The organism is Intrasporangium zincisolvens (genome assembly GCF_034724055.1).
In the GTDB taxonomy this organism is placed as follows: Bacteria; Actinomycetota; Actinomycetes; order Actinomycetales; family Dermatophilaceae; genus Monashia; species Monashia zincisolvens.
This window is the reverse complement of record NZ_JAWIIL010000009.1, coordinates 145176-185730: the sequence shown is the minus strand read 5'-3', so window position 1 is coordinate 185730 and position 40555 is coordinate 145176. Positions and strand designations below refer to the sequence as shown.

Here is a 40555-nt window from a genome sequence, read left to right as displayed (position 1 = left end):
GGGTCGCGGCCGAGGTGGCCCTGGCCAGGCACGAGTCGCCCGCTCGGGGGTCGCGCCTGGCGAACGCGTCGGTGGCGCTGGTGCGCCACCTGCCGCACACCCTGGACGCACTGTCGGCCGGGGCCCTCAACGAGCGGCGTGCCGACCTCGTCGTCCGGGCTACCGGCCACCTCGAACCGGCGGTTCGGTCCAGGGTCGACGCCGAGGTCATCGGGACCCACCTCGATGTCGACGACCCGACGTCCGGGGTGGGCGGTTGGGGCGACCGCGAGCTGGAACGCCGCGTCCGGGCCTGCGCCGACCGGCTCGACGCCGAGGCCGCCGTGCAACGGTGCCGCCTGGCCGAGTCCGAGCGCCGGGTCACGATCCGCCCCGTCCCGGACACGATGGCCCTGGTCACCGCGCTGCTCCCGGTCGCCCAGGCCGTCGCCGTCCACGCCGCCCTGACCCGGGCCGCCCTCGCCGGGAAAGCCGCCGGCGACGCCCGCGGCAAGGGCCAGCTCATGGCCGACACCCTCGTCGAACGCGTCACCGGGCAGGCCACCGCCACTGATGTGCCCGTCGAGGTCCAGCTCGTCATGACCGACCGCGCCCTGCTCGCCGGCGACCACACCCCGGCCCACGTGCCCGGCTACGGCCCCGTCCCCGCCGGCTGGGCCCGCAACCTCCTGGCCGGCGTCACCACCCCCACCCACGGCGAGCCACGCGCCAGCGTCGCGCCCCGCCGCACCGGCGAAGCCGACCAAACCGGCCGGCCCATAGGCCTCGGCAAGGTCGACGGCGCTGGCACGCGCACCCCCGGCACCAGCCCCGGCAACCCCGCCGCCGACACCGACTGCAACCTGGCACGAGGCACACCCGTGAAGGCCTGGGTCCGGCGCCTGTTCACCCACCCCGACACCGGCACCCTCGTGGCCATGGACAGCACCCGACGGCTGTTCCCGGCCGGGCTGCGCCGGTTCGTCATCGCCCGCGACGGCACCTGCCGCACCCCCTGGTGCGACGCACCCGTCGCCCACATCGACCACGTCACCCCGCACGCCGAGGGCGGGGCCACCAGCGCCACCAACGGCCAAGGCCTGTGCGTGCGCTGCAACCTCACCAAGGAACAACCCAGGTGGCACTCCCGCGTCATAAAGCCGGGTCCGGGCCACGCAGATGACCCACCCCACACGGTCGAGATCACCACCCCGACCGGGCACCGCTACACCTCGACCTCACCACCCGTCCTGCCGATGACCGGCCGCCCGGGAAGACGTCGCTCCGCCACGCCCCTGGTCCCAGGCGCACGTGAGACGACGCCGTCGCCACCCAAGATCATCGTCCTCGAGCTCTACCGCACCTCGAGGCACGAGATCGAGCTCGCCGGCTGACCCGCTGCCGTACCGGCCGCCGCGTCGGAGGGGTTTCGACGCGACGGCCGGGGCTCACGGTCGGAAGGTGAGCACCAGTGCCCCCCACGTGCCCGACGTGGTGCCGTCGGCGCGGAAGGTCCCGGTCGAGGTCGGCAGCTGGTAGGCCCGGCCCAGGTTGGTGCTGCCCGTGGCCTGCGGGGTCAGGGCCGTCCAGGCGGAGGTCCACGCCGGGTTGCTCGACGAGGTGATCGAGGCGACCGCCCCGAACACCACCTCACGGGCCGTCCTCGTCGTCTGCGTCGAGCCGGACGAGAAGGACCGGTTCGTGCCCGTGGCCGAAGCGACGCGGTCGACCCGGGTGACCCCGAGCAGGTCGTCGGCCACCATCCGGTAGGTCGTCGCGCTCGGGAACGTCGCCGTGATCCGCGCCCCTGCGGGAAGCGGTGCGGTCGTCAGGGCCGTGAGCACCACGAGACGACCTCCGCTGACGGCCACCGACCGGGCCACCGTGTAGGTGTTGCCGGCGGTGTCGGTGGCGGTGACCGTGCCGTTCGTCGACGTCGACCTCATCTCGAGGGTGACGACGACGAGGTGGTTCTGCTGGACGGTCGTCGTCCCACCGAGCGTGATGACGCCACTGGTGCTCGTCGACGTGGACGACGCGGTGCCGACGGTCCCGACGTAGCCGGGGAGGGGCGCCGACACCGTCACGGTGCGCTGGGCCGTGCCCTTGAGGCCCGAGGTGTTGGTGACCGTGACGGTGACCGTGTAGCTGCCCGCGGTCGGGTAGGTGTGGGTGGCCGTCGGGGTCGCCGAGGCGGCCGTCGTCGTGCCGTCACCCCAGGCGAACCCGTACGTCAGGGCCTGTCCCTGCGGGTCGGTGGAGGCCGACGCGTTGGCCGTGACCGTCACCGGTGCGGTGCCGCTGGACGGCGTCACCGTCAAGGACGCCGTGGGCGCCTGGGGTGCGGTCACCGTCACCTGACGTGACGCCGTCGTGCTCTTGCCGGAGGTGGTTGTGACGGTCACCGTCACCGTCCGGGTGCCGGCGGTCGTGTACGTGTGGGTGGCCGTCGGGGTTGCCGAGGCGGCCGTGGTCGTGCCGTCGCCCCAGGCGAACCCGAAGGTCAGGGCCTGTCCCTGCGGGTCGGTCGAGGCCGACGCGTCGGCCGTGACGGCCAAGGGCGCGAGCCCGCTGGACGGCGTGAGCGTGAGCGAGGCCGCGGGCGGCAGGATCGGCGGTGAGACGGTGACGCCCCGGCTGGCGGTGGCCATGAGGCCCGAGGTGTTCGTCACGGTGACGGTCACCGCGTAGTTGCCGGCCGTCGTGTAGGTGTGGCTGGCGGCCGCCGTCGCCGACGCCGGCACGGTCGTGCCGTCACCGAAGTCGAAGGCGTACGAGAGCGTCTGTCCCTGCGGGTCGCTCGAGGCCGACGCGTCGGCTGTGACGGCGACGGGCGCGGTGCCGCTCGTCGGGGTCACCGACAGGGATGCCGTCGGCGGTTGCACGGGTGGCGGTGGTGCCGCGACCGTGACGGCCTTCTGGGCGGTCGCGGTGAGCCCCGACGTGTTCGCCACCGTCATGGTGACGGTGTAGCTGCCCGGTGTCGGGTACGTGTGGCTCGCCGTGGCGGTCGGCGACGCGGGCACCGCGGTGCCGTCACCGAAGTCGAACGCGAACGAGAGCGTCTGTCCCTGCGGGTCGCTCGAACCCGACGCGTCGGCGGTGACGGCGACGGGCGCGGTACCGCTCGACGGGGTCACCGACAGGGACGCCGTCGGGGGCTGGAGCGGTGGCGGTGGAGCCGACACCGTGACCGACCGCTGGTCGGTCGCCACCAGGCCCGAGGTGTTCGTGACGGTCACGGTGACCGTGTAGCTTCCGGCCGCGGTGAACGTGTGGTTCGCGGTCGCCGTGGCCGATGCGGGCACGGTCGTGCCGTCACCGAAGTCGAACGCGTACGAGAGCGACTGTGCCTGTGGGTCGCTCGAGGCCGACGCGTCAGCCGTCACGTCCAGGGGTGCGGTGCCGCTCGTCGGCGTGACCGCGAGCGTCGCGACCGGCGGCTGCACCGGTGGCGGCGGCGTCGTGACGGACACGGTGCGCGCGGCACTGTTGCTGAGGCCCGACGTGTTGGTGACCGTGACGGTGACCGTGTAGCTGCCGGGAGTCGAGTAGGTGTGGTTCGCCGTCGCGCTGGAGGAGGCCGCGACCGTGGCGCCGTCACCGAAGTCGAACGCGTACGAGAGCGTCTGTCCCTGCGGGTCGCTCGACGCGGACGCGTCGGCCGTCATGGCCAGTGGTGCGTCACCGCTCGCCGGCGTCACCGAGAGCGACGCGGCGGGTGGCTGCACGACCGGAGGTGCCGTGACCGTCTCGGTGGCGGTCGTCGTGGTGCTCAGTCCGCTCGTGTTGCGGACCGTCACCTTCGCCGTGAACGTGCCGACGCCGGTGTAGACGTGCGAGGCCGTCGGCGAGGACTGCGCGGCCACCGTCGTACCGTCACCGAAGTCGAATGCGTACGTCAGGGCCTGGCCCTGCGGGTCGGTCGACGCCGAGGCGTCGGCCGTGACCGACAGCGGCGCGATGCCGTTGCTCGGCGTCATGACGAGGCTCGCGGTCGGGGCCTGGACGGGCGGCGGCGGCGCGGCCACGGCCACCGAGCGGCTCGCGGTCCCGGTGAGGCCGGAGGTGTTCCGGGCGGTCACGGTGACGGTGTACGTGCCGGCCGCGTCGTAGGTGTGGCTCGCGACGGCCGAGGACTGCCCGGTCAGCGTCGTGCCGTCGCCGAAGTCGAACGAGTAGCTGAGGGCCTGGCCCTGCGGGTCGTTCGAGCCGGACGCGTCGGCGCTCACCAGCAGCGGGGCGGTGCCAGACGTCGGCGTCAGCGTCAGGGCCGCGACCGGCGGCTGGACCGGCGGCGGCAGCTCGGGCTGGAACTCGTAGGCGCCGAGGTCGTCGTAGAGTCGCGGACCCGCCGCGAAGGTGTTCGCGACGTTCGGGTCGCGCACGCGCGGGTAGCCGAGGATGTCGGTGGCCTGCACGCCCGGCACGCCGCTGTCGCCGCGGTCGATGGCCGGGGAGCCCTCGCGCAGCGAGAGGTCCCAGGTGCTGGTGTCGGCGAACTTCGGATCGGCCTGGACGCCCGCGGCCTCCTGACCGGAAGCCGTGCGCATCGCCGCGAGGCTCGTGTACGTCGTGCCCCAGGCGTACATGACACCGGTCTTGCTGAGGTACACGAGGTTGTGGTCGACGAGCGTGCTGTTCTGGGCGCCGTCCCACACGCCGATGTTGCCGGCGCGGCGCGCACAGCTGATGCCGGCGTAGGCCGGGTAGACGGCGTTGTCGACGGCGACGTTGTTGGCGATCCGGTAGGTGCCCGACGTCGCTCCCTCGAGGTTGATGCCGCTCGTGCAGTTGCGGAACACTGTGTTGCCGACGATCGTGCCGCCGGTGACGTTGAGGTTGTCGATGCCGTGGTCGCCGTTGTTGTACGTGACGTTGAGGGTCACGAGGTTGTTGTTGGCGCCCGTGTAGAGCTGGATGCCGGTGTCCTCGTTGTCGTGGGTCACGTTGCCGGAGATGACGTTGCCCGGGCTCGTGACGTTGATGCCGTTGGCGTTGCGCTGCCAGCCCTGGGCGTTGAAGCTCGACTGGTTGTTCGTCACGGTGTTGCCCGTCGAGGTGCTCGTGACGTAGATGCCGGTGTCGCTGTTGTGGTTGGTGTTGTTGTCGGCGACGAGGGAGTTGTTCGTCGTGCGGATGCTGATGCCGGGGGCCGTCGCGCTCTGGGCCTGACGACCTGCGTTGGTCACGGTGTTGCCGCGGACGGTGATGTGGTCGCTCTTCGTGACGTAGACGCCGTCGCCCGTCGTGCCCGTGAACGTGAGGTTGGACAGGGTGATGTAGCTCCGCGTCGAGATGTAGGCGCCGTTCGTCACGCCGGTGCCGATGACGGGGTTGCGCCCCGGCCAGCTCGTGATGGTGATGGGGGCGCTGGCCGTGCCCGACGCGGACGGCTTGACCGTCTCCGCGTAGGTGCCGTCGCCGATGTAGAGGGCGTTGCCGGCCTGCAGGCGGCTGACGCCCTTGGTGATGGTGCAGAACGGTGCGCTCGAGGTGCCGTTGCCGGAGTCGCTGCACACCGGGCTCGTCTTGTCGACGTAGAAGTCGGTCGACACCGGCAGCACCGGCGGCGTGCCGATGACGTACTCGTCGATGACGCTGCCCGCCGTGCACGTCATGTCCTCCTTGGAGGCCGACGAGTCGCAGACCGCCTGCAGCTTGAGGCCGGTCGGGCCGACGTCGACACGCAGGTGCGACAGGTGCATGGCCCGGAACGCCGTGCGCGGGTCGGTGCTCGTCCACGGCGTCTCGAGCGAGGACGGCGCCCCCACGGTGACGTGCGTGACGCCCTGGATCGGCTGGAAGCGCTCGTAGTCGTGCGAGTGGCCGTTGATGTTGAGGACGTACTTGCTGTACGTCTGCCCGAAGCCGTCGAGGATCGAGGCGATCCCGGCCTCGCCGGGGTGGTAGCCGGTCGAGTAGGCGGGGCGGTGGCCGTAGGTGACGATGTACTGGATGTTCGGGTCGTCCTGCGCCTGCCGCATCAACGGTCCGGCCTTGGACTGCCAGTCGCTCCAGGCGCCCGTCCACGGCTCCGGGTAGGCGATGAACCGCACGGGCCCGGCGTCGAACCAGCCCCAGTCGTTGCCGCCGGACGAGATGGCCGGCGACCCGGGCGACGCTGCGGCGTGGGGCATGAGGAGGCGCCCCTTGTAGTTGCGCAGGTCGTCCGAGCCGGCGACGTCGTACTCGTGGTTGCCCCACGCGGGCATGTACGCGGCGCGGGTGCTCCACCGCATGACGTCGTCGAAGTGCTGGCTGATCGCCGCCATCGACGTGCCGTTGGCATAGGTGAGGTCGCCGACCATGAGGACGAACGACGGGTCGTCGGCCGTGATGTTGTCGAGCGTCGCGCCGAGCTTGGAGAAGTTGACGGTGTCGCCGACGTCGCCGATGGCGTCGAACCGGAAGGCCGAGGTCGGTGGCGCGTGGAAGGTGTAGTCGGGTCCGCCGCCGATGGAGTAGTGGTAGGTCGTGCCCGGGACGAGGCCGCCGAGCTCGAGCTGCCAGAAGGGGCCGGGGGAGTCCCACGGCGTCCACCCCGGCGCGGAGCCCGTGGCCGTCTGCCCGTAGGAGGTCGTCGTGCCCCACCGGACGTCGTTTGCCGTGCCCTGCCAGTCGATGGCGACCGACGTCGACCCGGTGAAGGTGTAGTGCACCTGGTCGGCCGGGGTGTCGGCCCAGCCCGGTGAGGCCGGCGCCCCGACGAGCAGCGCCAGCGCGGCGACGATCGCCGGCGGCAGGATGCGGGCCAGCCACCGGACGCGTCGGTGCGGGCTACGGGCAGGAGACAGCGGCGACCCCGTGTTCATGGATCGACGCTAGGTACCGTCATCGGCCCGGTCGACCAGCCTGCGGAGTACCGCCGACTACGTCATCGGGTGTAGCCCCTCAGACCCAGCTGGGGAACCACATCCGCGCCTGCCACTCCGACAGCGGGATGACGTCGGCGACGTAGATCGGCAGGAAGAACGCGAAGAGGGCCATCGTCAGCAGGACGAACCCGCCGATGACACCGAGCCCGACGCGTCGACGCGTCACGGACGCCTCGCGCCCACCCATGACCATCCCGAGGACGTAGACGCACGCGAGCACGACCCACGGCACGAAGGCGACCTCGTAGAAGGAGTAGATGGTGCGGTTGCCGAGGAAGAACCACGGCAGGTAGCCGGCGAAGAGGCCGCAGAGGATCGCGCCCGAGCGCCAGTCGCGGCGCAGCGCCCACATGAAGAGCAGGACGAAGATCGCCAGCGTCGCGGTCCACCAGATCGAGACGGTGCCGATCGAGGTGATCGCCTTGCTGCACTGGTCGACGAGGCAGCCCTCGGCGCCCTTCTTCGGCCCCTCGTAGAAGAAGGACGTCGGCCGGCCCTGGATGAGCCAGGACCACGGGTTGGTCTGGTACGGGTGCGAGGACGTGATGGCCTGCGTCGAGGCGTACATCTGCTGGTGGTAGGCCCACAGCGAGCGCCACCAGTCCGGCAGCCAGGCGTAGTGGGTGTCGGGGTTGTTCGCCGCCCACGTGCGGAACGACCCGCCCTGGGTCAGGATCCAGCCGGTCCAGCTGGCCACGTACGTGACGACCGCCGTGCCGACGAGCTGCACGAAGGCGAAGGGCCCGTCCTTGACGAGGGCGCCCGAGGCCCAGCCGCGCACGCCCGCGGTGCGCCGGGCCCCGACGTCCCAGAGGACCGTGAGCAGCCCGAAGGCGACGACGAAGTAGAGGCCCGACCACTTGGTGCCGGCCGAGAGCCCGAGCATGACGCCGGCCACCCACCGCCACGGACGCCAGCCCAGCCACGGCCCGAGCCGCGAGGTGGCCGCGCGTGGCCGGTCGCCGACCTTGCGGGCCAGCACCTCGCGGGCCCGGTCTCGGTCGATGAGCAGGGCCCCGAACGCGGCGAGGCCGAAGAACATGACGAAGATGTCGAGCAGGCCGGTGCGGGAGTGGACGAAGTGGTGGCCCTCGAAGGCGAGCAGGGCGGCGGCGACGGTGCCGAGCAGGTCGGAGCGGAAGAGCCGCCGCGCGATGCGCCCGAGCATGAAGATCGAGATCGTGCCGGCGAGGGCGACCGCGAACCGCCAGCCGAAGGAGTTGAGGATGCCGAACGGCATCTCGCCCCAGCCGATGAGCCACTTGCCGACGGGCGGGTGCACGACGAAGTCGCCCTCGGTGCCGTAGATCATCGGGTCGTTGGCGGTGAAGTGCTGGTCGACCTGGTTGGCCTGCTGCAGCACGTCGTCGTTCTTCATCTCGAACCAGTACAGGGCCATGGACCAGCCCTGCTTGACGTAGTACGTCTCGTCGAAGATGAGCTGGTGCGGCGCCCCGACGTGCCAGAAGCGCATGAAGCCGCCGACGAGGGTGAAGAACAGGGGGCCGGCCCAGCCGAGCCACGCGATGCGCCCGGCGACCCGACGCGTCAGGCGCAGGTCGTCGGCGGGGTCCCCGAGCAGGCGGACGCGCACCTGTCGGGTCGAGTTCATGCGCGCCATCGTATGCAGTGCGCCTGCACGCCTCAGAGGGAGATGCCGCGGGCGCGCAGCAGCGAGTAGCCGAGGAAGGCGACGACGTCGAGGATCGTGTGGCACACGACGAGGGGCATGACGCGTCGGGTGCGCACGAACACGAGCCCGAGGATCAGCCCCATGGCGATGTTGCCGACGAAGCCGCCGAAGCCCTGGTACAGGTGGTAGGAACCGCGGACCAGGGCCGACAGGGCGATGACGAGGGGCCAGGCCCAGCCGGACTGCCGCCAGCGGGTGAAGAGGTAGCCGACCATGACGACCTCCTCGAGCAGCGCGTTGCCGACCGCCGCGAGGACGAGCACCGGCACGGTCCACCAGGCGGCCTCGAGGTTGGCGGCGGAGACGTTCGTGTTGACGCCGAGGGCGCGGGCCAGCAGGTAGACGCCGAGCCCGGGGATCCCGATGACGGCGGCGAGCCCGACGCCGCGGAGCAGGTCGCGGCCGGGCTCGGTGCGGTCGAGCCCGATGAAACGGCCGGCCCGCACCTCGGTGGACGGTCGGCGGACATGGCCGAGCAGGTAGAGGGCGAGCAGCACCGGCACGAGCGGCAGCAGGATGTTGGCCAGCTGGTAGGCGAGGTCGAGCCAGGGCCGGTCGGGCGTCGCGGACTGGTTCATCGCCGTCGTCTGCTGGGACAGCGGTACGGCCCGCGTCAGCTTCTCGACGATCGAGAGCACGGCGTACACGGCCGAGGAGCCGAGACTGACGCCGAGGACGAGGAGCGTCTCGCCGCGCAGCGACCGTCGCACCGCGGGGTCGTCGGCCATCACCGGGTCCCACGGTGAGGGACGCGACAGGAACCGCGCCAGGGCACCGGTGGACGACATGCGGTCACTGTAGTCATCGCGGGTACGTTCGACAGGTGTCGTTGCTCTCCGGCTGGCGGCGCGGCGAGCACGCCGCGGAGGGCTTCGCCTACCCGGTCTACGAGCGGGGCGACGGGCCCGGCATCGTCCTCGTCCACGAGAGCCCGGGCCTGACGCCGGAGGTCATCGAGCTCGGCGACGAGTTGGTCGAGGACGGGTTCACCGTCGCGATGCCGCACCTGTTCGGCTCCTCCCACGCGCGGCCCCGCACGTGGGAGGCCGTGCGCGTCGTGCCGCGGCTCTGCGTCACGCGCGAGTTCACGATGGTCGCCACCGGGCGGACGGCCCCACTCGCGGGCTGGCTGCGCAGCCTCGCGCGCGAGCTGCACGGACGCGTCGGGGGCCCCGGGGTGGGCGCGCTCGGCATGTGCGTCACGGGTGGCTTCGCCCTGGCGATGATGGTCGACCCCGTCGTCGTCGCGCCGGTCGTCGCCCAGCCGGCCACGCCGTTGCCGCTCGGGTCCCGGCGTGCTGCCGACGTCAACCTCGACGCGGCCGACCTCGAGGCCGTTCGCCGCCGCGTGGCTGCGGGCTGCCCGGTGCTCGGCCTGCGCTACCGCGACGACTGGGTCACCGGCACCCGCTTCGACACGCTGCGCCGCGAGCTCGGCGACGGCTTCATGTCCGTCGAGCTCGACGGACACGGCCACTCCACCCTGACCGACCACCGGCACCCGGAGGCGGTCAGTGCCGTGCGCTCCTTCTTCCGTGAGCGGCTCCTCGAAACCCCTTGAACCGGGGGACGATCCGGACACAACCGACACCTTCACCGATCCCCGCACGAACAGCCCCTGTCCGGCCCTACGCTGCCCCTGCGCCGGACATCGCCGGCGGCTCGGGGGAGTCCGTCGTCGAAGGGCTTATCCATGAGGAAGAGAGTTCTGGCGGTCCCGGCAGGGGTGCTTGCGATCGCCCTGACCCTCGGGTCTTACTCCACGGCGGCCTCGGCCGTCACCGCGGCGCCCGGCAAGGGGAACGGCGCGCAGCTGGGCCGGGACAACCCGGCCCACCCGCTCGGCAAGAAGCAGGACTCCTTGCGCACCAAGGGTGTCCAGATGAAGCTGTCGGGCAAGGTCGCGGCCGACGCCAAGGTCGCCAAGGTGGCCGGCGGTCAGTACGTCGAGCTCGCCCGTGAGGGCGAGGACTCGATCTGGACCGTGACGGGGGAGTTCGGCACACCGTCGAGCCCCACCTACGGAGGCCTGCCCGGGCCGATGCACAACCAGATCCCGCAGCCCGACCGGTCGGTCGACAACAGCACCATCTGGGCGCCGGACTTCTCGAGCGACTACTACGAGAAGCTCCTCTTCTCCGACACCGCCGGTGACGTCTCGATGCGCAACTTCTACAAGGAGCAGAGCTCGAACCGGTACACGGTGAACGGCGAGGTGACCGACTGGGTCCAGGTGCCGTTCAACGCCGCGTACTACGGCTCGAACTACTGCGGTGGCATCACCTGCGCCCGCACGTGGCTGTTCGTCCGGGACTCCGTGAACGCTTGGTACGCAAGGGAGGTCGCGAGCGGCAAGACCGACGCTCAGATCGCCCGGGAGCTCGCGAAGTACGACGTCTGGGACCGCTACGACTACGACCACGACGGCAACTTCAACGAGCCCGACGGCTACATCGACCACTTCCAGTCGATCCACGCCGGCGAGGGCGAGGAGACCGGCGGCGGTGCGTACGGCACCGACGCGATCTGGTCGCACCGCTGGTACGCCTTCTACAACAACATCGGCTCGACCGGACCGGACTTCAACAAGGCCGGGGGCGTGCGCATCGGCACCAGCAACCTCTGGATCGGCGACTACACCGTCGAGCCCGAGAACGGCGGCGTCGGCGTCTTCTCGCACGAGTTCGGCCACGACCTCGGCCTGCCTGACCTCTACGACACGTCGGGCAACACCGGCGGCGCGGAGAACTCGACCGGGTTCTGGACCCTCTACTCGTCCGGGTCCTACGGCAGCAGCGGCCGTCCCGAGGACGGCATCGGCAGCGAGCCGATCCCGATGTCGGCCTACGAGAAGATCTTCCTCGGCTGGTCGAACTACACGGTCGTGCCCTACGGCAAGAAGGCCTCGATCAAGCTCGGGCCGGCCTCGGCCAACACCAAGCAGGCGCAGCAGGTCGTCGCGCTGCTGCCCGACAAGGCCGTCACGACCGACATCGGTGCGCCCTATGCGGGCTCGTACTTCTACCACTCGGGGTCGGGCAACGACCTCGACACGACGATGACGAAGTCGGTGACCCTCCCGTCCGGCACGGTCTCGCTGTCGGCCAAGGCGCGCTACGACATCGAGCAGGACTGGGACTACGCCTACCTCACGGTCAACGGCCAGCCGGTGGCGACCAACCTCTCGACGGCGACGGACCCGAACGGGCAGAACTTCGGCAACGGCATCACCGGCTCCAGCGGTGGCCAGTGGGTCGACCTGACGGCCGACCTGTCCGCGTACGCCGGCCAGACGGTGACCCTCGGGTTCCGGTACTGGACGGACGGCGCCGTGGCTCCGGCCGGGTTCGGGGTCGACGACGTGGCCGTGACGGGACAGGCCGTCGACGGTGCCGAGTCCGACACGGGCTGGACGCTGTCCGGCTTCTCGCGCACGACGGGGTCGGTGACGAAGTCCTACTTCAACGCCTACTTCGCCGAGCTGCGCAACTACCAGGGCTACGACCGGGGACTGCGCACGGGGCCGTACAACTTCGGCTTCCTCGACAACCCGAACCTGCAGAACCAGGTCGAGCACTTCCCGTACCAGGACGGCCTGCTCGTCTGGTACTACGACACCTCGTTCGCCGACAACAACGTCGGGGACGCGTGCCTCGCCGGCCGCTGCGGTGGCCTGTACCTGCCGGTCGACGCCCACCCCGGGCTGCTCCTCCGGCCGGACAACGGCAAGGTGTGGCGCCCGCGCATCCAGTCCTACGACTCGACCTTCGGACTCGAGCCGACCGACCGGATCACGTTGCACGCCAACTCGACCGGCCAGACGTACGGCGGCCTCGCGGCCAACCCGCTCTTCGACGACACGAAGAGCTACTGGGTCGCGCCCGACGCATCGACCGGCAACCTCGGCTGGTCGAGCGTCCAGGTGCCCAGGACCGGGACGAAGATCCGGGTCGTGTCGACGTCGGCACAGGGCTCGTTCATGCAGGTTAGCGTCAACCAGTGACGGACTGACGCGTCGCGGCACGTGGGCGGAGGGGCGGACGGCGAGAGCCGGCCGCCCCTCCGTCGGGTGTGGAACGCTGACGGCGCGGCGGGAGATGGGCACGAAATGCGTTGGCCCCGTGGATCATCCACCTCTACCGTCGGTGCGATGACGACCTCTCCTCTGCGCCTGGCCCTCCGCGCACGCCTCACCGCCGCGATGCGCGAACGTGACCGTGGTGCGGTTTCGGCGCTGCGCACGACCCTCGCAGCGCTCGACAACGCCGAGGCCGTCCCGATGTCCGACGTGCCCGGTCTGGTGGCCGGCCCGTCGAGCTCGGAGCACGTGGCCGGCGCCGCGGTCGGGGTGGGCGCAGCCGAGGTGGACCGTCGCGTTCTCGGCGAGGACGACGAGCGCGCCGTCGTCGAGGCGGAGGTCGCCTCGCTGTTCGACGCGGCCCGGCACCGGCGCGGCACCGGTGACGGAGCAGGCGCCGAGGCCGCAGAGGCGGCGGCCCGGCTGCTCGAGGACCTGGCCGCGTCCGCCTCCTGACCCTTGCCGGGCGGTGGGCCCGGTGCGGCCCTGATCCACAGGCGGCGGGGGACAACCTGTGCACATCCGCTCGGAGGTTGTGGACGATGCGGGCTCGGCTGTGGACGACACGCCGCGCGCCTGTGGACGTCGACTTTCTTTGGCGAAAGTGCTTGTGGCGCAGAGCAGGACGGGATAGAAATCTCTCACGCACTCCCCTCGGGGAGAGCGGGACGGGACGGGGACGACGGTCCACACGGTGGGGCAACCCACTGCGACAGCCGGGTGACGAGGCTGGCGGGACCGAGGGAACCGATTCGTCGGCCGGGAGCGTCACCAACGACCGGTCACCCCAGAAGGGCCCTTGGGACTCATACTTCCAAGGGCCCTTCGCCTGTCTCCGACGCGACTCGCTCAGGCCCGGTCGGTCACCGGCGCACGCCACGGCTTGAGCCAGGGCGTCTCCGGCCAGCCCTCTCGCCCCGCGACGAGCTCGTACATCGTCGCGCCGTCGATCGACTCGCGGAGGATGTCGGCGTGCCCCGCGTGCCGGGCCAGCTCCTCGACGAGGTGCATGGCGACCCACCGGACCGACCAGGCGTCGACGTCCTTGGGAAACCACGGCGCGTCGCGGGGCACCGGCACCGCGGCGCCGAGGTCCGCGCTGCGCAGCACCTCCCGGGTGACCTCGCCCTGCGCAGCGAGGGCGGCCAGGAGCGACTCGAGGGTGTCGGCGTCGGTGACCCGGAAGTCGTCGCCCCACGCCTGCGCCTGCTCCTCGACGGACGTCTCGGGCGGCGTCGGGGCGTGCGGGGCCGCGGCCATCCGCTCGGTCCAGCCGCGCTCGCACGTCGTGACGTGCTTGACGAGCCCGCCGATCGACAGCGTGCCGGCGGTGGGGGTCAGGCGGATCTGCTCCTCGGTGAGACCGTACGCGGCGGCGGCGAACGCGTCGCGCTGCTGGTCGAGGTAGGCGATGAGGGCGTCGCGCTCGTCGGCGACGGGTGGGACCTGTGCGGGCATGGGTGGCTCCTTCTCGGTGGGGACGGTCTGGCGCGTCGTGGGGTGGGTCGGTGCAGGCGGTGCAGGCGGTGCAGGCGATGCAGGCGGTGCAGGCTTCAGGCGGTCCGGTGGGCCCAGAGGTCGCGCAGCAGGGCGATCTCGGCGCCGTGGTGGATCAGCTCGCGGTTGATGTGGAGCACCAGCGTGGCCCGGGACGCGTCGGCGAACGGCCCTTCCGCCGGACCGCACGGCTCGGCCAGCCCGTCGGCGCCCCAGCTGCGTACGCCGTCGAACCAGGCGGCGTACGCGCGGTCGAGCTGGGCGAGCGCCTCGCCGGCGGTCGCGGCGTAGTCGAAGGTGAAGTAGTCGGCCTCGGGAGCGCCGAAGTGGTTGTGGGCGCGCGCGCCGAGGACCCCGACGATGACGTGGGCCAGCCGCCAGGCGATGGTCGTCACCGGCGTGGGCTCGGGGGCGGGGTAGGCCCAGTCGATGGTCATCTCGCCGGTGCCGCCCTGGATCTCGGTGCTGCCCTCACCGCGGCGGTGCACGTTCCACGCGCCGGGAACCGGCTCCCAGAGGTACTCCGCGTCGGTGAGCCCCTCGAGTCGCGCTCGCAGCTGGTGCTGCCAGTGCCAGTCGGCCTGCTCGACGAGGGTCTCGTTCCAGTCGATGGTGGTCTGCGTCGTCGGTGTCATGCGTCGATCGTGGCAGGCATATAGGACAGAAACTGTCCGCAGTGGGTGCGACACTGGCGGCGTGTCCACGTCGAGCGACGGTCCCGGCCCCACGGCCCGCGTGCTGCGGCTGCTCGACCTGCTCCAGAGCCGACCGGTGTGGAGCGGCACCGAGCTGGCCGAGCGCCTCGGCGTCACGACCCGCAGCGTGCGGCGCGACGTCGACCGGCTCCGCGAGCTCGGCTACCCCGTCAACGCGGCGCACGGTTCGGGCGGGGGCTACCAGCTCGGCGCCGGTCGACGGCTGCCGCCCCTGCTGCTCGACGACGACGAGGCCGTGGCCATCGCCGTCTGCCTGCGCCTCGCGGCCGGCGGCACCGTCGAGGGTCTCGGCGAGGCCGCGGTGCGCACCCTGGCCAAGCTCGACCAGGTGCTGCCGGCGCGGCTGCGCGCGCAGGTCGAGGCCATCCACGAGGCGACCGTGACGCTCGACGGCAGCACGTCACCCGTCGACGCGTCGACCCTCCTCGTCCTCGCGCGGGCGTGCCGCGAGACCGAGCGGGTCACCTTCGCCTACGACGGGCCGCGCGGCGCGGGCGAGCGCCGCGTCGAGCCCTACCGCCTCGTCGCGACCGGCCGCCGCTGGTACCTGCTCGCCTACGACCTCGACCGGCAGGACTGGCGCACCTTCCGGCTCGACCGGATCAGCGGGGCCGAGTCGCGCGGCTGGCGCTTCCGGCCGCGCGCGGACGCCCCCGACGCCGCCGAGCACGTGCGTCGGTCGATCTCGCGCGACGCCTACGACCACGTCTGCCGCGTCCGCATCCACGCGCCGAAGTCCGAGGTGGACCAGCAGGTCCCGCCCTCGGTCGGAACGGTGACGGCCGACGGGCCGTCGCACTGCATCTTCGAGGCGGGCGGCAACCACCTCGGCTGGATGGCGATGCACCTCGGCGTGCTCCCTTGGGAGATGACGGTGCTCGACCCTCCGGAGCTGCGCGACATCATGCGCGCGCAGGCCGAACGCCTGCTGCGCGCCGCGAGCGCCGAGCCCGCCTGACGCGTCAGCCGGTGTTGCGCAGGCCCGCCGCGATGCCGTTGATGGTCAGCAGCAGCGCGCGTTGGACGTCCTCGTCGGGCTCGACGTCGTCGGGCACTGCCCGCGACCGCGCGAGCAGCGAGGTCTGGAGCGCGTGCAGGGGAGCGAGGTAGCTGTCGCGCAGCGCCAGCGTGCGGCGCAGCACCGGCGCCGACTCGAGGAGCTCCTCCTGCTCGGTGACGCGCAGCACCTCCTCGACGGTGCGGGCGTGCTCCTCGCGGATCGTGTCGAAGATCCCCGCGACCTCGCCGGGCACGAGGGCCCGCACGTAGCCGGCGGCGATGTCGAGGTCGGTCTTGGCCAGCGTCATCTGGACGTTGGACAGGAAGGTGCGGAAGAAGGCCCACGATCCGTACATCTCGCGCAGCGTCTTCTCCCGGCCGTCCTCGCGGGCGGCGGCCAGGCCCGAACCGACCCCGAACCAGCCGGGCAGGATGATCCGCGACTGCGTCCAGCCGAAGACCCACGGGATGGCGCGAAGGTCCTCGAGGCCGCCCTCGCCACCGGGGCGCTTCGACGGTCGCGAGCCGATGTTCATCTTGCCGAGCTCGTCGACCGGCGTCGCCGACACGAAGAACGGCACGAGCCCGGGGTCGCGCACCAGCGCGCGGTAGGCGTCCTGCCCGCGGCCGGCGACGAGGTCCATCGTGGCGTTCCAGCCGTCGAGGACGTCCTTGGGCAGCAGCGAGCGCCGGTGCAGGGCCGACGCCTCGAGCACCGCGGCGAGCGCCACCTCGAGGTTGAACCGGGCCAGGCCCGGCAGCGTGTACTTGTCGCTGATGACCTCGCCCTGCTCGGTGATCTTGATCGGGCCGTCGAGGCTGCCGTAGGGCTGGGACAGGATCGCCTCGCCGGTGGGGCCGCCGCCGCGACCGACCGAGCCGCCGCGTCCGTGGAAGAGCCGGAGCACGACACCGTGGCGTCGGGCGACGTCGCGCAGTGCCCGCTGCGCGCGGTGGATCTGCCACTGCGACGCGGCGATTCCCGCGTCCTTGGACGAGTCGGAGTAGCCGAGCATGATCTCCTGCACGTCGCCGCGCGCGGCCACGACGCGTCGATAGGACGCGTCGGACAGCAGCGCGTCGAGCAGCGGCCCGGCGGCCTCGAGCTCGGCGACGGTCTCGAAGAGCGGGGCGAAACCGATGCGCGCCGTCGCGGCTGCGGTGTCGCTGCCGGTGTCGACGAGGCCCGCCTCGCGGGCGAGGACGACGACGGCGAAGAGGTCGTCGACGTCGTGGGTCATCGACACGATGTAGGTCTCGATGCACTCGTCGCCGTACGTGTCGAGCGCGCGGCCGATCGCGGACATGAGCGACAGCGACGCCGTCGCGGCCTCGCCGAGGTCGTGCGCCCCGGTGCCGGTGAGCGGGCGGCGCGAGGCCATCTCGCGGGAGAGCACCTCGATGCGCTCGGCGTGGTCGAGCGTGCCGTAGGGCGTGTCGAGCTCGCCGAGGCGGTCGTACAGCTCGGCGAGCGCGGCGTGGTGCTTGGCGCTGTGCTCGCGCACGTCGAGGGTGGCCAGGCCCGTACCGGTCGCGACGGCCGCCCGGACGAGCCGCAGGATGGCGCCGTCGGCGGTCAGCGCGTCGCCGCCGGCGAGCATCGACTCGCGGATGAGGACGAGGTCGGCGAGCAGCTCGTCGAACGTCGCGTAGTCGCGGCCCGGCTCGTGAGCGGTGCCGTGGGCGAGGCGGTCACGGGTGCGCAGCAGGCGCACCCGGACGAAGCTGAGCTTGAGCCGGTAGGGCTCCTCGGCGTTGAGCCGCCGCACGGTGTCGTAGGTGACCGGCAGGGCCTTGGCGTCGCGCTCGAGGCTCTCGCGCAGGGCGTCGGTGACCTCGACGAACCGTGTCGAGCTCGACAGCTCGTGGAGCATGTGGTCGAGCTTCTCGACGAGCTCGCTCAGGCCGGCGTCGTGCTGCAGGCCGATGACCTCGAGGGTGACCTCGGGCGTGACGTTGGGGTTGCCGTCGCGGTCGCCGCCGGCCCAGGCGCCGAAGCGCAGCGGCCGCGCCGACGCCGGCAGCTCGACGCCGATGCCGGCCAGGGTGCGGTCGAGCTCGGCGAGCAGGTCGGGCACGACCTGGCCGGCGAGGAACCGGAGGGTGTGCATCGCGGTGCGGGCCTCGTCAGTCGGCTCGGGCCGCACGATCCGCAGCTCGTCGGTCTGCCACAGCATGTCGACGAGCTCGGCGAGGCGGCGCTCGGTGCGCGGGCCCTCGGTGGCCGGGCGGCGCGGGTCCTCGAGCTCGGTGACGGTGACCGCGATCCGACGCATGAGGTTGAGGACGGTGCGCCGCGTCGCCTCGGTCGGGTGGGCCGTGAAGACGGGGCGGTACTCGAGGCGGGCGAGCACGTCGTCGAGCTGCTCGCGCTCGAGGCTGCCGGCGTCGAGCGCCTCGCCGATGCGCCGGACCGTCGCGGCCAGCGGGCCCTCGTCGACGGCGCTCAGCTCCTGCCAGCGGTGCAGCTGCTCGGTGACGTTGACGAGCTGGAAGTAGGCGGTGAAGGCGCGCGCCAGCACGACGGCGGTCGAGGCGTCGACGCCCTCGAGCACCGCGCGCAGCTCGTCGTCCTCGGGCTGGCGGGCCAGACCGCGGACCTGCTCGACGAGGGCGAGCAGCTCGGGGCCCTCGTGGCGGGTCAGCGCCTCGCCGAGGAGCGTGCCGAGCTGGCGCACCGACCCCCGGAGCGCGGCGTGCTGCTGCGCCGAGGAGACACCGGCGGCGAACGTCGCGACGTTCGGCTCCCGTCGGTCGGCCTCGAGGAGCTGCTCGGTGGTGGCCCGGTCCTGGGTGCTCATGCGTCAGTGGTACCGCGAAGACGTTTCCGAAGCGTTACCGGTCCACGATGGGGGACAGAATCTGGACACTCTGTCCGGCATCCGGACAGCCGGCCGGACGTGTCGACGTCCACGCGGCGGGCGCGGTGACCCTGCGAGGATGGCGCCATGAGCACCGGCACCCTCGGCACCCTCGTTCTCGCGGCCACCCCCATCGGCGACCCGCGCGACGCCGCGCCCCGCCTCGCGGCCGAGCTCGCCGACGCCGACGTCGTGGCCGCCGAGGACACCCGACGCCTGCGGCGCCTGCTCACCGACCTCGACGTCACCCCGCGCGGTGCCGTCCTCAGCTACCACGAGCACAACGAGGCGCGCCGCACGCCCGAGCTCGTCGAGCGGCTCGTCGCCGGCGAGCGCGTCGTCGTCGTCACCGACGCCGGGATGCCCTCGGTCAGCGACCCCGGCTACCGCCTCGTCGCCGCGTCGGTCGAGGCCGGCGTCCGCGTCACGTGCGTGCCCGGCCCGAGCGCCGTCCTCATGGCGCTCGCGGTGTCGGGCCTGCCCGTCGACCGGTTCTGCTTCGACGGGTTCCTGCCGCGCAAGCCGGGGGAGCGGGCCCGCGCCCTGGCCGAGGTCGCCGACGAGCGGCGCACCATGGTCTTCTTCGAAGCCCCGCACCGGCTGGCCGACGCGCTCGCCTCGATGCGCGACGCGTTCGGCGCCGACCGGCAGGCCGCCGTGTGCCGCGAGCTGACGAAGACCTACGAGGAGGTCCGACGCGGCAGCCTCGCCGAGCTCGTCGACTGGGCGGCCGACGGCGTCAAGGGCGAGATCACCGTCGTCGTCGCCGGTGCGCCGCGCCGCGTCGCGTCGCTCGACGACGCCGTCGAGCAGGTGCGCCGACGCGTCGGGCAGGGTGAGCGGCTCAAGGACGCGGCCGGCGCCGTGGCCGCCGAGAGCGGGCTGTCGAAGAAGGCGCTCTACGACGCCGCCGTCGCCCGGGGGTGACTGCGAGAGGGTAGGGGTGGAACAGGGCGGCGTCACACGACGTTGCCGACGACAGTGGCCGGCGCCGACCGCCGGCCCGGTATGTCACCGAAGACACGAGGCAAGGAGCTGGGATGGCTACGATCCGCAACGCGTCCGCGCACTGGGAGGGTTCGCTCATGGAGGGGGCCGGCCAGGTCACCTTCGAGTCGTCGAACCTCGGCACCCACGAGGTCACGTGGGCCTCGCGTGCCGAGCAGCCGGGCGGTCGCACGAGTCCGGAGGAGCTCATCGCCGCCGCGCACTCGACGTGCTTCTCGATGGCCCTGTCGAACGGCCTCGCGCAGGCCGGCACGCCACCGGAGACCATCGACACCAAGGCCGCCGTCACCTTCCAGCCCGGTACCGGCATCACCGGCATCGTGCTCACGGTCACCGGCAAGGTCCCGGGCCTGACCGCCGCCCAGTTCGAGGAGGCCGCCCAGGCCGCCAAGGAGGGCTGCCCGGTCAGCCAGGCGCTCAAGGCCGTGCCGATCAGCCTCGAGGTCAGCTTCACCGAGTGACGCGTCGGCCCCGGCCGACCGCAGACACGCACGAACCGGCGTCCTCCTGGATGGAGGACGCCGGTTCGTCGGTGTCACAACGCTTCTCGACGCGTCAGCTGTCCTCGGCGGTCGACTTGAGCTTCTCGAGCATCGAGAGCCAGAACTGCGAGAACTGCTCGGCCTGCTCGGCGGAGTCGTTGCCGTCCTGCTCGAGCACCACGGTGGTCGGGCCGTCGCCCTCGCCCTCGAGGGTGTAGGTCACCGTGTGGTAGTTCTCCGGCCGGTCCTCCTGTCCCATGAGCGGGCTGTAGTGCGTCATGGAGAGCCGCCTCGGCTCGTCGACCTCGAGCACCTCTCCCTTGTCCTCGTAGGGGCGGCCGTCCATCTCGCCCGCCCACGTGACGGGTCCGCCGACCGACCAGTCGGTCGTCAGGGTCGTCCCGACCATCCACTCCTTGACCCGCTGCGGGTCGGTCAGGGTCTGCCACGTCCTCTCGGGGGACGCGTCGACCACCACCTGCGCCTGTGCCACGTGTCCAGTCATGCCTCCGTCATACCCGCCGGGCGCGTCCGAGTCCGCCGGGTGCCTAGGATTCACCGCATGAGTCATGTCCTGTCAGCCGTCGCCTGGCCGTACACCAACGGCCCGCGCCACATCGGCCACGTGGCCGGTTTCGGCGTGCCCTCCGACGTCTTCAGCAGGTACATGCGGATGGCGGGTCACGAGGTCCTCATGGTCTCGGGCACCGACGAGCACGGCACGCCGATCCTCGTGCTCGCCGAGGAGGAGGGCCTGACGCCGCAGGAGCTCGTCGACAAGTACAACGCCGTCATCGCCCAGGACCTCACCGACCTCGGCCTGTCCTACGACCTCTTCACCCGCACCACGACGCGCAACCACTACGCCGTCGTGCAGGAGCTGTTCCGCCAGGTCCACGCCAACGGCTACATGATCGAGCAGACGAGCAAGGGCGCGATCAGCCCCTCGACCGGCCGCACCCTGCCCGACCGCTACATCGAGGGCACCTGCCCCATATGCGGGTTCCCGGACGCGCGCGGCGACCAGTGCGACAACTGCGGCAACCAGCTCGACGCCGACGAGCTCATCGACCCGCGCAGCAAGATCAACGGCGAGACTCCCGAGTTCGTCGAGACCCAGCACTTCTTCCTCGACCTGCCGGCGCTCGCCGACGCGCTCGGCGAGTGGCTCGACGAGCGCGAGGCCTCCGGGCGCTGGCGGCCCAACGTCATCAAGTTCAGCAAGAACCTCCTCAAGGACGTTCGCCCACGCGCCATGACGCGCGACATCGACTGGGGCATCCCGGTGCCGCTGCCGGGGTGGGAGGACAACCCGAACAAGCGCCTCTACGTGTGGTTCGACGCCGTCATCGGCTACCTCTCCGCGTCGATCGAGTGGGCCCGTCGGCTCGGGCCCGGCCACGAGGAGCGGTGGCGTGACTGGTGGAACGAGCCCGACGCCCTCTCGTACTACTTCCAGGGCAAGGACAACATCACCTTCCACAGCCAGATCTGGCCGGCCGAGCTGCTCGGCTACGCCGGCAAGGGCGACAAGGGCGGCGAGCCCGGGCCGTACGGCGTGCTCGACCTGCCGACCGAGGTCGTCGCGAGCGAGTACCTCACCCTCGAGGGCCGGCAGTTCTCGACGAGCCGCAAGCACGTCATCTACGTCCAGGACATCGTCGCCCGCTACGGCCCCGACCCGATCCGCTACTTCATCTGCGCGGCCGGTCCGGAGAACCAGGACGCCGACTTCAGCTGGGCCGAGTTCGTCCAGCGCAACAACAGCGAGCTCGTCGCGGGCTGGGGCAACCTCGTCAACCGCACCGCGGCCATGATCGCCAAGAGCTTCGGGCAGATCCCCGACCCGGGCCTGCTCGAGCCGGTCGACGAGGAGCTGCTCGAGGCCGTCCGCGGTGGGTTCGCCACGGTCGGGGCCTCGCTCGAGCGGCACCGCCAGAAGGCGGCGCTCGGCGAGGTGATGCGCCTCGTCGGCGAGGCCAACGCCTACGTCTCGCGCACGGAGCCGTTCAAGCTCAAGGGCGAGGACGAGCGCGAGCGGCTCGCCACCGTGCTCCACACGCTCGTCCAGGCGGTGAGCGACCTCAACACGCTCATCTCCCCGTTCCTGCCCCACGCGGCCAACCGCGTCCACACCGTGCTCGGCGGCGCCGGCGACTTCATGCCGATGCCGCGGCTCGAGGTCGTCGAGGACCTCGACGACGACAGCCGCTCCTACCCGGTCATCACGGGGGAGTACTCCACGACGCCGCGCTGGGAGTCGCGCCCGGTCGTCGTCGGCACCCCGATCGCCAAGCCGACGGGCGTCTTCGTCAAGCTCGACCCCGAGGCCGTCATCGAGGCCGAGCGCGGCCGCCTCGGCGGCACGACCCCCGCCACGCCCGACGCATGAGCCCGCACTCCTCGGGGCACCGCGGCCTGCCGGATCGGCCCGACCCTCTGCCGATCGACGTCGTCGACAACCACGTGCACCTCGACATCACGCGCGAGGGTGACGAGCCGTTCGACGTCGCGGAGGCGGTGGCCCGGGCCCGGCAGGTCGGCGTGACGCGGATGGTGCAGGTCGGCTGCGACCTCGACGGCATCGCCTTCACCATTGAGGCCATTGACCGCCACCCCGAGCTGCTCGGCGGAATCGCCTTGCACCCCAACGAGGTTCCGCGTCTGGCAGCCGCCGGCCGGCTCGAGGAGGCGTACGCGGAGGTCGAGCGACTCGCCACGCACGAGCGGGTCCGCGTCATCGGCGAGACCGGCCTCGACTACTTCCGCACCGGGCCCGAGGGCGTCGCGGTGCAGCAGGACGGCTTCCGCTGGCACATCGACCTCGCCAAGCGCACCGGCCGGGCCCTGCAGATCCACGACCGCGACGCCCACGACGACGTCCTGCGCATCCTCGAGGAGGAGGGCGCCCCCGAGCACACGGTGCTGCACTGCTTCTCCGGCGACGCCACGATGGCCCAGCGCTGCGTCGAGCGCGGCTACCTCCTCTCCTTCGCCGGCACCGTGACCTTCAAGAACGCCCGCGGGCTGCGCGACGCGCTCGCCGCCACGCCGCTGTCGAACCTCCTCGTCGAGACCGACGCGCCCTACCTCGCGCCGAGCCCGCACCGCGGCGCGACCAACGCCTCCTACCTCGTGCCGGTGACCCTGCGGGCCATGGCCGGCGTGCTCAACGTCGACGTGCCGACGCTGTGCCGCGCGGTGTCCGAGAACAGCGAGCGCGTCTACGGATCGTGGGCCCGCAGCGACGCCGACGAGGCCTCGGCCAAAACGGGGCAGAACGCCTAGCGCAGCCCGCGACGAACCGCTCGGCGACTGACGGCGTCGTTACCGAAACTTGACCTGACGGGCCCCCGTCGGTCACTGTTGACGACTGTTGGCCGGCTGCAGCCCCGCATCGACCTCGTCCCGACGACGTGAAGAGGAGCCTTTCGAGAGCGCGTTGCACCCGGGTCGTTCGACGTTCGGAGTGTTTTGGTTTCGCGCAATCTCAAGGTCCTCGCCGTTGCCGGCGCCGCCGTCGTCCTCACCGGTGGTGCGGTCGGAGCGGCCCAGCTCGACAAGTCCGTGACCCTCTCGGTCGACGGAAAGACCTCTTCAGCCCACGTGTTCGGCAGCACCGTCGGTGACCTCCTCGACTCCCAGGGCATCAGCACCAAGCCCGGCGACGTCGTCGTCCCCGCCGCCGACAGCCCCCTCAACGACGGACAGTCGGTCACCGTCCGCTACAGCCGTCTGCTGACCCTCACCATCGACGGCAAGCAGCGCCAGATCCGCACCACCGAGAACACGGTCGACGGTGCGCTGCTCGCCCTCGGCGTCCGCAGCGACGGCGCCCGCATCTCGGTGTCGCGCTCGCAGACCATCGGCCGCCAGGGCCTGTCCCTGACGATCGTCACGCCGAAGGCCGTCACGGTCTCCGCCGACGGTCACACCACGACCAAGACCGTGGCCGCCGCCACGGTCGGCGAGGCCCTCAAGCAGCTGGGCGTCAACCTCGGCAAGGCCGACCGCGTCACACCGTCGGCCACGTCGCTGCTGGCCCCCGGCGCGAGGGTCCGCGTCCAGCGCGTGCAGCAGAAGTCGGCCACCGTCACCGAGGCCATCGCCCACGGCACGACGAAGAAGAAGTCCTCGAGCCTGTACACCGACCAGACCAAGGTCTCGCAGGCCGGCAGCGACGGCACCCGCGTCGTCACCGTCCAGCGCACCGTCGTCGACGGCAAGGTCGTCGCGACCAAGCGTCTGTCCGCCAAGGTCACCAAGGCCCCCGTCGACCGCATCCTGCTCGTCGGCACGAAGGCCCGTCCCGCGGCGTCCACCGGCGGCGGTGGCTCGACCGGCGGCTCCGGCGGCTCGATCAACCTGGCCCGCGCCGCGATGTGGGACTCGATCGCCCAGTGCGAGTCGAGCGGCAACTGGCACATCAACACCGGCAACGGCTACTACGGCGGTCTGCAGTTCCTGACCTCCACGTGGCTGGCCTACGGCGGCGGCGACTTCGCCTCGCGCGCCGACCTCGCCTCGCGCGAGCAGCAGATCACGGTCGCCAACCGCGTGTACGCCGACAACGGCACCTCGCAGTGGCAGTGCAAGGCCTGAGCTGACCCCGCTGCGTGACCGGACGCCCACCCGACCTCCCCAGGTCGGGTGGGCGTCCGCGTTCCCGGGTCCCGCGGGCCATAGGGTGAGGTCCATGGCGAAGAAGGACGCGACGGGGAGCGCGCACGCCGAGCCCGCCGAGCCCGTCGCACCGGTGGACGACGCGGCCCTGCTCGGCCCGGCCCAGGTGCGCGAGCTCGCCGAGCGGCTCGAGGTCAGGCCCACCAAGCAGTGGGGGCAGAACTTCGTCGTCGACGCCAACACGGTGCGCAAGATCGTGCGCGTCGCCGGTGTCGGACCGGACGACGTCGTCGTCGAGGTCGGGCCGGGACTCGGCTCGCTGACCCTGGCGCTGCTGCCCGTCGTGCGGCACGTCACCGCGGTCGAGGTCGACCCCCGGCTCGCCGGCGCGCTCGAGGAGACCGTGGCGCGCCTGCAGCCGCAGAACGCCGACAAGCTGCGGCTCGTGGCCGCCGACGCCCTGACGGTGACCAAGCTGCCCAAGCCGCAGCCGACGGCCCTCGTCGCCAACCTGCCCTACAACATCTCCGTACCGGTCGTCCTCTCCTTCCTCCAGCACTTCCCGACCCTCGAACGGGTCCTCGTCATGGTCCAGCTCGAGGTGGCCGAGCGACTCGCGGCCCGGCCCGGCGGCAAGATCTATGGCATCCCGAGCCTCAAGGCCGCGTGGTACGCCGACGTCGAGCTCGCCGGACGCGTCGGGCGCAACGTCTTCTGGCCCGCCCCCAACGTCGACTCGGGGCTCGTGTCGCTGCGGCGTCGCACCCCGCCGGAGACCACGGCGACGCGCGAGGAGGTGTTCCGGTGCATCGACGCCGCGTTCCTCCAGCGTCGCAAGGCCCTGCGCGGCGCCCTCGCGTCGTGGGCCGGCTCACCCGCGCTCGCCGAGGAGGCCCTGCGCGCGGCCGGCATCGACCCGAGGACCCGTGGCGAGCAGCTCGACATCGCGGCCTTCGCGCGGATCGCGGCGGCCAAGCCGCAGGTTGAGCAGCCGGCCACGGGCGGCCCCGCGTGACCCCTAGGGTGGGCGCATGACTGTCGCTCCGACCCTGCCCGGTGCGGTGACCGTGCGGGTCCCGGCCAAGGTCAACCTCGAGCTGCGCGTCGGGCCCCGGCGGCCCGACGGCTACCACTCGCTCGCGACCGTCTACCAGGCCGTGTCGCTGCACGACGAGGTCTCGGTGGCCCGGTGGAACGAGTGGCAGGTCGTGCCCACCGGCACGTACAAGAGCCTCATCCCGACCGACGGCGACAACCTCGCGGTACGGGCGGCCCGGCTCGTCGCGGAGCGGTGGTCGGTCGACGAGGCGCTCTCGATCCGGATCGACAAGGACATCCCGGTCGCCGGTGGCATGGCAGGTGGCTCGGCCGATGCTGCCGCCACGCTCGTCGCGTGCGACCAGCTGTGGGGCCTGGGCCTCGACCGCGACGACCTCGCCGAGCTGGCTGCCGTGCTCGGCAGCGACGTGCCGTTCCCGCTCACGGGGGGCAACGCCATGGGCTCCGGGCGCGGTGAGCAGCTGGCGCCCGTCCTCGCGCGCGGCACCTTCCACTGGGTCTTCGCCATCAGCGACACCGGCCTGTCGACGCCGGAGGTGTACGCCGAGTGCGACCGCCTCCGCGAGCGCGACGGGGTCGACGTCCCCGAGCCGCGCGTCAGCCCCGAGCTGATGGCCGCGCTGCGGTCGGGCGACCCGGCTGCCCTCGGAGCCGCGCTGCACAACGACCTCGAGCCGGCGGCGTTCTCGCTGCGCCCCCAGCTGCGCGAGCTGCGCGACGCCGGCGTCGAGTTCGGCGCCCTCGGCGGCATCGTCTCCGGGTCGGGTCCCACGGTCGCCTTCCTCACCGAGAGCCACGAGGCCGCCCTCGACCTCTCGGTCTCGCTCGCGGCGTCCGACCTGTGCCGCGACCTGCGCCGGGCCAAGGGCCCGGTCCACGGCGCCCACGTCGTCGCCACCCCTCGCGACTGACCGCAGACCGGGGCTGCTCACGGCGATTCCGTGCGCGGCCCGCCCAGGACGTAGGGTCTGCTCCGATGGCCAACCTCGTCTCGCTCGAACGCGTCTCCCTCGTCTTCGGCACCGCCCACGTCCTCGACGACGTCAGCATCGGCGTCCTCACCGGCGACCGCATCGGCATCGTCGGTGTCAACGGCGGCGGCAAGTCGACGCTGCTGCGCGTCATGGCCGGCCTGCAGGAGCCCGACTCGGGTCGCATCAGCAAGCAGGGTGGCGACGACGGCATCCGCATCGGGATGCTGAGCCAGGAGGACGCGCTCGACCCCGAGTGGACGGTGCGCGAGGCCGTCCTCGGCGACCGCCCCGAACACGTCTGGGCCGGCGACCCCCGCATCCGCGACGTGCTCACCGGCCTGCTCGGCGGCATCGGCGCCGAGGCGATGGGCGGCCTCGACAGCCGCGTCGGGCCGAAGTCCGGCGGCGAGCGCCGCCGCCTCGCCCTCGCCCGCCTCCTCGTCGAGGACCCCGAGCTGCTCCTGCTCGACGAGCCGACCAACCACCTCGACGTCGAGGGCGTGGCCTGGCTCGCCGACCACCTGACCAACCACCGCCCCCGCCCGGGCAACGCGACCGTCGCCATCACCCACGACCGCTGGTTCCTCGACGCGTACGCGACGATGACGTGGGAGGTCGAGTCCGGGGGCGTCAGCTCCTTCGAGGGCGGCTACGCGGCCTACGTGCTCGCCAAGGCCGAGCGCGACCGCCTCGCGGGCGTCGTGGCCGAGCGTCGCTCCAACCTCATGCGCAAGGAGCTGGCCTGGCTGCGCCGCGGCGCCCCGGCCCGCACGAGCAAGCCGAAGTTCCGCATCGAGGCCGCCAACGCCCTCATCGCCGACGAGCCCGACCCCCGCAACAACGTCGAGCTCGTGTCGTTCGCGACGCGTCGCCTCGGTAAGGACGTGCTCGACCTCGAGGACGCCACGCTGACGGTCGGCGAGCCGCCGCACGAGCGCACCCTGCTCGACGACGTCACGTGGCGCCTCGCACCGGGCGAGCGCGTCGGCATCGTCGGCGTCAACGGCGCCGGCAAGTCGACGCTGCTGCGCGCCCTCACCGGCGAGGTGCCCCTGAGTGCCGGGCGGCGCAAGATCGGCAAGACCGTCGCCATCGCGCACCTGACCCAGGAGGTGCGCGAGCTCGAGCGCTTCGAGCAGTGGCGTGTCATCGAGGCCGTCGAGGACGTGCGCCAGTACACGACGCTCGGCGGCAAGGAGGTCAGCGCGAGCCAGCTGGCGACGCGTCTCGGCTTCCCGGGCGGCCGTCAGCAGACCCGCGTCGGCGACCTCTCCGGCGGCGAGCGGCGTCGACTCCAGCTGACGCGCCTGCTGCTCACCGAGCCGAACGTCCTCGTGCTCGACGAGCCGACCAACGACCTCGACATCGAGACCCTCACCTCGCTCGAGGACGTCCTCGACGGGTGGGCCGGCACGCTGATCGTCGTCTCGCACGACCGGTACCTGCTCGAGCGGGTCTGCGACCACCAGCTGGCCCTGCTCGGCGACGGCCGGGTACGCGACCTGCCCGGCGGTGTCGACCAGTACCTCGAGCTGCGCGCTGCCGCAGCACGCACCGCGTCGTCGGCGTCGTCGGCGTCGGGTGGGGGAGCGAGCGCGAAGCCCTCGGCAGGCCCGGCCGCCGCGGTGACGACGGCGAGCCCGGCCGAGGTCCGCGAGGCGCGCAAGACGATGGCCCGCGTCGAGAAGCAGCTCTCGCGCCTGGCCGACCGCGAGGAGCGGATCCACGGCGAGATGGCGCAGCAGGCGACCGACCCCGGCGCCCTCGCCGACCTCAACGCCCGGTTCACCGAGCTCGTCGCCGAGCGCGAGGAGCTCGAGCTCGAGTGGCTCGAGGCGGCGGACGTCGTCGGCTAGTGCCGAACCCTTGAAAATATCTTGATATCAAGATACTTTCGGGGCATGGAGATGACTCTGCACCACGTCCAGGTGTCCGGCCCCGCCGGGTGTGAGGACGCCATGCGCGCGTTCTACGCCGGTGTCCTCGGCCTGACCGAGGTGCCCAAGCCAGAGAGGCTGCGCGCCCGCGGCGGTGTCTGGTTCCGGGCGGGCAGCGAGCCCGGCGGCGCCGAGGTGCACGTGGGCATCGAGGACCCGTTCGCTCCGGCGCGCAAGGCCCACCCGGGCATCGCCGTCGCCGACGTCGAGGCCCTCGCCTCCTCGGTCGAGGCCGCCGGGGCCCCGGTCACGTGGGACGAGAACATCCCCGGCCTGCGTCGCTTCCACACCAGCGACCCGGTCGGCAACCGCCTCGAGTTCCAGCAGCGCGTCGACGCGTGAGCGGTCGGTCGGCGTCAGGACGCCGGGTCGCCCGGGCGTGCCTCGAGCGGCGCGAGCATCCGGCGCAGCAGCGACGCGAGCTCTCGCCGGTCAGCGGCGCCGAGCTCGGACAGCAGCGACTTCTCCTGCTCGATGAGGTCGGCCATGGCCGAGTCGACGACGTCACGGCCCGCGGGCGTCAGCCGCACGAGCACGCCGCGCCGGTCGCCCGGGTCGGGGCGCCGCTCGACGAACCCGCTGCGCTCGAGCCGGTCGACGCGGTTGGTCATGGTGCCCGACGTCACGAGGGTCTGCTGGACCAGGGCTCCGGGCGACAGCTCGTACGGCTCGCCCGCGCGGCGCAGCGCCGACAGCACGTCGAAGGCCCACCCCTCGAGCAGGTGCTCGGAGAAGGCGCGACCGCGCGCGAGGTCGAGCCGGCGGGCGAGGCGCGACACGCGCGAGAGCACCTCGAGGGGCGAGACGTCGAGGTCGGGTCGCTCGCGGCGCCAGGCCGCGACGATGTCGTCGACGTCGTCGCCAGCGGGGCGACCCGCGCGGCGGTCCGGGCTCATGGCACCAGCCTAGTCACCATCAAGACTCTTGACGTCGAAGGAAAGTGAGGACGCCGTGTCCGACACGACACCCCCGACCGCGCCTCCCACCCAGGAGCGCACCACCGACTCCGCCTGGGACCCGGGCCAGTACGCCCTCTTCGCCGACCACCGCGGTCGCCCCTTCGCCGACCTGCTCGCCCGCGTCGACGTGCGCGACCCGCAGCTCGTCGTCGACCTCGGCTGCGGGCCCGGCGAGCTGACGCTCGGGCTGGCGCGGCGCTGGCCCGACGCCCGCGTCGTCGGCGTCGACTCCTCGCCGGAGATGCTCGACCAGGCGAGCGCGCTCGACACCGAGGGCCGCGTCGAGTGGGTCGAGTCGTCGGCCGAGGCCTGGGACCCGACCGCGGTGGGTGGGTCCGTCGACGTCCTCGTCACCAACGCGACCCTCCAGTGGGTGCCGACCCACCTGCGGCTCATCCCCGGCTGGCTCGACGCCCTGACGCCCGGGGGCACGTTCGCGATGCAGGTGCCGGCCAACTTCGACGCGCCGTCGCACCGTCTCATGCGTGAGGTGGCGCAGCGGCACCCGCGCGCCGACGACCTGCGCCCCGGCCTCGACCGGGCCGCGGCGGTCGCGCTGCCCGGCACGTACGCGGCGCTCCTGCTCGACCGCACGCCCGAGGTCGACGTGTGGCAGACGACGTACGAGCAGGTGCTCCCGGCCCCCGAGGGCGGCCCGCACCCCGTGCTCGAGTGGGTCCGCGGCACCGGCCTGCGCCCCGTCCTCGGCATCCTCGAGGACGCCGCCGAGCGCGAGGTCTTCGAGCAGGCCTACGCCCGCGAGCTGGAGGTGGCCTACCCGCGTCGGTCCTTCGGGGTGCTCTTCCCCTTCACGCGCACCTTTGCGGTCGCCCGCACCCGACGCGCCTGACGCGCCTGACGCGCCTGACGCGTCGGGGCGTGACGCGTCAGGGCGGGTCGTCGCCCCGGGCGCGCTCCTGCGCGACGACCTCGGTGAGGTCGGCGAGCCGGTGGCGCTGCTGCAGCGGCCGCGCCATCCGGTGGTTGCCCTCGAGGCGCGCGGCGTTGCGGTCGAGGTAGGCCCAGTAGCCGGCGGTGAATGGGCACGCGTCCTCGCCCGTGCGCTTCTTCGGGTCGTACCGGCAGCCGCCGCAGTAGTCGCTCATCCGGTCGATGTAGGCGCCGCCGGACACGTACGGCTTGGTCGCCATGGCCCCGGCGTCGGCGTGCTGGCTCATGCCGACGACGTTGGCCGGCATGACCCAGTCGTAGCCGTCGACGAACCGGGTCTGGAACCACTCGGTCAGCGCGTCGGGGTCGTACCCGCGGTGGGCCGCCCAGCCGCCGAGCACCATGAGGCGCGGGATGTGGTGCACCCAGCCGCGGTCGCGGACACCGGTGAGCGCGTCAGACAGGCAGGCGGCCTCGACCGCGTCGGCGTCGAGCTCGTCGAACCAGCGGGGGAGGGGACCCCGCGCGGCGCCCAGGGCGTTGCGGCGTCGGTAGGAGCGTCCGAGGTGCCAGTAGACGTGCCAGACGTACTCGCGCCAGCCGACGACCTGGCGCACGAACCCCTCGACCGACTCCAGCGGCGCGTCGCCGTCGTGGAAGGCCCGGACGGCCCGCTCGGCCACCTCGACCGGGTCGAGCAGCCCGAGGTTGAGCGGCACCGACAGGAGGCTGTGCGCCATGGCCCAGTCGCCGCGCAGCATCGCGTCCTCGTGGGGGCCGAAGGCGCCGAGCCGATGCGTCACGAACCGGTCGAGCGCGGCGAGCGCCTCGCGTCGGGTCACGGCGAACAGGCGGGGGCCGTCCTGGCCGACGGGGTCGAGCGCGCCGTCCCGGGTCCAGCGGTCGAGGTCCTCGCGCACCTGCGCGTCGATCTCGTCCTCGCGGGGGCGGTAGGGCGGTGGCACGTCGAGGCGCTCGGCGCCCTTCGGCGTCGGCTCGCGGTTGGCCTCGTCGAAGGACCACCGCCCGCCGACCGGGTGCTCGCCCTCGACGAGCAGGTGCAGGCGCAGCCGCTGGAACCGGTAGAACTCCTCCAACCGCACCCGCCGGCGCCCGCCCGCCCACGCGGCGAACTCCTCGCGCCCGAGGGAGTAGCCCGGCGTCGGGTCGATGCCCTCCACCTGCCCCGACGCGTGCAGCCGGCGCACGAACGCGTCGGCGCCCCACGACGTCGGCTCGTACACCCGCACCGGCCGCCCGAGCTGCTCCAGCGCCTCGGCGTAGGTGTCGGTGCGCAGCAGCGTCACCGAGCCGGCGGAGCCCTCGAGCTCGGCGGCCCGGTGGCGCAGCGCCGACAGCACGAGGTGCAGCTTCTGGCGGTGGAACCGCCGGCGGGCCAGGGCCCGCCGGCTCTCGACGAGCAGGACGCCGTCGCGTCCGACGTCGAAGTGCGGGCCGAGCTGGTCGGCGAAGAGCCAGCGCATCGTCACCCTGGCACCCATACCCGCCACCCGCGCCGCCCCGACGTGGCGTCCCGACGCACCGGGTGGCGCGCCGACGTGTGAGGTCCGCCAACGGTCGGTAAGGCGTCGACCAAGAGGGCCCCATGACGGCACCGTTACCGACGGGTCGAGGTCAATTTCGGGCATTTCCTGACATTTGCGAAAAATCTGTCATGAAATAGGGACTGGCACGTCTTACGGATGACGGCATCGCCGGAGCGTCCCGCTTGGTCAGGGGAGGGAGTGGCTCCTGAGGTCCGCACCCGTGGTGCCGCCAGGTTTCGTCCTTCCGCGATGGTTTCGTGGAGGGGATCATCCGGAAGGGCGAAACCTGCCAGATGTCCCGTGCTGCGAGTCGAGTCGACGCACGCGGCGCGCCGGGGCAGACTGTCCACCACTGGCAAGTGGCTGGAAGGGCTCGAGGTGGCAGCTGACCTGACCATGTGGTCGAGCGAGGCGTGGTCCTCTGCTGCCGACGTGCAGCTGCTCGCCCGCAGCCGGGCGGGGTCGGCCGAGGCGTTCGGCGAGCTGTGGCGGCGCCACCTGCCCGCCGCGTACGCCGTCGCCCGACGCGTCCGCACGCGAACGAGCCCCGAGGACGTCGTGGCCGAGGCCGCCGCCCGCGTCTTCTCCCTCATCAAGGAGGGGCGCGGCCCGGAAGAGCACTTCCGCGCCTACTTCCTGTCCGCCGTGCGCACCGTCGCCCTCGACTCGAGCAGCCGCGACCTGCGCCTCGTGCCCACCGAGGACGACGACCTCGACGCGCTCGCCGACCCGGTCGAGCAGCACGGGCCGGACCTCGGCGACGACGAGACCGTCGCGCTGGTCCGCGAGGCGTTCCGGTCGCTGCCCGAGAAGGACCAGCGCGTCCTGTGGCACACGACCGTCGAGGGCGCCGCCCCGCGCGTCGTGGCCCCGGCCCTCGGGATGAGCGCGAACGCCGTCAGCGTCCGGGCCATGCGGGCCCGCGAGAACCTCCGCGCCCTGTACCTCGACGCGCGCGCCGAGCGCGGCCTCGCCGCGGCCGACACCGACGAGTGCCGCTGGACCATCACCCACCTCGGGGCCCTCGTGCGCGGTCGTCTGCCCAAGCGGCAGACCGAGCGCGCCCAGGCGCACGTCGCCTCCTGCTCCCATGCGGCCCGGCTCGCCGACGACCTGCGCGTCATCCACGACGGCTTCCCGGCCCTCGTCGTGCCGCTGGTCCTCGCGGCCGGGGTGTCGACGCCCGGGTTCATCACAGCCGGTGGCCTCGGGCTGCTCGGCGGCGCGGCGGGTGCCGCGGGTGCTGCGGGCGCTGCGGGTGCGGCCGGCGCCGGTGGGGTCGCGGCGGCATCGTCGTCGGGCGGTGCGGCCGCCGCCGGAACCGGGGCCTCGGGCGCCGGACGCGTGGGCTCGGCCGCCGATGCCATGGGGCAGGTCGCGAGCCGCGTCGCCAGCATCGTGGCCGGTGTCGCCGTGACGGCCGGTGCGACCGGCCTGCTCGGCGGTCCTGCGTCCACCCCCCTGCCTGCCGATGCCGCGCCCCGGCCGGCGGCGTCCGCGTCGGCGAGCCCCGGCACGGGCGCAGCCGCACCCGGTGGCCCTGCCGTGCCGGGTGGGGCCTCGTCGTCCACGGCAGGCGCGTCATCGGCCGCGCCCGGCGCGACCCGCCCCGCGGCGACGAGCGCCGCAGCCGCGGTCCCGTCGGCCGGCTCGCCCACCTCGGGCGCCTCGGGCGCCTCGGGCGCGGTCACCGGCACGCCGGCGCCTCCGGCACCCGGAGGCGCGGGCGCCCCCGGCGCGGGTGGGAGCTCACCGGGCTCCGGTACGACCCCTGGCGCGGGCGGCACGCCGGCCACCCGGCCGCCGTCGACGTCCACGCCGCCGACAACACGTCCGACGCCGCCGCCGACGACGCGTCCGACGCCGCCGCCGACCTCGAAGCCGCCCACCCCACCGCCGACCTCGACCCCGCCCAGCCCGCCCCCCACGTCCGAGCCGCCGCCGAAGCCCTCGAACCCTCCGACGATCTCGGTCAAGGTCATCGCCTCCGGCGACCCGAGCCGGTTCAGCCTGTCGGTCCGCACATCGGTCGAGGGCCGGCTGCGCCTCACGGTCTCCAACACCTCGGGCGCCGGCACGCTCCGGGCCTCCAACAGTGCCTGGACGTGCTCGAGCACCGGTAGTGCCCGCGTCGCCTGCACCGGGTCGGCGTCCGGCGGACGCGTCCAGCTGACCCAGGGCGGCCTCGGGGGTCTGTCGCCGATCACCGTCGTCGTGACCGACGGCGCGGGCGACACCTACCGACGGACCTTCTTCGGCTGACCGCAGCTGGAGTCGGAGTCCCGGTCCGCGTCCGGTCCGCGTCCCGGTCCGCGGCCGGGTCTGAGCCGGTGTCGTCAGCGGCGCGGCACAGTGACGAGCCGCGGGCTCCGGTCGAGGCCCGAGAGGCCGTTCCACGCGAGGTTGACGAGGTGGGCGGCCACCTGGTCCTTCTTGAACTTGCGCTTGTCGAGCCACCACTGCCCGGTCAGGGCCACCATCCCGACGAGCATCTGGGCGTGGATCGGGGCCGACTTCGGGTCGAGGCCGCGCGACTTGAACTCGGCCGCGAGCAGGTGCTCGACCTGCGAGGCGACCTCACCGAGGACGCTGGCGAAGGAGCCGGTGGACTGCCCCGGGGGAGAGTCGCGCACGAGGATCCGGAACCCGTCGGGGTCGCTCTCGACGTAGTCGAGCAGTGCGAGGGTCGCGCGCTCGAGGAGCATCCGGGCCCCGTCGCGCTCCTCGAGGGCTCGGGTGATGCCGCCGAGCAGCGCCTGGATCTCGCGATCGACGACGACGGCGTAGAGACCCTCCTTGCCGCCGAAGTGCTCGTAGACCACGGGCTTGGAGACGTTCGCCTTGGCCGCGACCTCCTCGACCGTCGTGGCCTCGAAGCCCTTCTCGGCGAAGAGCCGGCGCCCGACGCTGATGAGCTGCTCGCGCCGCTCGGGGCCGGTCATCCGGGCGCGGGTGCGCGGCCGCGGCGTCCGTTCGGGGCGGTCCCGCGCGGCGTCCGTGGCGTCCGTGGCGTCCGCGTCGTCCCTGTCGTCCCTGTCGGCGGTCACGTCGTCATGGTGCCACCCGGTCGGGACCGGAGGGCGGGGCTCCCACGGACCGGGCGCGTCGGGCGAGGGGACGAACCGGCACGCATGGCGCACCGCGACACGCGCACCGAGTCCGCATCGACCAATCCGCACACGAGAGGGCCCTGTGTGTCGCACACTTGGGTCTCTCTCCACACCCGAAAGGACCACGGTGTCTGCGAACGCCGTCGGTGCGACACCCGACTCCACCCCGCTCGTCGATCTCACGGACGTCGACCTGCTCGACCGTGTGCGGCACGGCGACGACGACGCGTTCGTCGTCCTCTGGCGCCGCCACCTGCCGGCCGCCCAGGCCGTCGCGGTGCGCTTCCGGGGCCGCGTCGCGCCCGAGGACCTCGTCGCCGAGGCATCGGCCCGGATGCTGCGCCTGCTGCGCGAGGGTGCCGGTCCGCGCGACAACTTCCGGGCCTACTTCACCTCGACGGTGCGGACGGTCGGTGTCGACGCGGTGCGCCGCGACATGAGCGCACTGCCCACCGACGCCGCCGACCTCGACCGCGTGGCGGGGACCGAGGTCGACGACGATCCCGAGGAGGACCTCGGCAGCGGCCTCGTCCGTGAGGCCTTCGCGCGGCTGCCCGAGCGGGAGCGCCAGCTGCTGTGGATGACGATGGTCGACGGCGCGGCCCCCCGGGCCGTCGCCCCGCGCCTCGGGGTGTCGGCCAACCTCGTCAGCGTCCGGGTCATGCGCGCCAAGGAGGCGCTGCGCGGGCACTACCTCGACGTGTGGGTCCAGCAACGCAGCGCCGAGTGTGAGAGCCCCGAGTGCCGCTGGACGCTCGACCACCTCTCCGCCCACGTCCGCGGCCGCTCGACGCCGCGCCGGCGCGCGAAGGTGGAGGCGCACCTCGCCTCCTGTCCGCGCGACGCGGCGCTCGCCGACAACCTGCGCCGGATCAGCACCGGGTTCGCCGGACTCGTCCTGCCGTTCCTCGTCGCCGGCGCGAGCCAGGCCCTCGGGTCGGGTGTCGGCCAGGGCGCGGGCGGTCTGCTCGTGACCGGCGGGGCCGGTCTCGGCGGGGCGTCCGGGATCGGGGCGGGAGCGGCCGGAGGCGCTGCCTCTGCGGGTGGCGCCGGCGCTGCTGGTGCTGCCGGTGCTGCCGGCGCTGCCGGTGCTGCGGGTACTGCCGGTGCCGCGGGTGCTGCGGGTGCCGGGACAGCCGCGATGTCAGGCGGCGTCGCGTCCGGCGCCTCGACGCTCGTCACCGGCGTCGCGACCGCTGCAGGAAGCGCCGGCGTCGGTGGTGCGGCCACGGCCTCGACCGCGGCGGTCGCCACCGTGTCGACGGCGGGCGCTGCCGGCGTCACCACTGCCTCGGCTGTCGCGACTGGTGCGGCCGCGTCCGGCGTCGCGTCGGGTGTCGTGTCCGGCGCCATCGCGTCGGGCGCCGCGGTCGCTGGCGCCGCGCTCGTGCCGGTCGCCGTCGTCGCGGGCGGCGCGACGATCGGGGGGCTCACGATCTCCCCACCCGTTGCCACGGCCGTCGCGGGCATCGTCATCGGCCTCGGCGTCGCGGCGCCCGCCGTCGTGCTGACCCACGGCACCAACGAACACTCGGTCGTCCAGCAGCACCCGTCGTCCTCGGCGAACCGCGCGCCGCGCCCCGGCGGTGCCATCGCGCCGACCACGCTGCCCGACCTCGGGTCGGCCGTCGGGGGAGCGGTCGGTGGTGCCGTCGTCGCGCCGGTCATCTCCGCCACGGTCCCCGTCGCCCTCACCACCTCGGCCGCCGCCCCGGCCGCCCCGACACCGACGAGCACTGCCGTGTCGACGCCTTCGGCCACCGCGTCCGCGACGGCCGGCCCCGCGCCCGACCCGTCGGCCGCCCCGACGCCGTCGGCGCCGCCACCAGCAGCTGCCGATCCGGCCCCCGCACCCTCCGCCTCGGCCCCGGCCGAGCAGCCGACGCTGCCCGCGCCCGCGGGTGTCGTCGGCCCCGGCGACACGGCGACCGCCCAGGGCTCAGGCTCAGGGTCGGGCTCCACACCGGCCGGTGCGCCGGCGGACGGCGGGGCGGGCGCGGCGGCCTCCACCCCGGGCAGCTGACCGAGGACGCACACCGTCGAGTCCGCTGCGCCTTTCGTGGCCGACGGCACACCGTGTCCGGTGGGTCGGCGACCGCGACGTGTGCGGCTGCGGCCGGCTGGGCCCGGACGCACCTCGGCGCTGCACTACCCTGTGCACGTCCTCGTGGACGTTCCCCGGTTGGTCTGCCGGCAGGGCCCGCCTGACTTTGAATCAGGACTAGCGACGTAGGTTCGACTCCTACCCGGGGAGCAAGCTCGACGCGCTGCGAAGCGAGCGCCGAGCGGGTCCCCGGCAGGAGTCGGGAGGAGCGAGGCACGAGCGACGGTGCCCTACCCGGGGAGCAAGCTCGACGCGCTGCGAAGTGAGCGTCGAGCGGGTCCCCGGCAGGGGTCGGGAGGAGCGAGGCACGAGCGACGGTGCCCTACCCGGGGAGCACGCTCGACGCGTCGGGCGGGGCGTCGCTGTGAGCGGCGTCACGCCTCGCCCACGGGCGCGCCGGAGGCACCGCGAGCCCCGAGTAGAGTGGCGGCGGCGCACCCCCGGTGCCACCGCGTACGCACCTGCTCGACGGCCGGTCCGGGGCTGCAAGGCACCGCACCCGACGACAAGGAGCTGCGCCCCGTGAGCGATCTGCGGCCGACCGCCGTGATCGTCCTCGCCGCCGGCGAGGGCACACGCATGAAGTCCACGACCCCCAAGGTCCTCCACACGATCGGCGGCCGCAGCCTCGTGGCCCACGCGATCCGGGCGGCCCGCGGGACCAGCCCGGACCACCTCGCGGTCGTCGTGCGGCACGAGCGGGACCGCGTCGCCGAGCACGTGGCGCAGGTCGACCCGGACGCCGTCATCGCCGACCAGGACGAGGTCAAGGGCACCGGCCGCGCCGTCGAGTGCGCGCTCGAGGCGCTCCCGCAGGGCCTGAGCGGCACGGTCGTCGTCACCTACGGCGACGTCCCCCTCCTCACCGCCGACACCCTCTCGGGCCTCGTCGCGGCGCACACCTCGAGCGGCAGCGCCGTCACCGTCATCACCTCCACGCTGGCCGACCCCACCGGCTACGGCCGCGTCATCCGCGGCGCCGGCGGCCACGTCGAGGCGATCGTCGAGCAGAAGGACGCCACCGACGAGCAGCGCGCGATCCGCGAGGTCAACAGCGGCCTCTACGCCTTCGACGCGGTCGTGCTGCGCGAGGCGCTCGCGGAGGTCGGCACCGACAACGCGCAGGGCGAGAAGTACCTCACCGACGTCGTCGCCATCGCGCGCTCCCGCGGCCTGGCCGTCGACGCCCACCTCGTCGCCGACCTGTGGCAGACCGAGGGCGTCAACGACAAGGCGCAGCTGGCCCGGCTCGGCGCCGAGCTGAACCGCCGCATCGTCGACCAGGCCATGCGTGACGGTGCCATCGTCGTCGACCCGGCCACGACGTGGATGGACGCCGACGTCACCGTCGGCCCCGACACCGTCGTCCGCCCGAACACCCAGCTGCTCGGCGCGACGACGATCGGACGCGACTGCGTCGTCGGCCCCGAGACGACGCTGACCGACACCGAGGTGGGTGACGGCGCGAGCGTCGTGCGCACCCAGGCCGAGCTGGCCCAGATCGGGCCCGACGCGACCGTCGGGCCCTTCTCCTACCTGCGCCCCGGCACGGTCCTGGGCCGGGCCGGCAAGATCGGCGGCTTCGTCGAGACGAAGAACGCCCGCATCGGCGACGGCGCCAAGGTGCCGCACCTGACCTACTGCGGCGATGCGACGATCGGCGAGGGCGCGAACATCGGCGCCGGCACGATCTTCGCCAACTACGACGGCGTCACCAAGGGCCACACGAACGTCGGCCGGTGGAGCTTCGTCGGCAGCAACTCGGTCATCGTGGCGCCGCGGACGATCGGCGACGGCGCCTACGTGGCCGCCGGTTCGGCGGTCGTCAGCGACGTCGCGCCGGGGCAGCTGGCCGTGACCCGCGCGCAGCAGCGCAACATCGACGGCTGGGTGGCGCGCCGACGCGCCGGCACGAAGACCGACGAGGCGGCACGGACCGCCGTTGACGCCGAGGCGGCACTCGCCGGTGAGGCAGGAGCCGTGGTCGAGAACGACCGGCTCACCAGCGACGAGAAGGGCGCCCAGGCATGACCGGCATCAACAAGACCACCGAGAAGCACCTCATGGTGTTCTCCGGCCGGGCGCACCCGCAGCTCGCGCAGGAGGTGGCCGACGCGCTCGGCACCAGCCTCGTGCCGACGAGCGCCTACGACTTCGCCAACGGCGAGATCTACGTGCGCTACGAGGAGTCGGTGCGCGGCTCCGACGCCTTCGTGCTCCAGAGCCACACCGCGCCGATCAACGAGTGGATCATGGAGCAGCTCATCATGATCGACGCGCTCAAGCGCGCCTCGGCCAAGCGCATCACGGTCGTGCTGCCGTTCTACGGCTACGCCCGCCAGGACAAGAAGCACCGCGGCCGCGAGCCGATCTCGGCCCGCCTCATGGCCGACCTCTTCAAGACGGCCGGCGCCGACCGCCTCATGGCGATCGACCTGCACACCGCCCAGATCCAGGGCTTCTTCGACGGCCCGGTCGACCACCTCATGGCGATGCCGATCCTGTCGGAGTACGTCGGCGAGAAGTACGGCCACCTCGACCTCGCCGTCGTCTCGCCCGACGCCGGCCGCATCAAGGTCGCCGAGGACTGGTCGACGCGCCTCGGCGGTGCGCCCCTGGCCTTCATCCACAAGACGCGCGACATCAACCGGCCCAACGAGGTCGTCGCCAACCGCGTCGTCGGTGAGATCAAGGGCCGCGTCTGCATCCTCGTCGACGACATGATCGACACCGCGGGCACCATCACCAAGGCCGCCGACGCCCTCATCGAGCAGGGCGCGGAGAAGGTCGTCATCGCCGCGACGCACGCGATCCTGTCGGGCCCGGCCGTCGACCGGCTCAAGGCCTGCAAGGTCGACGAGGTCGTCGTGACGAACACGCTGCCGATCCCCGAGGACCGACGCTTCGACAAGCTGTCGGTGCTGTCCATCGCGCCGCTCGTGTCGATGGCGATCAAGGAGGTGTTCGAGGACGGCTCTGTGACGAGCCTCTTCGACGGCAAGGCCTGATCGCCAACGCGTCAGGCGCGGGCGCGTCGGGCCCGGTAGGCGGCGGTGTGCGCGCGGGCCGCGCATCCGCCCTCGCAGTAGATCCGTGACCGGTTGCGCGACAGGTCGACGACGACGTCGTCGCAGTCCTGTGCCGCGCAGACGCACAGCCG

The 40555-nt window shown here is 72.8% G+C and carries 30 protein-coding genes and 1 tRNA gene (1 of these 31 running past the window's edge); 20 read left to right on the top strand and 11 right to left on the bottom strand.

The window, feature by feature from the left end; genetic code table 11:
• Positions 1-1373 (top strand): HNH endonuclease (locus RY076_RS19600; RefSeq protein ID WP_323100977.1); only part of this gene is annotated, 1373 nt, incomplete at its 5' end.
• A gap of 54 nt (positions 1374-1427) precedes the next feature.
• Here the strand turns inward: RY076_RS19600 and RY076_RS19595 are convergent.
• The 3 genes from RY076_RS19595 to RY076_RS19585 all read right to left on the bottom strand — a co-directional run bounded on the left by RY076_RS19595 (position 1428) and on the right by RY076_RS19585 (position 9278).
• Complete coding sequence (locus RY076_RS19595) at positions 1428-6794, bottom strand: PKD domain-containing protein (RefSeq protein ID WP_323100976.1); 5367 nt, start codon at positions 6792-6794, stop codon at positions 1428-1430.
• 79 nt (positions 6795-6873) lie between these two features.
• A complete protein-coding gene (locus RY076_RS19590; RefSeq protein ID WP_323100975.1) occupies positions 6874-8469 on the bottom strand; it encodes a dolichyl-phosphate-mannose--protein mannosyltransferase in 1596 nt (531 codons plus the stop codon).
• 32 nt (positions 8470-8501) lie between these two features.
• On the bottom strand, positions 8502-9278 hold the full coding sequence (locus tag RY076_RS19585; protein WP_323100994.1) for a CPBP family intramembrane glutamic endopeptidase: 777 nt from the start codon (positions 9276-9278) through the stop codon (positions 8502-8504).
• Between the two features lie 95 nt (positions 9279-9373).
• On the opposite strand from RY076_RS19585, the gene RY076_RS19580 reads away from it, so the two are divergent.
• From RY076_RS19580 to RY076_RS19570, 3 genes are all read left to right on the top strand, one after another.
• A complete protein-coding gene (locus tag RY076_RS19580) occupies positions 9374-10111 on the top strand; it encodes a dienelactone hydrolase family protein (protein WP_323100974.1) in 738 nt (245 codons plus the stop codon).
• Between the two features lie 132 nt (positions 10112-10243).
• Positions 10244-12553, top strand: a complete 2310-nt coding sequence (locus RY076_RS19575; protein WP_323100973.1) for an immune inhibitor A domain-containing protein — start codon at positions 10244-10246, stop codon at positions 12551-12553.
• Between the two features lie 147 nt (positions 12554-12700).
• A complete protein-coding gene (locus RY076_RS19570; RefSeq protein WP_323100972.1) occupies positions 12701-13084 on the top strand; it encodes a hypothetical protein in 384 nt (127 codons plus the stop codon).
• 393 nt (positions 13085-13477) lie between these two features.
• Here the strand turns inward: RY076_RS19570 and RY076_RS19565 are convergent, their stop codons facing one another.
• Positions 13478-14086, bottom strand: coding sequence for a DinB family protein (locus tag RY076_RS19565; RefSeq protein WP_323100971.1), 609 nt, complete (start codon positions 14084-14086; stop codon positions 13478-13480).
• A 95-nt stretch (positions 14087-14181) separates the two neighbouring features.
• Complete coding sequence (locus tag RY076_RS19560; protein WP_323100969.1) at positions 14182-14760, bottom strand: DinB family protein; 579 nt, start codon at positions 14758-14760, stop codon at positions 14182-14184.
• Positions 14761-14821: 61 nt separating this feature from the next.
• On the opposite strand from RY076_RS19560, the gene RY076_RS19555 reads away from it, so the two are divergent.
• On the top strand, positions 14822-15799 hold the full coding sequence (locus tag RY076_RS19555; RefSeq protein WP_323100967.1) for a helix-turn-helix transcriptional regulator: 978 nt from the start codon (positions 14822-14824) through the stop codon (positions 15797-15799).
• 4 nt (positions 15800-15803) lie between these two features.
• Here RY076_RS19555 and ppc read toward each other — a convergent pair whose 3' ends face one another.
• Positions 15804-18641, bottom strand: a complete 2838-nt coding sequence (ppc, locus tag RY076_RS19550; RefSeq protein WP_323100965.1) for a phosphoenolpyruvate carboxylase — start codon at positions 18639-18641, stop codon at positions 15804-15806.
• Between the two features lie 147 nt (positions 18642-18788).
• Between ppc and rsmI the strand changes: the two genes are divergently transcribed.
• On the top strand, positions 18789-19628 hold the full coding sequence (gene rsmI, locus RY076_RS19545) for a 16S rRNA (cytidine(1402)-2'-O)-methyltransferase (RefSeq protein ID WP_323100963.1): 840 nt from the start codon (positions 18789-18791) through the stop codon (positions 19626-19628).
• A 113-nt stretch (positions 19629-19741) separates the two neighbouring features.
• The gene (locus tag RY076_RS19540; protein WP_323100961.1) at positions 19742-20170 is read left to right on the top strand and encodes an OsmC family peroxiredoxin; all 429 of its coding nucleotides are present in this window, start codon (positions 19742-19744) and stop codon (positions 20168-20170) included.
• Positions 20171-20264: 94 nt separating this feature from the next.
• On the opposite strand, the gene RY076_RS19535 is transcribed toward RY076_RS19540, so the two are convergent.
• Complete coding sequence (locus RY076_RS19535; RefSeq protein ID WP_323100960.1) at positions 20265-20696, bottom strand: SRPBCC family protein; 432 nt, start codon at positions 20694-20696, stop codon at positions 20265-20267.
• A gap of 57 nt (positions 20697-20753) precedes the next feature.
• Between RY076_RS19535 and metG the strand changes: the two genes are divergently transcribed.
• The 7 genes from metG (at position 20754) to RY076_RS19500 (ending at position 29126) form a co-directional block, all read left to right on the top strand.
• On the top strand, positions 20754-22583 hold the full coding sequence (gene metG / locus RY076_RS19530; RefSeq protein WP_323100958.1) for a methionine--tRNA ligase: 1830 nt from the start codon (positions 20754-20756) through the stop codon (positions 22581-22583).
• Positions 22580-23479: a TatD family hydrolase gene (locus RY076_RS19525; RefSeq protein ID WP_323100957.1), complete on the top strand. Its 900-nt coding sequence runs from the start codon at positions 22580-22582 to the stop codon at positions 23477-23479. Before metG ends, RY076_RS19525 begins: the two co-directional genes overlap by 4 nt.
• Before the next feature lie 186 nt (positions 23480-23665).
• Positions 23666-24793, top strand: coding sequence for a ubiquitin-like domain-containing protein (locus RY076_RS19520; RefSeq protein WP_323100955.1), 1128 nt, complete (start codon positions 23666-23668; stop codon positions 24791-24793).
• 94 nt (positions 24794-24887) lie between these two features.
• Positions 24888-25829 (top strand): 16S rRNA (adenine(1518)-N(6)/adenine(1519)-N(6))-dimethyltransferase RsmA, encoded by a 942-nt coding sequence (rsmA, locus tag RY076_RS19515; RefSeq protein WP_323100953.1) that lies wholly within the window; start codon positions 24888-24890, stop codon positions 25827-25829.
• A gap of 16 nt (positions 25830-25845) precedes the next feature.
• Entirely contained in the window at positions 25846-26784 is a 939-nt protein-coding gene (locus RY076_RS19510) for a 4-(cytidine 5'-diphospho)-2-C-methyl-D-erythritol kinase (RefSeq protein WP_323100951.1), read from the top strand.
• Positions 26785-26849: 65 nt separating this feature from the next.
• The gene (locus tag RY076_RS19505) at positions 26850-28703 is read left to right on the top strand and encodes an ABC-F family ATP-binding cassette domain-containing protein (RefSeq protein WP_323100949.1); all 1854 of its coding nucleotides are present in this window, start codon (positions 26850-26852) and stop codon (positions 28701-28703) included.
• A 45-nt stretch (positions 28704-28748) separates the two neighbouring features.
• Entirely contained in the window at positions 28749-29126 is a 378-nt protein-coding gene (locus RY076_RS19500) for a VOC family protein (protein ID WP_413785802.1), read from the top strand.
• Positions 29127-29140: 14 nt separating this feature from the next.
• Here RY076_RS19500 and RY076_RS19495 read toward each other — a convergent pair whose 3' ends face one another.
• Positions 29141-29680 (bottom strand): MarR family winged helix-turn-helix transcriptional regulator, encoded by a 540-nt coding sequence (locus RY076_RS19495; protein WP_323100947.1) that lies wholly within the window; start codon positions 29678-29680, stop codon positions 29141-29143.
• Between the two features lie 55 nt (positions 29681-29735).
• Between RY076_RS19495 and RY076_RS19490 the strand changes: the two genes are divergently transcribed.
• The gene (locus RY076_RS19490) at positions 29736-30593 is read left to right on the top strand and encodes a methyltransferase domain-containing protein (RefSeq protein WP_323100945.1); all 858 of its coding nucleotides are present in this window, start codon (positions 29736-29738) and stop codon (positions 30591-30593) included.
• A 37-nt stretch (positions 30594-30630) separates the two neighbouring features.
• Here RY076_RS19490 and RY076_RS19485 read toward each other — a convergent pair whose 3' ends face one another.
• Positions 30631-32118, bottom strand: a complete 1488-nt coding sequence (locus RY076_RS19485; protein ID WP_323100991.1) for a cryptochrome/photolyase family protein — start codon at positions 32116-32118, stop codon at positions 30631-30633.
• Positions 32119-32559: 441 nt separating this feature from the next.
• Between RY076_RS19485 and RY076_RS19480 the strand changes: the two genes are divergently transcribed.
• Complete coding sequence (locus RY076_RS19480) at positions 32560-34443, top strand: sigma-70 family RNA polymerase sigma factor (RefSeq protein ID WP_323100943.1); 1884 nt, start codon at positions 32560-32562, stop codon at positions 34441-34443.
• 74 nt (positions 34444-34517) lie between these two features.
• Here RY076_RS19480 and RY076_RS19475 read toward each other — a convergent pair whose 3' ends face one another.
• Positions 34518-35123, bottom strand: a complete 606-nt coding sequence (locus tag RY076_RS19475) for a TetR/AcrR family transcriptional regulator (RefSeq protein WP_323100989.1) — start codon at positions 35121-35123, stop codon at positions 34518-34520.
• A 295-nt stretch (positions 35124-35418) separates the two neighbouring features.
• Here RY076_RS19475 and RY076_RS19470 point away from each other — a divergent pair, with 295 nt between their 5' ends.
• The 4 genes from RY076_RS19470 (at position 35419) to RY076_RS19455 (ending at position 40403) form a co-directional block, all read left to right on the top strand.
• A complete protein-coding gene (locus tag RY076_RS19470) occupies positions 35419-37314 on the top strand; it encodes a sigma-70 family RNA polymerase sigma factor (RefSeq protein WP_323100942.1) in 1896 nt (631 codons plus the stop codon).
• 152 nt (positions 37315-37466) lie between these two features.
• Positions 37467-37545, top strand: a tRNA-Gln gene (locus tag RY076_RS19465).
• A 429-nt stretch (positions 37546-37974) separates the two neighbouring features.
• Positions 37975-39426: a bifunctional UDP-N-acetylglucosamine diphosphorylase/glucosamine-1-phosphate N-acetyltransferase GlmU gene (gene glmU, locus RY076_RS19460; protein ID WP_413785804.1), complete on the top strand. Its 1452-nt coding sequence runs from the start codon at positions 37975-37977 to the stop codon at positions 39424-39426.
• The gene (locus RY076_RS19455) at positions 39423-40403 is read left to right on the top strand and encodes a ribose-phosphate diphosphokinase (RefSeq protein WP_323100939.1); all 981 of its coding nucleotides are present in this window, start codon (positions 39423-39425) and stop codon (positions 40401-40403) included. Before glmU ends, RY076_RS19455 begins: the two co-directional genes overlap by 4 nt.
• An 11-nt stretch (positions 40404-40414) precedes the next feature.
• Here RY076_RS19455 and RY076_RS19450 read toward each other — a convergent pair whose 3' ends face one another.
• Positions 40415-40555, bottom strand: partial view of a CGNR zinc finger domain-containing protein gene (locus tag RY076_RS19450; RefSeq protein ID WP_323100937.1) — the end only. Its footprint extends 414 nt past the window's final position; 141 of the gene's 555 nt are visible here — the last part of the coding sequence; its start codon lies beyond the right edge, outside the window; it ends in the stop codon at positions 40415-40417.

What these genes read in the sequence shown, in the direction of transcription:
- rsmA (WP_323100953.1), top strand. Translation starts at nt 24,888, where the DNA reads ATGGCGAAGAAGGACGCGACGGGGAGCGCGCACGCCGAGCCCGCCGAG.
- RY076_RS19540 (WP_323100961.1), top strand. Translation starts at nt 19,742, where the DNA reads ATGGCTACGATCCGCAACGCGTCCGCGCACTGGGAGGGTTCGCTCATG.
- RY076_RS19590 (WP_323100975.1), bottom strand. Translation starts at nt 8,469, where the DNA reads ATGAACTCGACCCGACAGGTGCGCGTCCGCCTGCTCGGGGACCCCGCC.
- rsmI (WP_323100963.1), top strand. Translation starts at nt 18,789, where the DNA reads ATGAGCACCGGCACCCTCGGCACCCTCGTTCTCGCGGCCACCCCCATC.
- RY076_RS19485 (WP_323100991.1), bottom strand. Translation starts at nt 32,118, where the DNA reads ATGCGCTGGCTCTTCGCCGACCAGCTCGGCCCGCACTTCGACGTCGGA.
- RY076_RS19570 (WP_323100972.1), top strand. Translation starts at nt 12,701, where the DNA reads ATGACGACCTCTCCTCTGCGCCTGGCCCTCCGCGCACGCCTCACCGCC.
- RY076_RS19585 (WP_323100994.1), bottom strand. Translation starts at nt 9,278, where the DNA reads ATGGCCGACGACCCCGCGGTGCGACGGTCGCTGCGCGGCGAGACGCTC.
- RY076_RS19505 (WP_323100949.1), top strand. Translation starts at nt 26,850, where the DNA reads ATGGCCAACCTCGTCTCGCTCGAACGCGTCTCCCTCGTCTTCGGCACC.
- RY076_RS19525 (WP_323100957.1), top strand. Translation starts at nt 22,580, where the DNA reads ATGAGCCCGCACTCCTCGGGGCACCGCGGCCTGCCGGATCGGCCCGAC.
- RY076_RS19595 (WP_323100976.1), bottom strand. Translation starts at nt 6,794, where the DNA reads ATGAACACGGGGTCGCCGCTGTCTCCTGCCCGTAGCCCGCACCGACGC.
- glmU (WP_413785804.1), top strand. Translation starts at nt 37,975, where the DNA reads ATGAAGTCCACGACCCCCAAGGTCCTCCACACGATCGGCGGCCGCAGC.
- RY076_RS19565 (WP_323100971.1), bottom strand. Translation starts at nt 14,086, where the DNA reads ATGCCCGCACAGGTCCCACCCGTCGCCGACGAGCGCGACGCCCTCATC.
- RY076_RS19475 (WP_323100989.1), bottom strand. Translation starts at nt 35,123, where the DNA reads ATGACCGGCCCCGAGCGGCGCGAGCAGCTCATCAGCGTCGGGCGCCGG.
- RY076_RS19575 (WP_323100973.1), top strand. Translation starts at nt 10,244, where the DNA reads ATGAGGAAGAGAGTTCTGGCGGTCCCGGCAGGGGTGCTTGCGATCGCC.
- RY076_RS19510 (WP_323100951.1), top strand. Translation starts at nt 25,846, where the DNA reads ATGACTGTCGCTCCGACCCTGCCCGGTGCGGTGACCGTGCGGGTCCCG.
- RY076_RS19455 (WP_323100939.1), top strand. Translation starts at nt 39,423, where the DNA reads ATGACCGGCATCAACAAGACCACCGAGAAGCACCTCATGGTGTTCTCC.
- ppc (WP_323100965.1), bottom strand. Translation starts at nt 18,641, where the DNA reads ATGAGCACCCAGGACCGGGCCACCACCGAGCAGCTCCTCGAGGCCGAC.
- RY076_RS19535 (WP_323100960.1), bottom strand. Translation starts at nt 20,696, where the DNA reads ATGACTGGACACGTGGCACAGGCGCAGGTGGTGGTCGACGCGTCCCCC.
- RY076_RS19500 (WP_413785802.1), top strand. Translation starts at nt 28,749, where the DNA reads ATGGAGATGACTCTGCACCACGTCCAGGTGTCCGGCCCCGCCGGGTGT.
- metG (WP_323100958.1), top strand. Translation starts at nt 20,754, where the DNA reads ATGAGTCATGTCCTGTCAGCCGTCGCCTGGCCGTACACCAACGGCCCG.
- RY076_RS19495 (WP_323100947.1), bottom strand. Translation starts at nt 29,680, where the DNA reads ATGAGCCCGGACCGCCGCGCGGGTCGCCCCGCTGGCGACGACGTCGAC.
- RY076_RS19560 (WP_323100969.1), bottom strand. Translation starts at nt 14,760, where the DNA reads ATGACACCGACGACGCAGACCACCATCGACTGGAACGAGACCCTCGTC.